Genomic DNA, 56,011 nt, shown 5'->3' on the forward strand with positions numbered 1-56,011 from the left:
GTCCGCGAGCACGTCACCGACCTCGAAGACCCGCCGTTCGACCCCGAGAACTTCGACGCGGGGTTCGTCTTTCCCGGACGACTGATGGAGGGCGGCGTCGTGGACGCATTCCTCGACGTGCCGTGGGTGAACGACCGCGCGGCCGTGCTGCGCTCCCGGAACAAGGCCGGCGCGCTCGCGACGCTCGCGGACGCGGGCGTGCCCGTGCCCGAGACGGTGTACGTCTCGAACCCCGCCGACGAGGACGACGTCCGGGCGGCCTTCGCGGCGTTCGACCCGCCCGTGGTGGTGAAGCCGAACTCGACGACGCGCGGCGTCGGCGTCACGAAAGTCCACGACGCCGACTCGCTGTCGGGCGTGACGGATTACCTCGAGCTGGTCCACGACTACCGCGCGACCGGCGACAAGTCCTACCTCGTGCAGGAGTTCCTGCCGGACGCTGCGGACTACCGCGTGATGGTCCTCGACGGCGAGGTCGTCGGCGCCGTCCAGCGCACGGCCCCGGACGGCTGGAAGCACAACGTCCACCGGGGCGCAGACGCGGCGGGCGTGGCGTTGCCCGAGGACCTCCGCGCGCTCGCGGTGGACGCCGCGGACGCGCTGGACGTGCCGTTCCTCGGTGTTGATTTGCTCGTGAGCGGCGACCGGGCGGTCGTCAGCGAGACGAACGCGCGGCCGACCATCGACAGCGAGGAGAAGTACGACGCGGGGTTCTACGACCGGCTCGCGGCGCTCGTGGAACGGACCGCAGACCGGTAGCTACTGGACGTCGATGTTCGTCGACTCGCCGGTGCGCTCGAACGTGACCTCGAGGATGCCGTTGTTGTAGCTCGCCGAGCCCGAGCGCGGGTCGACGGGGCCGGGGAGGCTGATGCGTTCGTCGTACTCGCGGAGGTCGCTGCTCGCGCTGACGGTGACGTGTTCGCCGTCGCACTGGACGGAGATGTCCTCCTTCTCGACGCCGGGGAGGTCGGCGATGACGCGGACCTCGTCGTCGGTCTCGTGGACGTCGACGTGGGTGTCCGTCGAGAAGCCGGACTGGTCGCCCTCGAACCCGTTCGTGCCGTCCATCATCTCGTCCATCATCCGCTCGATCTCGCGGAAGATGTCGTCGAATGGGTCGTCCCGGTCGTCGCGTCTCATACCCGAGCGTTAGGCGGCGCGCTGGAAAAGCGTTCGGACTGCCTCAGATGCCGAGGCTGTCGTTGGTCGTGGCGACCGACTCGGCGGCGTCGGCGCTGTCGGTGACCGCGCGGATTGCGTCGACGTTCTCGGGGACGACGTCGGACTCCTGGTGGATGGCCTGGAAGCAGTAGAAGTCGCTGCCCTCCGTGGTGACCGACTCCCCCCAGAGGCAGTTCTCCCAGAGGTCGCCGCGCGGGCGGCCGCGGTCGAGCGCCCACTCCTTGAGCTGGCCGGTGCCCTCGATGCCGAGGTGTTCGTCGACGACCGTGATGCGGGACTGCTCGCCGAGGAGCTCGCGGACTTCCGCGGCGTCGGGTTCGGCGGCGAGCGTGACGTTGATGGCGTGCATGTGCATCAGCGTCGTCGGCACCTTCAGCCCGAGCGTGTCGATGTCGAGGTCGGGGAAGATGGTGTTGACGTCGGGGCCGTGGTGGCTCGGAATCGAGATGGGGTCCGGGAGCGCGTCGTTGATGGGGCCGCGATTCGGCTGGCTGGGGTCGCCGCCGCGGCGCACGAGCGTCGCGCGCACCTTCTCGACGCCGTACGCCTCGCGGAGCGGCGCGACGAGCCGGGAGAGCCCCGTGGTGTTACAGGAGACGACGCGGACGTGGTCGGCGTCGACGGCCTCCTCGTAGTTCGAGCGCGCGTTGAACGAGACGTCCGCGACGTCGGCGTCCTCGCCGCCCTGGTAGATGGCGGGCGTGTCGTACTCCTCGTAGAGCGCGCGGTTCTGCGCGCCCACGCCCGAGGGCGTGGCGTCCACGACGACGTCGCTCTGCGCGACGAGGTCGTCGACCAGCCCCGCGGTCTCGATGCCGGCCTCCGCGAACTTGTGCGAGCGGTCCTCGATGGCGGCGTAGAGGTCGTAGCCGCGGGCGAGGGCCTGTTCGGCCTCGTAGTTCGGGCTGGTCTTGGCGACGCCGACGACGTCCATGTCCGGCTGGTCGCGGACCGCGTCCGCGACGCGCTTCCCGATGGTGCCGTAGCCGTTGATGCCGACGCGAATCATACCAGAGACTGCCACGTCCCGGTGGTTAACCGTTTCGCAGCACCGATTTACCACGGCGCGAGTGAATCCGCGCAGCGGCGAAGCAACAAGACCTAACGCGGGGCCGCGAGAACGACCCAGTATGACCGACCTGCGAGCGGCCGCCGAGACCGCGGTCGAACAGTGCCTCGGCCTCGAAGCCGGGGAGTCCTGCGTGATTGTGACCGACGACGAGCGCCTGCCAATCGGCGAGGCGCTCTACGAGGTGGCCTGCGAGAGGACGGACGCGACGCTGCTGCGATACCCGCCGGGCGACCAGCACGGCGAGGAGCCGCCGAGCCCCGTCGCCGCCGCGATGAAGGACGCGGACGTGTTCCTCGCGCCGACGACGAAGAGCCTGAGTCACACGCGCGCTCGCGGCGCCGCCAACGACGCCGGCGCCCGCGGCGCTACCCTCCCCGGCATCACCGAGGACGTGTTCACCACGGGGCTTGACGCCGACTACGAGACCATCGCCCAGCACTGCGAGGACGTGCTCGCGCAAGTGGAGGGCGCCGACGAACTCCGTGTCACGACGCCCGCGGGCACGGACATCACCTTCGAGCCCGGCGAGCGGGAGTGGCGCGACGACACCGGCATCGTCCACGAGCCCGGCGACTTCTCGAACCTCCCGGCGGGCGAGGTGTTCGTCTCCCCCGAGGACGCCAACGGGACGTACGTCGTCGACGGCACGATGATGCCCCACGGCCTCCTCGCCGAGGACGAACAGCTCCGCTTCGAAGTCGAGGACGGCTACGTCACCGACATCTCCGATTCGGGCGTCCGCGAGCAGGTCGAGGCCGCCAGCGACCAGGTCGGCCGGGACGCCTACAACCTCGCGGAACTCGGCATCGGCACGAACGTCGCCGTCACCGACCTCGTGGGGAGCGTCCTCCTCGACGAGAAAGCCGCCGGCACCGTCCACATCGCCATCGGCGACGACGCCGGCATCGGCGGCGACACCGACGCGCCGCTGCACCTCGACGGCATCGTCCGAGAGCCCACGGTCTACGCGGACGGTGAGGAAGTCGACCTGCCGCAAGCGTAGCGAGCGCGCGACCGTAGCCCGCCGGGGCTTTCGAGGAAACGTCGCCGAAGCCAGCGACGGAGGAAAATAACTCTCGCCTCGAAACCCCAACTCCGCGGTCTTTTACGTACGGGGGCGCTAATGAGCGCTATGAGCGAGAACGTCGGGGAGCACGTCCCCTTCGAGTGTCCGTCGTGTTCGCAGGACCTCGAAACCGTCCACGAGGTACTCACCACCGGGGGCGGGAACGCGACCGTGAAGTGTACCGACTGCGGCCACGTCCACAAGGAGCCCATCGAGGAGGAGACCACCGTCGACGTCGACGTCATCGTCTCACAGGACGACGAGTCGTTCACCGGGACCGTCGAGTTCGACCCGGAGGAGACCGTCTACGAGGGCGACGAGTTCGTCGTGGAGACCGAGGCGCTCATCGCGCAGGTGCGCGTGACGAGCATCGAAACCGGGCCCGAGGACCGCACGACGCGCGCCGCGGCCGCGGACATCGACACGGTGTGGACGCGCGAGGTCGGGAACGTCAGCGTCGACGTCACCATCAACCCGAAGGAGGACAGCGAGGAGGGGAGCCGGAGCATCGAAGTCCACGTCCCCGGCGACTACGAGTTCGCAGTCGGGGAGACCGAGGAGTTCGGCGACGAGGCGTTCACGATTACGGGCATCCACGTCCGCGAGAACGCGATTGACAGCTACAAGTTCCCGAAGCTCGGGGACGACGGCGACGTGGTGTTCGCGAAGGACGTCAAGCGCGTCTACGGCGACGACGAGACCAGCGGCGCGTGGTCCCCGTGGTAGCCTGACTCCGGACCGATGACCGACGACACCGACGACTTCGAGCGCGAGCGCGACGCCCTCGCTGACGGGCTCGCCGCCCGCCCGAACGTCAGCGAGCGCGTCGCGGACGCGATTCGCGACGTGCCGCGGCACTGCTTCGTCCCCGAGTCCCGCCGGCACGCCGCCTACGACGACCGGCCGCTCCCCATCGGGAACGACCAGACGGTGAGCGCGCCGCACATGGTCGCCATCATGGCCACCGAGCTCGACCTCCGGCCGGGCGACCGCGTGCTCGAAATCGGGACCGGCTGCGGCTACCACGCCGCGGTCACCGCCGAACTCGTCGGCAGCGAGGCCGTCTTCTCCGTCGAGTACGTCGAATCGCTGGCCGAAACAGCCCGGGAGAACCTCGATCGCGCGGGCTACGGTGACGTCTCCGTCCGGCAGGGCGACGGCCACGACGGCTGGCCCGAGCACGCGCCCTACGACGCCGCCTACCTGACGTGTGCCGCCCCCGAGTTCCCGGACGCGGTCGTCGAACAGGTGCGGGACGGCGGCCGGCTGGTCGCGCCCATCGGCGGCACCAGCCAGCGCCTCGTCTCCGCCGAGAAAGACGACGACGGTGGGTTGGTGGAGTCCGACGAGGGGGCGGTGCGGTTCGTGCGGATGCAGGGCGGCGATTCCTAATTCGGTGGCTAGACGACGGTAGTTTCTCCAGTTCCGGGCGCGGACTCAGGGTCCGAGAAACTCGTTCAGTGTCCGGAATTCGTCGGGCGAGAGAATGACCTCGGTGGCGAACGCGTCGAACCGTTCGAAGTCGTCGTCGATGGTCAGGACCGTGTTCACCCCTTCGTCGGTCGCTACCTGGGCGTAGTACCCGTCCCAGCCGTCGACGTTGGCGTCACCCGCCCGGGAGAAGCCATCCCGAACGACGGCTTCGTGCATCCCGTCGTACCAGTGAATTCGTTTCGCGTCCATGAAATTTCGAAGGAGTCGAGACGCGTTCGCGTTCGAATGTCCGTAGTACGTCGTGAGCACAGTGTGTGCGCCGACCACGGCCGGATACGGGACGACGGCGTCGATGTCGCCGGCGATGGCGTCCCGGACGTACGAGAGCGCAGCGTCCCGAACCGGCGTCTCCGTGTGTGCGAGGGCGATGACGCCGACGTCGAACAGGTACGGGCCACCAGCGTCACTCATCCTGGCGGTTCCGTGCGCCCTCGCGAACAGCGTCTCGGTGCGTTCGAGCGACCGGGTCCGCGCCTTCGGTGCGTGGCTCCGTCCCCGCTCGCTCCGACGCCGCTTCCGCGACGAGTCGTTCCATGCGGCTGATGACGTCCGACGGGTCGTCTTCGGGTTCGACGACCGCCTTCCCGTCCTCCTCGCGGACCTCGACCTCGGTCCCGGGAGCGATACCGAGTCGCTCCCGCAGCTCCTGCGGGAGGACGATTCGCCCTTTCGAATCCACCGTCGTCATGTTCCCACATAGAGTGGGAACAAAGATAGTCGTTTTGGTCAGCCCACTGCCGACACCCGTCAGCCCGAATCCGAACCGCGTCGCTACTGTTATGCGCGGGGCGGCAGACGCTGTCCGTATGGAGTACCGCGAGCTGTTGCTGTTGCGGGCGGCCCGGGAGACGGGCGTGCTGGACGCGCTCGTCTCGAACGCGTACACGGTCGACGACGTCGCCCGCGAGGCGGGCGTGACCGAGCGCGCGGCGCGCATCACCGTCGACGCGCTGCTGGACATGGGCCTCCTCGAAGAGGTCGAAGAGGGCGTGGAGCCGACGAACCGGATGCTGGGGTTCGTGACGAAGACCGACGTGCGCTCCATCGGGCGGCTGCCGCATGCCCTCGACACCGTGGAGGCGCTGGTCGACCTCCCGGAGACGATGGAATCCGGCGAGGTCCCCGAGCGCTCGAGCACCTGGACGCGGAACCGCCTCGGCGCGCGGGCCGCCGAGGACGACGCCAGCGTGCGCGCGGCCGTCACTGCGGCCGTCCGAGAGCACCCGGACGCGGAGGACGTGCTCGTGGTCGCGGGCGGGCCGGGCCGGCACGCCGTCGAGTTCGCGCGGCGCGGGTTCGACGTGACGCTGCTGGACGACCCCGACGTCGTCGACGCGGTCGAGCCGCTGCTGGAGCGAGAGCGCGTCGACCTCGTCGCCGGCGACCCCTTGGCGGGCGCGGACGGCGAGTTCGACGTCGTGTTCCACGCGGGCGTCGCCCGGGAGTACGGCCCGGACGACAACCGCCGCTGCTGGCTGCGGCCAGCGACGCCACCAGCGCGGACGGGCTCGCCATCCACGTCGACGCGTTCCGGGACGAGACGGTCGACGCTGGAGTGGCCGCGGAGCTGCTCGCGACGACCGAGCGCGGCGCCTGCTACGAGGAGGGCGCGGTCGGCGAGTGGTTCGCGGACGCCGGCTTCGCGGACGTCCGCGCGGGCGACGTCCCCGGGACCGAGTACCGGTTCGTCGCCGGCCGCAGGCGCGCCACTCAATAAGCTGGCCCGCGAATCCCGGGTATGGAGTTCGCGGCGTTCCGGGCGGACATGGTCGACAGCCTCCAGCACGACACGAAGGCCGCCGTCGACGCGGCGCGACCGCGCGAGCGATGCGGGAAGTGCCGCGCCACGAGTTCGTCGACGAGGACCGGCGGGCGTACACCGACCAGTCGCTGGAACACCGCGGCACGCGCGTGCTCGCTCCGTCGACCGTAGGCCGGCTGGTGGACGCGCTCGCGCCCGAGGACGGCGACGACGTGCTCGTCGTCGGCGCGGGCGTCGGCTACACGGCCGCCGTACTCGCGGAGATCGTCGGCCCGGAGCGCGTCCACGCCGTCGACATCGACCGCCAAGTGGTCTACGACGCGCGGGCGAACCTCGCGGACGCCGGCTACGGCGACGTGCTCGTTGACTGCCGGGACGGCGCGCGCGGCTTCCCGGAGTACGCGCCGTTCGACCGCGTGCTCGTCGAGGCTGCCGCGGTCGACCCGCCCGCCGCGCTGCTCGACCAGCTCGCCGACGGCGGGCGATTGGTGTATCCGGAGGGCGCGACCGACCAGCGTCTCGTCGCCATCGAAGACCGGGAGACCGCCTCCGTGCACGGGCCGGTGGCGTTCGCGCCGCTGCTCGTCGACGGCGAGCAGGCGAGCGCCGTCGAGCGCAACCGGACGGTCCGCGAGGACCGCGAGCGCGCCGCCCAGGAGGCCCAGTCCCGGACGGGCTGGGAGCAGGACTGGATCGACTGGGACTAGTCGCGGACGACCAGAATCTCGGTGTTCTCGCGGCGGTCGGCGTACTCCGACCCGGACGGCGGCTTCACGGAGATCTGGAGCGTCCCATCTGCTTGATTCGCGCCCAGCGTGGGCGTGATGTCCAGCGTCGCCGTGCCGTCGTCGCCCGTGGTCGCAGTGGCGACGCCGTCGAGGTCGGCGGTCCCCGGCTTGACGACGATTGTCGCGCCCGCGACCGGGTCGCCGTCCGCGTCGACGGCAGTCACGTCGACGGACTGGTCGCCGGGCGTGACGACGTCGGGGTCGGGGCTGGCGTCGAGCTCGCTCACGGCGAGCGTGTCGACGCCCGAGACCATGCTGAGCATCACGCTGAGGACGGCGACGCCGACGACGAACGCGACGACGAGCCGGACGGGCAGGCCCTCGATGGCGCGCTCGTCGCGCGCGAACTGGTCGAGCCGGAGCAAGTGAGAGTCGAACACGCCGCGGGTTGGTCCCGGCTCCGCATTTGAACCCTCGCACCGAGGTTCATCTGGGAAGCCGCGGACAACGCCGGTATGGACGTACTCGGGTGTGAGGGGGACGGCGACGGTGAGGGCGACGCGTTCGGGCGCTTCGGCCGGTACCTCGCGACGGACCGGAGTCTCGGCGCGCGCGTCGGCGTGGACTTCGCGGGACCGCACGCCGGCGTCGTCGTGGGGAAGCGCGGCAGCGGGAAGTCGTACACGCTCGGCGTGCTCGCGGAGGGGCTGGCGGCGACCGCTGGCGTCGCGCCCGTGGTCGTCGACCCGATGGGCGCGTTCGGTGGCCTCGAAGCGGCGGGCGTGCCAGTCCTCGAGCCGCGGGTGCGAGCGGCCGCGCTGCCGCCGCGGGCGTGGTGCGAGCTGCTCGACGTGGCGCCGACGAGCGCTGCAGGGACGCTCGTCTGGCGGGCGGCCGCGGAGACGGCGACGCTGGACGCGATGCGCGCGTGGGTCGCAGACGCCGACGCTGGGGCTGCGGCGCGGCGGGCGGCCGCGAACCACCTCGCCCTCGCGGACTCGTGGGGGTGTTTCGCGCCCGACGCGCCGACCGCGGAGGACCTACTCGCCGACGGCGCAGTCCTCGACGGCACGGGCTTGGAGACGCCGGCGTTGCAGGCGGTCGTCGCGGCCGTCGCGTCGGGGTTGTACCGCGCGGCGCTGGACGGCATGGGGAGTCTCCCGTGGCTCCTCGTGGACGAGGCGCACGCGTGCGCGAGCGGTGCGGCCGCCGCTGCTGTGGATACGTTGTACACGCGCGGTCGTGCGCCCGGAGCGAGCGTCGTGCTCGCGACCCAGCGGCCGAGCGCGCTCCCGGAGACCGCGATATCGCAGTCGGACCTGGTGGTCGCGCATCGGCTCACGTCGCAGCGGGACGTGGACGCGTTGGCGGCGACGCGGCCGACGTACCTCTCGGGGTCGGTGGCAGCGGCGTTGCCGGCGCGGACCGGGGACGCGCTGGTCGTCGACGACGCAACCGAGACGGTGTGTACGGTGCGCGTGCGGGAGCGGCGGACGGAGCATGAGGGTGGGGGCCGCGTGGCCGAGTGAAACGAGGCCACGGACTGAGCGAGCGCGGAGCGTAGCGATGCGCGAGCCGCGTCGTCGTCCGGAGGGAGACGACGGGCTGAGCGAGCGGCGAACGGAGTGAGCCGTGAGTCGCGTGGTCGACCGCAGGGAGAGCACGGTCCACGGGGCAGCGAGCGTCGTCTTCGAGGGTGAATCGAGTCGTGGAAACGTTTACCCAGTTACAGACGTAACTACATCGTATGTCGAAGGCAGTGAAGGTCGACGAGGACGCGAAATCCCGGCTCGAAGAGCTCCAGGCCGAGATTCGTCTCGAAACGGGGCAGTCAGTCACCCAGCAGGAGTTGTTGTCGCGGCTCATCGACGACGCCTACGAATCCCGGGAGGCGGTCGTCGACTCGTTCCGGGAGTCGACAGTGCCGCTCTCCGAGGCGGAGAAAGAAGCGATGAGTCGTGGCCGGTTCAGTTCGGGCGTGGAGACTGACGAGGAGGACATCGACGAGATTCTGTACGGATGACGGTGCTCGTCGACACCGGCGTCCTGTACGCGGACCACGACACGGACGCGGCGAGACACGACGCGGCGAGTGACGCGCTGGACGCAGTCTACGACGGCGACTTCGGCCAGCCGTACGTCAGCGACTACGTCTACGACGAGGCAGTGACGCTGACGCTCGCACGTAGCGGGTCGTTCGGACCGGCAAAACGCCTCGGGGAGCGACTGCGCGGCGTCGACCCGTATCCGGAAGCGTACGAGTTGCGTCGTGTATCGAGCGCGGTGTTCGACGACGCAGTCGAGGCGTTCGAGAGAGACGACGACCACGGTCTGAGTTTCACCGACGCGACGACCGTCGCGCTCTGCGAGCGCCACGATATCGACACCGTGCTGAGTTTCGACGACGATTTCGATGGAATTGTCGAGCGAGTGGCCCCGTCGAGTGTGGGCGAACGGAGCGAGCGCACGGACTAAGCGAGCGGTGAACGAACAGGGGGTCGTGGAAACGTTGACCCAGTCTTGGAGAGGACGGTAGCACATGTCAGAGGAGGTGAGGGTCGACGAGGACGCGAAGTTTCGTCTCGAAGAGCTACAGGCGAAGATTTGCAGGGAGACGGGCCGGGAAGTCAGCGAGCAGGAAGTACTGTCGCGGCTAGTTGACGACTCCTACGAGGAGAAAGACAGCGTCGTCCCATTCTTTGAGGCGACGTTCGACTCGGACGTCGAGACGGACGAAGGGGATATCGACGGGATTCTGTACGGGCAAGAAGCTGAGTCGAACCGCTGGAATTCGGTGCGGACAGACGCGACTACGAGGCAATTCGAAGCACACTCCACACCGTGAAATGGTGGAGTAGCGCCGTAGCGACGGATCAAGAACTGCCTCAGTCCTTAACCAACAGCATCCGGCAGTTCCTCCGTGGTGTTGGTTAAGCGTTGCATACGAGCAGCCATCAAAACGGCCACTCCCATCGGCTTCGACCAGTCACTCATCCACGTTGTCCTCCTGCCTCGTCGTACTGCGCTCGTCCCCCGAACCGGGCAACGACGACCGTTCCTGCTTGGTGGGATCGAAGTCAATCACTTCCTTCTCCTCGGGCATCGCTTCGACCGTGATGCCGCGCCACTCCCCATCAACCCCAACGAGCGCCTCCGCAAACCCCGCATCCTCATTTCCTGGAACGGCATCCTGGACGAATCGCATCTGCGCGTAGTTCAATCCGAACTCGTCGGCCCACGCCTCGTCCATCCCGTCGAGGCGGTGGAACTGCTTGACCGCACACTGGTCGAGGATGGCCTCGCTCTCGGCGTGCTCGAAGAACTCGTCGACGGTCTGCGTGACCAGCCGAATCGAGAGGTCGTGATGCCGGTGATGCCGGAACACCGTCTCCAAGAACGCCAGACTCGCGGCGTCCTGCATGAGATAGCGGGCTTCGTCGATGTAGAACACGACCTCCTTCGCCGAGACTTTCGCGCGCTCGTACACCAGCGAGATGAGCAACTGCATCGTCAGCGTCGTCGAACTGTCGACGCTCCCCTCCTGCTGGGCGAGGTCCAGATAAATCACGTTCTCGTCCCGAATGTCGAACTCGGAGGCCCGCCCGAGGTTCGCGTGCCGCCCGCCGTCTTCGAACGGACGGAGCTGGTCGAGCAGCCACGTCGCGTCCTCGCGGAGCTTCTCTGCCTCCGCGTCAGTCCGCACGACGAACTCCTCGGGGTCCTCGACCATCGCCTCGAGGACGTCCATCACGTCCCGAATCGTCGGACTGGGGTTGTCGTGCGTCGAGATGTCCTCCGTAATTCCCTGGGTGGCGTACGCTCGCGTGAGCGCGAGCTCCAGCGTGGTTCGCCGGTCGCCCAACGAAATTCCCCGCAGTGCGAAGAAGTTCGTGAGGAAGCTCATCGCGTCGTCGAGCTTCTCGTTGAACGGGCTCGCGTCCTCGCCCATCGCGCGCTGGACGCGCTCCGGTGTTTGCCGCAGCTCCAGGGGATTCAACCCGAGCGTTCCACCGACCGTGATGCGTTTCGCATCCAGCGCCTCGGCCACACCAGCCCAGTCGTTGAGCGGTTCGAGAATCACCCCAATCCGGTCCGTGTGCTGTTCGATGGAGCGGATGAAGTTCTGTTTCGCGCTGAAGGACTTCCCCGAGCCCGGATCCCCGATGGTGAACATCGCGTAGCCGTTCTCCCGGCTGAACGGGTCGATGACGACCGGGCTCCGCGTATCCTTGTGGATGCCGAACTCCACGCCACCCTCCTCGAGGATGGTCGCCTGCTGTGGGGACGCCAACAGCGCACCGACAGCGCCACCGAGCGCAATCGACTCGCGGCCGAACTCATTACTGCCGATGGGTGCCGCCGACTGTAGTGCGAGGTCCTGCCGGCAGATCGCTGTTTTCGGCGTGAGGTTCGCCGGGTCGTCGCGGAGCGTACTTTTCACCGTCTGGACGGCATCCCGCAGCTCGTCTTTCTCGTCGGCGCGCACTGTCACGAACAGACTCTGGTCGAACACTTGGGCGCCGTTCTCGACGGCCGTGTACGTCGCCGCCGCCTCGTTCGCGCGCTCCTGCAGGTACGCCCCGCGCACGCTCTCCTCGAGGTCCGCATCCACCTGCAGGTCGTCCGCGATGTCCTGCAACTCGTCCCGGGCGCGCTCCTGGTTGCGCGGCCTGACGTGCGCCGTCAGGTCGAACTGGATGTCCGTCAGCTCGAACAGCTCGCTGAGATACCCGTCGCTCGGATAATCCGGGTAGTCAGCGATGTACAAGGTGGAGGTCCACTGTTCGCCGACACGGGCTGCACGCGTCTCCCACTTGATAGCATCTGGCGCCGTCGCCGTCTGCTGCGATGCCGCGATGTCGTCGAGCAGCTGGCCCTCCACGCGGCCGTCCTCGAGCGTCTCCTCGTCGAGGACGTCAGCGAACGACACCTGTGGCTCGTTGTCGCCCCCATACCACCGCCAGAGGTGAGCGCCGACGAGGACGGCGCCGATTGCGAGGAGGCCGTACAGGACCGCGCCCGGTAGCGTGGTCGGTGCTGGCAGCCACTCCCCGAGCTGGCGACCGACCCCGCCAGCCTGCAGAATCGGATTATGTGTCATACTCGCCCTCCCGGCGCGAGCGGCCGATGATTGCGTGGTCGCGGACGGCGCGCTCGGGGTCGCCGTAGTCGTGTTCGCGGCCGTTCCAGAACGCCTGGTTCAACACGAACAGCTCGACCGTGCTGAGCCGGCGCGCCGACCACCCCGGCGCCTGTTGGATGAACTCCGCGCGAACGTCGTTGATTCGTTGGTCGAGTTTTTCGAACATCTTGGCGCGCCGCTCGACGTCAGTGAGGTCCTCGCGACGCGTCACGAACGGGCGGAATAGAACCCCGAGGACGGGGAACTGCGTCAGCTTCTCCGCGGGTGTCGCTTCGTCGCGGAACCGGTCGTAGACCTCGATCGGCGACACTTCGACGCCGATGAAGTACCGTACTTGCTGGCTGCCGCGCTCGCGCATCTCCTCCGGGCGCGTCTCCCGGTACTCCTCGAGGAGCTCGCGGAAGATCGGGTTCTGTTCGACATCCTCGTCGGTGAGGCGCTCCTCGATGTTCTCCGTGACCCGTTCCACCGGAAATGACTGGGTCGTCGCGTGGAACTTCAACGGCCAATCCAACTCCTTGTTGGCGAACGACGCCCCGGCTTCCTGCAGTTGCGCCCAGTCGTCGGCCATCGCGAAATCCATGTTCCCGGGCGTAACCTCGACGAACGCCTCCATCGCGCCATCCTGCCGCTGGATCGCGCCAGCGCCCGGCCACGCCCGCTCGACGTTCGTCAGGTCCTGGGTGCGCTCGTCCGGCTGGAACGGCGTGTAGTTCGCGAGCCCGCCCTCAGTACGTGTTGTTCCAGTAGGCCCATTCTCATCGTCCGGCGCGCTGAACGTCACGCGAGGGCGCTTCGCGTACCGGTAGATGTCTTTGGCCCACGTCCACGCGTTCAGATGGTCGGGAGAGACGTAGAGGACGGCAACCCCGAGGCCGAGGCCACCGGCGACGAGCGGGAGCGCCAGAGACTCGACACCAGTGAACCCCGCAAGCAGCAGGCCGACAATCGGGAACGCGATGAGTACACCGACATCCCCTTCGTCGATATTGATGACGGGGATGCGGCCGTTCTCGCCGAACTGGTCCATGATGCGCCGAGCGGCCGCGTCCTGGTCGACCATCGTTAGTGGATCCCCCGGTCGAACTCCATGCCGCGGCCGTCACTCGCCCCTGTCCGCTCGCCGGGTTCGTTTTCGGTTCGCCGATACGCCGGCGTCGCATCGTCGTTCTGGTCATCCGTGGCGGCTTTCTGGGCGACGGCGTGGCTGGCCGCGGCTTTCGGTCCCCAGCGCGCCGCTGTCGTCGCGACGCCAGCGCCAGCCACGGACGCGCCGGCCGCGACCCCGCCGATGAGGGCCGCCCCTCTCGTTGCCCCACCAACCACCTTCGCTGTCAGCGGCGTCGCGAACGTGAACGTCTTCCACGTGACGTAGAGCGCAATCAGTGGAAGAGACGCAGCGACGAGATACTTCAGAAACGCCGTTCCCGGGGTGAGGGACCCACTCCCGTAGAGGAGGTCGTACCCCTTGAACACGACCGCCGCTGGGAGTGGGAGAATCGCTAGCGGCACGAACCGTTTGGTGAACTCAGCCGCGATATTCGAGACCACCGGGACGTTTCCGTAAGCGAGAGCGAACCCAATCGGCATCCCGTACAGGTAGACGTAGAGCAGGACTTCCCGAATGTAGAACAGAGCTTCTAACGCCCACATGCCGAGACCACCTACCAAGGCAAATAGAAGAGACAGCCCAGGATTCATTAGGAAATCTTCTAAGTAACTGAGCATCACCTGGGTAATCGAGGAAAAAGACGGTATTAAGGCGAGAGTGAACCCATCAACGAGATAGAGCGCTAGAGTTCCTATCCAGTACCAAGTGAGGATTAGGAAGGCGCCGACCCAAGCTGTCTTTCTTGTTTTCCGTGCCTCGTACGTACTTCCGATATTGAAGATGCGAATGGCGTGTCGCCCTTGGACACTCATCACAAGAAGAAGGAGAGAGATCAGCATAATCTCGCCACCAAGGAGCGCTTCTTGGAGAGTGCTCCAAGGCTCATTAGTTGCCTTTCCAAAGACGAGTGCCGCGTTTGTCTCCGGTGTGGGTGTACCAAACGTCGCCTCAGATAGATCTTCGTAGCCTGACCGAAGACCCTGCATGAAGAGGTTGATGAGCCAACTAACAATCTCCTTGAACCCTTCAAGGACGATATCAATTAGGTCAACCATCGTTATGCCTCCCGAATTGTAACTTCACAGTCAGTCATATCAGTAGAGCCAGAGTACTCCGCGTCATACTGGGTCGAGACTTCATCACTTCCAATCCGGGTCTCGACAGCAACAGTAAACTGCCCACGATTACCTTCTGGTGAGCATCCCACCCCCGATTCAGTTTCTGCGCCAAACGGGTATGAACTACTGAAAAGATCGATTTTCTTTCCGGAGGGAATGATTATTTGCTCCGCCCCGTGAATCCCATTCCCTCTAGGGTTTTCAAGCGGATTCGGAACATCCCCAGTAAACTGTAAGCCGATAACAGCACCAGGGCCAGTTCCGGTATTTTCGATTGTAACGAATGCTTCGCCGTTCTTGAGGCGATTTGTTTCGGATTCGCCGTACACCTCGTCCCACGGTTTCTCTGGATGGTTCCGGAACAGCCCGACCTCGCGAATATGAATTTCGGGCTGAATCTCAATCGACTGCTCGGCAACCGTCTCCTCGCCCTGGCGGGCGATGACGTCGTACTCGCCGGGCGGATACGTCGTCCCGATGTCGAACGAGAGCTGCTGGACGCCAGCGGCGACCGAGCGTTGTGCGAACAGTTCGCCGTTCGGCTGAATGAGATTGACCCGGTCGACGTCAGCATCAGCACCGAGGTCGACGACAACTGCGGTGCGTCGACGGCAACCTGTTCGAGTGGGCCACCATCCGCATCCGACCCCTGGCTTGGGGACGAATCTTGGGAGAGGCAGCCGGTGAGACTCGCGAGGGCGGCGCCGGCAACTGTCTGGAGGGCGGTGCGCCGGTCGAACGCGGGATTGCTGTTGGACATGGGTTACTGGAAGCGAGTGTCGACGCCGAGCAGTCGAAGCAGGCGGGTGCCGGCGTAGTAGACGACGGCGAACGGGAGGAGCCGCCACCCGAGGTCGACGAGCAGCGCGACCCAGCCGTCGAGAGTGCCGAGTGGATGCCACCGCACGGTCGCCGTCGACGACACGTACGCGGGCTCGTGACTCAGCCACGAGCCGGGCTGGTAGCGCGCCGTGTAGATTCCCGGGTCGTCGACAGTCACGATGGCCACCCCGGACGCGTTCGTCGCCACCTGCTGGTCGCCGATGGCGATGACGCCGTCTCGACTGGCGTCGTGAATCGAATGCCGGCGAGCTGGGTCGTCGAGTTCGATGGGGGCGCCGCTCCGCGCGTCACGGAGTTCGAGGCGAAGCGTCGCGTGTGTGGGCGTCCGGTCCCGAACACGCACGGAGAGCGTGCTCGACCGGAGTTCGCGGGCCGCCCCATCGGCGGGCTCGGTGACCGTGGCGTTGACGCCGCGAACCACGCCGCGAACCTGGAGCGCATCGTGGTCGACATCGTCGGCGCGGACCGCCAACCCGTAGGTCGTCGTGTACGACTGATTAACGACGTCGACAGTCACGTTGTCGCCGAGCGTGCCCGCTGGCGACGCCCGGGTGACGCCCCACGCGTCGATGAGATTCGGGCCACGACGTACCGGCTCAGTACGCGGGCCGATACGGGATGGATACGCGTGCACGAACACGGGCAACGCGTCCGATTCGACCGCGGTCGTTCCATCTTGCGTCGCCCGCACGAGGGTATCCCAGTTCGTGTTGCGCGCCGTGTAGAACCGCCACACGCCACGAACACGAGCATCCCCGCTGGAAGTGAGCGTGAACCCTTGCCACGGCCGCGCCTGGAACACGGTCACACCGACGTCACCGTTGGGGTACGTGGCGTAGTGGGTCGTCACCGATGGGTCGTACACTTCGACGGCGCGCGAATCGTGGACAGTCACGGACTCCGTCTCGACGGTCGTCTCAACGGGCTCACCGTCGCGGCGTGTGGTGTGCTGGAGGCGGACCTCGATGTCTGCTTCGAGGGTGAGCGTCGTCGCCCACTCTGCTGGAAGGCGATACGCGAGCGTCGGCGTCTGTGAGCCGGTCGTGTTCGCGACTGGCTCGCCGCCCTCGAGGAGCCGGACGGCCGTGATGTTGTGGCTGAGCAGCGACCAGTCGCTGGTCGTGTTCCCGGTCGCACCACCTGGGACCTGCACGCGGTAATCCACGAGGCCTCGGAGGGTGCCGTTGGGAGCGACGTACAGCGGCGTCTCGCCAGCGTCGAGGTGGGCGCGCGTCGACGGCTGCACCGCGAACATCGTCGCGTGGGCGTCCCTGATGAACACGCCATCCGCGAGGTCCGCATGTGGCGGGTGGAGGGACGTATTCGCGCCGCCCGGGTCGAGGTCGCGGAAGTCATGCTGGGTCCACGTGGCCGCTGTTGCGGGCGGCTGTGTGAACGTGACGTCGGTCCCGTTCGCGACCTGCTGGACGGGCGAGCGGGTCTCGCCGTACCGCTCGCGGTATTCGGCTTGGGAGATGTAGTCGTCGGTATCCCGGGACCACAGGGTCGCGGATTCGTTCTCCGTCAGGCCGTTGTCCTCCGTTCCGGGACGTGGTGGGTCGGCGGCCGCGACGCTCGTGATGCCACCAGCGACGACCAGAACAGCCACGAGGGCATGCGCTCGAACGAGCTGGGCGGACATCCTACCAGGGGACGAGGTCGACGCACGTCGCCAGCGGGAGGTGCATCATCGAGCCGGCGACGGTGTACAGCGGGCCGAGCACGACGAGGACGACCGCGGACTTCATCGCCGAGCGCTTGTGGCGCTTCAGTCCCTTCTTGCGCTCGGGGTTGAGCGTGAACATCTCGATGAGGGAGTCGGCCTGCCAGACGACGGCGAGGCCGACGATGCCCAGCGCGGTGGTCAGCTGGAAGAACCCCTCGATCATGCGGGGCAGGTTGTCCGCGCCGCAGACGGCGCTACTCTGGGCGGCCGCCGGCTGGACCAGAACGACGCTGGCCACGAGGATGGTGACAGCGGTCGAGCGCGACAACGAGTTGGATGGCGGTGCGTCGGCGTCGCTCGCGGTGGACTCGGAGGGCGTGTAGCGATCCATGGTGCTGTGTCGACGGGCTACTGGGAGACTGCGACCAGGACGTCGATGCCGTGAGACGCGGTAACGGAGTGTTCGAAAAGTGAATGGCGTCGAATGGATATATTTTCCCCTAGTATTCGGAAAATAACCTAGAATCGACTGGCTAGTATCTAAGGCGCTCGTCGAGTGGTACTCGGTTCACGATCGACGACGTGCAGGTGCAAGAACGCTCCTCAAGTACGCGAGGGTTCGATAGCATCGCCGAAGTATTCTCTCACTGATTGGTTCGGTAAAGAGTAGTAATAAGAATTATACAAGCTGGTAGGGTCAGCCGAACTATGCACGATCTCACGGGCTTCCAGCGAGACTTGCTCGCTGTTATAGCTGGCTTAGATGATCCGCACGGTCTCGCCGTCAAAGCCGAACTCGAGGAATACTACGAGTCGGAGATCCATCACGGCCGCCTCTATCCCAATCTGGACACCCTCGTCGACAAGGGTCTGGTCGATAAGGGCGAGCTCGACCAGCGCACCAACTACTACACCCTCACCCGCCGCGGCCGCCGCGAACTCACGGCACGCCGCGAGTGGGAACAGCAGTACGTCGATCTGAGCGAGTGAGGAGCAAGGTTGTGGCTGCGCGCGCAGCGACCACCGGGAGCGAGCACGGAGCGGTGGGCGGGGCGGTGGGGCGTCCACGGGCGGCGGGCACCAAAATCGAGAGAGGCACGGCTACGGGCACCTTCGACTTGTCGCCCGCAACCGCCCGACGACCACGAGCTATTCGTCCGGGTTGACGGGGCCTTTGTACGCAGAACGAATGTGGTCGCCGTCCCGCCACTGCCAGTAGTAGTAGCGGTTGTCGTTGATCTCCTTGACCGTGATCGATGCCTTCGCAGGCACATTCTCGGGCCGATCATCAGTGTCGGCGTCCTCGGCTACCTCCACGGCCTCCTCGGCTCGATACGCGGCGAGCTCGTCGGCGTACGTCGCGACCGCTCGGAGCTGTTCGGCCGAACACGCGTCGAGTGCATCGACGAGCTCGCCGGGCAGTACGTTCGGTGGGGTTGGTGGCTCTGTCATAGTGAGTTCGGGTTAACCAACAGACGCTCGCTTACGGGGCGTTCTGTTGGTTAACGCTCGTGCGCGCCTGTTCCGGCAGTCGACCATCCGGCCGCGGCACACGACCGAGCTTGAGTTCGACGTCCACCCGACGCAGATGCTTGCAGCCGCCCTCCGGCGTGCGATACTCCCAATCCGGGCACGTGCACGTCTCGTCGACGACGTCGACTTCGTACCAGTTCCCGGACGCCGTCCGCACCTCGTACCGGCCGCCCTTTTCGAGCAGGGAGACGGCCATCCCCTCCTCGAGCGCTCGCTTCGTCCGTGGGTCGAGGTCAGTTCGAGCGATACCCTGTGGAACTGTGTCAGGAACCGCGCTGAGTTGCTGGGAAGACATGGTTCAGTGGAGACGAGCGTGCGCCTCCACCGCTCCGCGGGCGCAGACAAACACGACCGCAACCGAGCGCCTCTGATTCGAGCGGTTGAACGGTCAGCGATTACCACCTGCTTCCCACTCCGGACGCGGTGTCGGGGACGGGAGTTCGGCAACGAGCGTTCGAAGTTCGTCCGCTGTCGTCCACGGGAAGCACCGTTCGTGGAGTTCGAACTTGCGGAGCTTGTTGCGATGGACCCAACTGTACGTTGCCGGCTCGTCGCCCTCGTTTGCCCGGTCGTCGATCACATCCCACACCGCCTGTTCGTCGATGTTGAGCCCGCTCTCTTGGGCGCGATTAACGAGTGACTCGACCTTCGATTGGACGTCAGCCGCCGACAACTCGTCCGCAAACGCGATCTCGAGAGCGGCCTGGATGAGCTTAATTGTTATAGCGCCCGACCTCATACCAGCACGTATGAGCGAGACCGGCACTGGCGCGGCCGATGCAGGGCCGTTCGCGGAACAGCAGCGGCTGTTCAAGCTGCTGTCCCAGGATACGCGCCATCTCATCATTCAGGAGCTGCTGGGCCACCCCGCTCATCTGATATCCCTCGCCGAACTCGAGTATATGACCGGGAAGAGCCAAGCGGCCATCAAAGACCAGCTGGAGACGCTGATCGACGCCGGGCTCCTCGCACGCTACACGTACGAACCGAGTAAGGGAAAACGCGACCTTCCCGCTCAGTTCTACGGATTCACGGAGCGAGGCGTCGAGGTCCTCCACGACTACAAGTATCTCCGTGGCCTCCCGGTCGCACGCGCCTTCTACGAGAACACGCGGACGACCGAGAAAATCGAGCGCCACGAATCGGCGCCACGGCCGGAGCTTCCGGGCCCTGTCGCGGACGCACTCGACTTTGACGAGCCCGAGCTCGACGCCGTCGCTAGTGACACATAGCGAGCGAGAAATCACCCCGTAGGGGTGGGCTTCCCCGCTGGTACCGCTGTGCGTTCGGGTTAACCAACAGACGCTCGTTCACGGGGCGGACTGTTGGTTAAGTTCGTGGCGCGCCTGCTCCGGGAGTCGGCCATCGAGTCGGGGCACCCGGCCGAGCGTGAGATCCTCGAACTGCGTGGCCGCACGAGGCGCGAACAGCCACGCCCACTCGCCGCCATTACATCTTTGCCAGAGAACGGGCCGGTAGACATGCAGACGCTGCAATCAGTCGAAGAGTGGAGACTCGTCGAGAGAACCAGATTGGTTGTTTTCAGGGTCGATCCCCATCTCCCGGAGTTCCTCGTCAGTGGGCTCGTCGCCGTCTCCGTGGTACCCATCGAGAGCCTCGTCAAGATTGTCGAGTGCTTGCGCTCGGGTGCGGCCCTGGCTAGAAACACCCGTTTCGGTATCTTTGGCGATCCACCAGCCGTCGTCTTTCGTGAGTGTAATCGCCGGATCGACACCTGTCGACATACAACAACGTTCGAAGGACCACTGTAAAAACCTTGTTACAACTATTCTCCCCGACTTCAGAGGGTTTGTATCTTTCTCGCTAGCCCACGGCGACAGCCGTGGGAGGAAGCCGACCACGGGGAGTCAAACCACTATAGTGAACTACCCCACCCTACTCAATCGCTGATTGCTGCTGTGCATCCGGATTCGGCGGCCGACGACTTATCGGGGACGAGGGTTCCCTCGTCGACCCGACCGTCGACGCACTCACTCCAATTACCAATCAATACCTCTAGAAAACCAGCGTTCCGGAGATTAGTCTGTCAAAACCATAGGTGGGCCACTGGAATTCTTCAGGTTGGATTTGTGTTGGCAGAGTGGTGGAACACGTCGCCGGTTTCGGTGTCAAAGAGGTGGATTCGATCCGGGTCACAGACGAGTGAGAGGGTATTGCCGACTGATACGGAGGCGTGTGCGTCCACTTTGACTTTCACTTCTTGGTCGGCGATAGTACCGTACACGACCATTGAGTTTCCGAGTGGTTCTGTTGTTTCAACTGTTAGAAAGAGGGGAGTGGGGTGGTTGTACGTTGTGTTGTGTTCGAGAGAGAGGTCTTCAGGTCGAATGCCGAGGATCGCCTCCGATCGATCAGTACTGGGGAAGTCCTCTGATTGACCAAGGTCGATTCGGAAATCGTCTTCGGTGCCGTGGCGTTCTGCGTATACATGCCCGTCCGCATGGGTGAGAGAGATTGGAAGCAGATTGATTGTTGGTGAGCCGATAAATTCTGCGACAAATCGGTTCTTAGGGAAGTCGTAGAGTGTCTGGGGTGAATCAACTTGCTGGATCTCGCCGTTATTCAGTACAACCACTCGGTCGCCAAGTGTCATCGCCTCAGTTTGATTGTGCGTGACGTAGATTGTGGTTGCGCCGAACTGTTGGTGGATTCTGTCGAGTTCGGTCCGCATTTCGGTTCGGAGTTTCGCGTCGAGGTTCGCTAGTGGTTCGTCCAACAGAAGGACGTCGGGATCACGGATGAGTGCCCGGCCAAGCGCGACTCGTTGTCGTTCCCCACCTGAGAGTTGGTTTGGCATTCGATCGAGTAAATCGGTGATGCCGAGGGTTTCGGCAGCGTCTTGGACTGCATTATCGATTTCTTCGTCGGAGTAGGAGTCGGTGCCGGCATTAATTCCGAATATCATATTCCGGCGGGCGCTCATATGCGGGTAGAGTGCGTAGTTCTGGAATACCATCGCGACATTCCGGTCTTTTGGTGCTACGTCGTTCACTCGTTCGTCGCCGAAGTACAGGTCGCCGTCAGTGATGTCTTCGAGCCCTGCAATCATCCGCAGGGTTGTGCTTTTGCCGCAGCCACTCGGGCCAACGATAACGACGAACTCACCGGCTTCGACTTCAAGATCAATCGAGTTCACTGCAGTGAGCGATTCGTACTGTTTGGTAATACCTTGTAGAGAAAGTGGCGTGTCCGACTCTACATCCATACTCCGTTCGTCTTGGTAAAGATGCATTAACGTTTGGAGGCAGAGCTACGTGGCAACAACGAGATCGGGGTCTACAACTTCAGCCATAGAGTGACTCCAACACTCCTGTCACAATCTATCCTCACTCACTTACTCGCGTCCAGGAACGACAAGATGCCGTACGCGAAGGTTGTGGACATTCTGCCGTACAACTCTCACCTCGACGGGGAGCGTTCATCCCGATGGCGGAGTACGACACGTCAATAGCATGCTGGCGATGTGGGCGTTAACATACGAGCCAAGAGAGAGCGGTTCGGATGTGTATCACGACCGTGTGCTACTGTGGACACAAATAGTGCATCGAACATTAGTCAGCGAGCCGTTGGTAAGGATCGGAGTCCATATTCCTCGAGAGGCTGTTGTGGCTCAGCCCGACGTCTAGGCCGTACTCTTCGGGAGCTGTGGACCTACCCCTTAGTGAGAGCCGCCCACGACGTTAGCTGGGGGGACATCACTTTTGTTGCATGCTGATTGTTTTCAGCATTGGGTTGCGGAGGATGATCATCAAGGCGAGGGGGACGATGAGTGTCATTACGGCGCCAGCATAATTATACCCCAGAGTGGTTTGCCAGCCTGGGGCGAGAGTTGTGCAAGGCCGGTTTGGATAACGCCCTTGGTCTGCTGATCGTTGATGATGAGAAGTGGCCAGAGGTATTGGTTCCAGCCCCAGATGAAGGCGATGGCGAACAGGCCGGCAATCATGCTTTTCGACATCGGAATCAGGACGAATACTAAAAAGCGGAGTGGGCCGACGCCATCGAGCTTGGCTTGTTCAACGAGTGAGTCAGAAATGGATTTGAAGTGTTGTCTGAGTAGTAGAATTGATGTTGCGCTCGCCAGATAGGGGAGGATTAGTCCAGCATATGTGTTGACGAACTTTGGATCGAACGCGAGGCGGTAGAAGGACGTGTCGATGATGAGCTGCCAGCGGTTGCCTGCGAGCATTAGCTCGTACATGGGGACGATTCGGACTGGAACGGGGAGTGCAAGTGTGAAGAGGATGAGAAGCAGGATAAGTCGCTTGAATGGCAGTTTGTAGTAGACGAGCGCCATTGAGGCGAGCAGCGCAAGGACGACTTTGCCGATGCCGATTGCGATTGCCATCACGAATGAATTGATGAGATATGTATCGAAGTTGTGGACAGTAAGCGCCTTAATGTAGTTACTGATGCCGTCAGCGCCGACACCGACGAGGGTCGTTTGGACGATTCGGTATGCTGGCTGAGTGCTCATGAGTACCGCGAAGAGAACTGGGAGGCTGAGCACGAAGAGTGCGATGACGAGCGTGAGGTGGAGGCGGAGTTGACTCGTGAAGCGTTGTTCGAATTGTGTGAGCTTTGGAAGCACTGACTCTGACTCGCCCCCGGATTGTTGGCTGCGTGTCATCTTAGGCACCTCCGTAGTGAGCGAATTTGTCCGAAATCCACAGCTGGATTGCGGTTAGTCCCCCGACGATAACGAACAATACGATGGATTTTGCCGAGGCGCGGCCGGTTAGACCGTCCGAAAATGTGGTGTAGATATCGTAAATAAGGATGTTAAGGGTGTTACTGGGGCCGCCCTGCAGGACTTCGATAATCGGGTACGTCAGGAAAAAGGAGTTTGCCGTGTTGATAATAGCGAGGAACGCAAGTGTCGGCGAAATCATCGGTACATAGACGAAAACGAGTTTCCGGAGTATTCCGACGCCGTCCAACTGCATCGTCTCGTTGATTGTTTCCGGGATATTGCCGAGCGCTGCTACCATGAAGATGACGTTGTAGCCGATAAGCTTCCAGACGCCGGCGGAGACTGCAAATATCCAGGCCCACGACGCATTCGTGGTATAATCGAGATTGAGATGTATGCCGATGATGCTGAGGGCGTTCCGGAGCGCTTCGGTGAAGATGCCGACGGAGGGATTAAAGAGTGTCTTCCAGAGTGTCGCTGTCACGGCAAACGAGAGTGCGTACGTGAAGATAGCGGCAACGAGGTAGGCTGACTGATACGTCTTAATGCGGTAGATGAGGAAGCTTACGAGCAGGCCGAGTACCATTGAGATCACCACGACACTGATGGCGTAGGCGAAGCTCGCTCCAACCGCGTATTGGAAATCGGGACTGGTCGCGAGCATGGTGAAGTGTTGCCATCCGTATTCAATTGTTCGGGCGCCAAACCCGATCGTTTTCTGTCGGCTTAACTGAACCGCCCGTACAAGCGGCCAATAGAAGAATGCGCCGACGGCGATGACTGTTGGGAGAAGCAGCGCAACTGCCTGCCAGCGATTCTGATAGGCCTCCATCTGGCGGCTACCTCACACTAGAACTGTTAATGTGGCCGAAATGCCGATACAGCTGCGTTCGATAAGATCGTCTCAATACGGGCACCATCAGAGGTCTCGTCGTTCGTAGAACTCTAACTGGTCTTCAGTTTCCGCATCAAGGCTAGTGAGAGCGTTATCAACGCTAGTACCCTGCCACATTCGATCGGTCGCGTTGACAACAGCGGTGGCAGTCCGAGGGAGCGCCCCTGAGAACACACCACCCGTAGCCGGACCCGGAGACCAAGACTGAAGCTGGTCGAAGGCGGTCCGGTAGAGGGGGTTTTTCTCGAAGAATCCTTGTTGCTCAAGGAGGTCAACGGATTCTTTATGCGCGGGGAAGTAGCCGGTTGCCTTCGAGTACAGCGCCTGCTGTTTCGCGCCGGTCATGTTCTGGAGGAATTTCTGAATCGCATCACGCTCGGCATCCGTACGACTCTCCTTATTCGTTACCCAGACTTGTGCACCGCCCGCCGCGTGACCATTATGATCCTGATTCGGGGTTGGGAGGCGACCTACACCGATGTCAATACCTTGTTTTCGGAAGCCACTGAGAAGGTAGGCCAGACCGCCCGAGGAGTTCATATGCATCGCCGCTTTCCCCTGACTGAACGCTTTTTCAGAGGCCCCCCAATTGCTCTTTCCGGGATAGTGATACAGATCCCCAAGATCGTTCATCCACCAGTCATAGAGGGTTTGAGCCGCATCGCTCTCAAAGAAGGCTTTTGTCGGCTCACCTTCCATCCCGTTTTTCTCATTATAGTATACCTGTCCTTGCTCAGCCATCCAACTCATCGGCCACCAATTCACGTTAGGCCACGTAATCCCGTTGTCGGCGACGCCTTGCTCAACAATTTGCTGTGAATACTGCCGTACTTCTTCGAACGTGGTCGGCGGTTTTTCGGGATCAAGACCCGCTTCTCTAAAGTGGTTCTTGTTATAGTACAGCAGGATCTGAGAGTTATTGAACGGAAGTGACCACGTAGTCCCCTCAACTGTCGACCAGACGCGTCCTGCACCGAGATACTGTGTCAGGTCAAGGTCTGGTAGTATCTCACTGATCGGCGTGAAGAAACCGGTGTCGCGGGCGAGAATCGTCGCGTTCTTCCCAAGATGAGCGATATCAGGAGCATTTCCAGCTTTAGCTGCCGTGAACACAGCACTCCGGGATTCTGCATATGACCCCTGTGCAGACCAGTCGACGGTAATGTCGGGATACTTCTCCTCGAAGTTAGCAATCATCTTCGAGAACGTATCTTCGTAGTATCCACCCCACGCAGGCCAGAACGTGATCGTCGTCCCGTCACTGGTGGTGTCCCCCATCGTGGTACCTGATGTGTCCCCACTACCTGATGTGTCTCCACTACCTGATGTGTCCCCACTACTGCAGCCGGCAAGCGCGGTTGCCACGGTGAGCCCCCCTGCCCGAATGAAGTTACGACGTGACGCGTGACGTGTCAGCGATCGGTCGTCCGGCATAACCCGAGAGTCTAATGCTTCGACAATAAATATGGCGGTGAGAAGAACCACCACTGTGGTTCCAACAGCGAACGCGTCAATCTGGTGCCATCCAAACATGAAATCGAATCACGAACATCGTCAGAACCTGGAGGAAGCATCAAAGCGAAAGAACGGTTAGGGACGCCTCTGGATAGTCACGCCACACCCGGAACCAGCGACGATCTCGATTGACATCTTCCTCAGGCTGCAGGCGGAAGAATCCTCGTGCTTTAGCGCGGGGAGAGTGTCAATAGCCGTTGAGGGACTCACCAGAGCCACACATCTCTACTCGCTGTATTTTAAGTGAATTGTCCGATGAATACTCGTATGAGCACTCTGGTGGACACAATCCAAACCGAGAACGTCGTTGCATCGAGTGATATCGGCCAAGAACTCTCGCTTAAGCAACTCGCGACGGATCTCCCTGGTGCCGAGTACAACCCAGAAGATTTCCCTGGGATCGTCTACCGCCTCCAGACGCCGAAGTCAGCCATGCTTATCTTCCAGTCAGGGAAAGTCGTCTGTACCGGCGCCCAGAGCGTCGATGACGTGCACGAAGCCCTCGAAATCGTGTTTGAGGACCTCCGCGAGTTAGGCATCGACGTCGACAGTAATCCGCCAATTATGGTACAGAATATCGTCTCCAGTGCCAACCTCGAACAATCGCTGAACTTGAACGCAATTGCGATCGGCCTGGGGTTAGAGCAAATCGAATACGAGCCCGAACAGTTCCCCGGCCTCGTCTACCGACTCGATGACCCCGACGTCGTCGCCCTCCTGTTCGGCAGTGGGAAGCTCGTCATTACTAGTGGGACAGAAACGGACGAAGCCGAGCAAGCACTCAGCCACGTGCAGGACAGGCTCTCCGAACTCGGACTGTTTGATTGACATCCCCCCGCCCTGAAGGGCGGGGCTTTCTCCTTGACTTTCCGTAAACCAGCCACGTAGAGAAGGAGAGCAGCTTCTTAGAGTCGCCCAACCTCATCCCGCTCGCTTGTCGATCAGGGAGTGCTAGCGCACCGCTGGGGGAACCAACAAAAGCCTCGGGTCACTCGCCATCCGTACCGTCGTCCATCATCGCCAGAACGTCCTCACGGGAGACGAGTTCGGCCTCGCCGGTCCGGAGGTCGTGTTCACCTAATTTGAGGCGGAGGCCCCACCCTCAAGGAGCGCCGGGCTTCTGGCTCCGACGGAAGCACAAGCGAGTAGGGTGGGGAGGAAGCCGACCCGGTCCCGACCAGCCGCCAGACTGCTGCCTGCTAACCTCTAACCTTTAAGTAACTATGCGTCTTTATGTGAGGCTATCGTGGAGTACCGTCGAACCGCCGTCATCAAGCTCGACACGCCCGAAGGCGCGGATATACACCTTCGAGAGACTGTCGAGCAATTCAAATACTGCGCTAACACCGCGAGCAAGTGGTGCTGGCACGGCGACGATGGCTACCACGTTACCTCGAAAGCCAAGGCCGAGGGTGTATTGTACGACCAGCTACGTGAGGACACGGAGTTAACCGCGAATCTCGTCCAGAAAGGGATTCGCCAAGCCGTCGAAGCCGTCAAAAGCGGCGTCGAACGCCTCAAGAACGACCAAGATACGTCTCGTCCGACCTTCACGGCTGATACCGCCGTCTACGACAAGCGAAGTGCCACCTTCCACCGCGACCACGTTTCACTGTCAACACCGGACGGACGAATCGAGTGCGACTACATTCTTCCCGACGACACCGAGACACCGCCAACAAAGTACGTCGCCAACGAGGACTACGAGTTTCGGCGGGCCACACTCCATCGACGCGACGGCGACTGGTATCTCCATGCGTCGATGCTCAAAGAGGACGACGACACCGACTCCACTACCGAGCACAGAACAGTCCTCGGTGTGGACCTCGGTGTGAATCAACTCGCGGTCGCTTCGACCGGACGGTTCTGGTCACCAGACGAGTTTAACCACTGGAAACGAGAGTACGAGAAACGGCGTGGCGACCTCCAACAGTGTGGGACACGAGCCGCCCACGACGCGATAGCAGGTGTCGAGCGCAAAGAGGACGGACGCTTCGAGATGTTCCTGCATCGTGTCGCCAACGAAATCGTCGCTGAAGCCCGCTCTCACGACTGTTCGCACATCGTGTTCGAGGATTTGACCGACATTCGTGAGAGCGTCCCACAAGCGTCGTGGCACCATCTGTGGGCGTTCCGCCGTCTCTACGAGTGCGTCGCTTACAAAGCCAAAGAGCAGGGCGTCAAAGCCGTGCAAGTAGACCCACGCAATACGTCGAAACGGTGTTCGACCTGTGGGTTTACCCACGACAACAACCGCGACGGCGAGGACTTCCAGTGTCAGAATTGCGGCTACCAGAACCACGCCGACTACAACGCCAGTAAGAATATCGGTTTGCAGTATCTCCGGCGTCGGCAAAACGCCGACGACGGAGGCGCACCCGTAGACGTGCGCTTGAATCGCGGGACGCTGAACGTGAGTGGAGAGTACAACCTTCCCGCCTCATCCGAGGCGTAGAACGGGAGTCCACGCGAAAGCCCTCCCCTCAACGAGCGAGCGGGGCTATTGCCCCCGAGCGAAGTAGGGGAGGGTAGTTTACTGGCGGCAATCTGCTTCCAGCCCTCGCGTGAGAATTCGGGGTGCTTGACAGCGTCTCGTGCCGCGTACCGGAGGAACTCACTGCGCGAATTGAACCCCTGTTCCTCCCAGGTCGTGTCGATGTCGTCCAGGAATGCCTGTGTGAGTCGAAGGTTGATCTGGACGGTCTCCGGGCCGTCGTCACCCGTCGAGGTCTCAGCATCGGACATGATATGTTAGTGCTTTACGCTTGCATAGCAAATAACCGTTCGCCGCGGAAGCGTGCCTGATGTCCACGTTGTGGGTTTTCGATGGCACGCCGCGTGTGTTTCTACGTGACATCCTCCGCGCCGTGAACGGCGCGGCTTCCCACGCATGGGGAATACCAGCTACGTGCGGCTATCGCTGGTAGAGGGTTCCGACCCGTGGAACGCCGAGAGAGTCATTTGCGAGTGTTTCTCGCTCGTCTCACGGTGGGTCGTGGTGTTGTCACAGGCACTCCCATCCCGAGGCGAGTCATCGCGTGGCGGTTTCAGCGGCACGCTCTCTCCCCACGGGTCAGCCCGTTCTGCAACGTTGATTGCGCCGTTTATATCGCCCTGAAACGCCGTGATGTGGCACTCGTCGTTCGTACACCGGAACGTGGCTTGAGCGGCCCTGTTCCCGATGTGACCGCAGGCGTGGCACGTCTGGCTGGTGTACTCCGGTCGGACGTACGTGACCGGGATACCGGCCTCTCGTGCTTTGTCCTCGACGCGGTTCTGTAACCGAGCGAACGCCCACGCATGGAGTCGCCGGTTCATGTACGCGCCGTAGTCCAATTCTTCGCGGATGTACGTCAGATTCTCCATTACCAGCACCGGCTTCTCGAATTGTCGGGCGTACTCGACAGCCTGCCGAGACGCCTTCTCGACAATATCGGTGAGCGCGTTCTGGTAGTGGTCGAATCGCTCGTCCATCCGCCACTTGGCGGCGTCACGCTCTTGGAGTCGTTTCAGGGTGGTGTGCATCTCCTTGCGGAGATGCTTCGCACGCGAACCGTCACACACGAACGGGCCAGTTGGTGAACCGTCCTTGAGGGCACAGCCCGTTATCAGGGCGGTTTCACCAATATCTAGACCGATGTGCGTCACGTCGTCGCCGTCTGTCGCGTAGTCGGCTTCTTCGACCGGAAACTCCACAGTGACGTGGAGCGTCCACGATGTACGATTCCGTTGCAGGCGGAGTTGGCCCGCCGAAGCGTCCCCGTCCACAAGGGCGTGCCACAGACCCTCTTGTTCAGGGTTGATGCGAAGCGGGATCCAGAAATTCGTTCCGCGACCGGGTTGGGGTGCCCACCACGTGAACTCGTAGTCCCGTTCCGATGAGTGGTCGAACTCGGCGGCTTGGTTGGTGAGCCGAACCGGGTGGTCGTCGTCTAATTCTTGTGCGTTGTAGGTGTCGTGCAGTTGTGGGACGTAGTTGCAGAGAGCCGCTTTCGCCTGATACGGTAGGTCGTAGGGCGTCACCACGTCGCTGGTTGCGCTCATCGTGTCACACCCGGCGTCGAACGCCTCGTGTAGTCCCTCACGGTAGGTGTCGAGTAGGTCACATAGTTTCCGCTCCTTGTGCGCTGTCGGGGGCGCGAGTGTGGCTTCGAGCGTCTTAGTCGCTGTTTTCATCCGTCTCTAACCCTTGTTCAATTAGCTCGCGGTAGGCACGCGGATGGCGAATGCCATTCTCACGAGCATACTCTTTGACCCGCTCGTGAAGCTCGCCACCACGCTCTATATCTATCTCCGTTCGCACAAGAATTTGTACGTTTCTACCATACTAAATACGTACGTTAGGTATTCAGTCAGACAACAGTGACGGAGATTGTGGCACGGAGCTTACGCGATTCACTCCCGCCCTGCTCAGTCCTCGGTTCCGACAGAGCGTCGGAACACTCGTCCTTCGCGGGAAGGGCGGGATTCTCTCGCTGTCTCAAGATAGAACCTACCCTCTGCTGGCTTCGGCTGTGGCTTGCTCGGTACGGGGCTGGACAATCTTAACCAACAAAGGCACGGGGCGGACGCAGATGTTGGTTAATAGTTCAGGTGTCGTCTTCCAGCGTCTCGATGAGCTGCTCGGCCGTCCGACTGATCCGATCGAGCCGGTCACGAACGACCGCAGAATCGTCGCCCGCCCACGCGGCGAGGTAGAACGCCGACCGGCTCGTATCCAGCCCGCAGTATCGGCCGACGATGTACGCGACTGCCTCCGCCTCGACCTCTCGCTTCGACCGCTCGACGCGCTCGGTCACCCCATCGTGCAGCAGGGCGTGCGCGTACTCGTGGATGAGCGTTCGGGCGAGGTCCGCGTCGTTCTCCCGGGCACGGACTGCAACGACCGGCTCGGCGTCCACGCTGACGCGCTCACAGACGCCGTTCGCCGCACCGTGCGTCCATGCATCGTCCGGGATGATGCTCGCCGTGACGTCGAGGTCCCCAGCAACGTCGAGCAGCCGGCCGACGAGCTCGCCAGCGTCCCCCGTTGCTGCCGTGTCCAGCTCCGGAAGCGGCTCGCCCTCCGTCTGAGAGACGTCGAACACGGGTGCGGGGTTGAACCCCACGAGCCCCTCGTCCCAGTCCTCGGGCGGCGTCTCGTCGTACGTACAGTCACTGTCATCGTGGTAGCTCGGCGAGTGCTCGCACTCCGGGCACTGCGTGGCGATGATCGGCGCCCAGATCCAAATTGCTTGCTCGCCTTCCTTCACGTGGCGGTCGAACTCTTCCTGCCACGTCCGGTAGCCCGCCACGCGGCTCGCCGCCGGGCACTGCCGCTTGATGAGCAGCGTGTTCCGATACGAGTAGTCGTGGAACCGACGCTGGACGTCAAGCCACTCCTGGAACTCCGCGCTGGCCTGCGCGTCGTCGATATTCGCGACGAGGTCGTCGATCCACTGTTCGATCGTACTGTGCATCTCGTCGGGTCGCGTGTCGGTCTCGTCGAAGGAGACCGACGAGGAACTGGCCGTCATCACGGTCACCACGACGCGGCCCACGCGGGCGCGCCGCACCCCTCGCGGCGCACGACAAACAGACTGTGCGATCAGCGGAGTTCGTGGCGGTCGTCGGCGAACCCGACGCTGACGAGGTACGCGAGGAACGCGTCGAAGCGCTCGCTATCGCTGGGCGTCCCCGTCGCGAGGTGCCGCGTCCACTCGATAGCCCACTGGAAGGCAGGGTCCGTGCCGCCCTCCCCATGGAGATACCACCAGCGCGCCGCTTGCAACACCACGATGGGGTTCGTCGGCGGCTGCTCGCCGGCGAGCCCACGCGTGATCGATTCGATGTCGTCGGGCACGTCGCTCAGGTCGACGTCGCCCGTCTGTGTGGCTTCGAGGTCAATCGGAATCGCGTCGATTGCGATGTCGTTCGGCTGTTGGTCGTGACTCACAGAGATTCACCTCAGTGAGGGCCCTCGAAGGCGCCCTCGCCCCCTTTCCGGGGATCGAAAACCACCACCGTACCCAACACGCACTTAGCGATAGGGGCTACCGTACCACCAGCACACAACTGCTGTTTCGTCAGGAAGCTCGGGGGTGCTCGTATCACGGCCGCGTGGAGCGCGAGGGCGACCATAGTCGGCCGACGACGCTACCGGCGCATGCAGCCGCCAGCCACGCAATCTTCGGCTCGGTGCCGAGGCGCGCTGACAATCCCGACACCACTTGCCGGCGAGCCACCGCAAAATCATCCATCCGTTGGAATCGTGCTGGATAATGATGTAGTATCTGGACAATCGTCGATATTAAGAGCGTTCGCGCGAGTACGGCGAGTATGAGTGCCACACACATGGACGAGGCGACAGCGGCGGCGATTCGGGAGCTGCCGCCGAGCGCGAAGCTCGTCGCGAAAGTCCTCGAACACAACGACGCCCTCACGCAGCGCGAGCTCGCCGAGCGGACGCTCCTCCCCGACCGCACCGTCCGGTACGCGCTCAGCCGCCTCGAAGAAGCAGACGCCGTCACCGCCCGCTTCTCCGTCACCGACGCCCGGAAACAGGTCTACTCCCTCAACTGAACGACACTAGGGTTTCGCGGCAGGTGAACAGACAACAGCCCATTCGCCGCACACCGATACGCGGCCCGGCTGTCTCCGGCCCGGGCGCTACGTTGAGTCGTCCTGCTCGGCGAGGATAGCCGCGGCGACGTCCTCGACGTGTTGTTGGTGAGCTGCCGAGACGCCGGCCTCCTGCGCAGCCTCGAGTTGGCCATTTACAACCGCGTTCTGTTGTGGTCCCCACACGTCGACGGGCTCCGACTGGATGTATTCGACCCAGCGTTTGACCGCCTCGATGCGCCGCTCGCGGACGCGCTCGCGGTTCTCGTCGAGGTGCTTACGCTCGTCTGTGTCGGTCATTTGGCTTCGGCGTCGAGTTAGGCATCCGGTTTGCGAGAAAGACGACCATCAGGCGAATGTCGAGGTCTTACTTACCTCCCATTCTCGGATGGATAGCTGATGGCCTGACTACTCGCTGCCAACGTTGTTGAGCGCGCTGTTCAGCTCGAAGAGTTCGCGAACAACGTCACTGTCTGCAACGCGGTACCGGCGTGGGGACGTGTGCGGAACTTCCTCGATGAGTTCGACCTCGAGTAGCAGGTTCGTGTAGTTGCCGACCGTCTGACGCGTGACACCAGCGTGCTCTGCGAGTTCGGTTTTATTGAACTCGCGGGTGGGCGGGAGGTCAAGCAGGGCGTCTACAAGGATGGGAATTGCGTCGTGCTGCGTGAGGTAGAGCCATCCGCTCGGATGTTCCTTGCGGAGCTCCTTCTTCTGGCCACGGTCGGCCGCGTCCTCCATGCTGCTCATACTGCGAAACAACACCCTCGCGTGTATAAGCGTTTCCACCTATGTTAACGGCCATTAACAGTATTTATCCGTGTATAATCCATCTATCCGAGCATGGAGAAGCCGTTGGTAAAATGCGCGCTTCTGGCGACGATGATCGCGAAACACAAATGGGGGACGCCGATTCCAGAAGATACGCTCCTAAACCTCTCAGCAATCGATGGAGACTATCCGACCGCTCGGGAGGTCTACACCGAGCTTCGAAGCGAACCGTACATCAGCTACCGTGGGAACCGCGGTATTGAGCTCGACAAAAGCAACTTCGCCCAACTCGCCGATATTCTCTACCACGAGTGCGGCTGGGAGGCCTGGGAGATCGACAGCCGTCTGAAGCATTACGAGGGCATCGACGATCACAACTGGGCGTGAACTGCCTCGGGGTCAAGCCCCGAGGCACTCGCCCTGCTCAGCCTGTAGACCCACTCAGAACGATCGTCGAGGACTACTCTGTGGTGAGGCTGGTGATTGTCTGTTGATGGGTTCGTACCGTCTGCACGCTGACGTCCGCCGCCTCCGCGACCCGCGTTTTCAACGGGTGGCGACCACACGCACACAACGCCGCGTAGAGACACGCCGCGGCGAAGCCGGCTGGATGCACACCGTCAGTCACGCCAGCGTCCTCGGCGCGTTCCGCGAGCGTCCGCGCCCGTCGGCGGGCCTCGTCCGGACACGCGAGTTCGTCGGCAAGCCGCGGGACGAACGCGCTCGGCTGCACTGGCTTCGCCGGGAGGCCGAGCTCCGCGTTCAGCGTCTGGTACGCGTTCTTTACGCGGGACTGTTCGACCCGTGCGGGGACCGCGACGTCGTCCAGCGTCTGCGACCGGCCAGAACAGCGACAGGCGCCGTAGACGCTCGCCGCGGCGACCGCCTCGATCGACCGCCCGTGGAGGAGGTCCTCGCTTTGGGCGCTCCGGAACAGCTGGCACGCCTGGTCACGCAGCGACTCCGACAGGCCGAGTGCGCTACTGATGCGGCGCACTTCGCCGAGGCCGTGTGCGAGGTTGCGCTCGGCTTTCGACTGGAACCGCCCCCGGGACTGCTCGCGGCGCAGCCGCGCGAGCTGCCGGCGCTTCCGTCCGGACAGCGTGTTCCCCGCAGCGTCAGTGTGTTTCCCGATTTCCGTCGAGAGCCCGCGGTCGTGGCGCGCCACCGTCACCGGCCCGCCCGTGCGTTCCTTCTCCTCGCTGTTGCACGACCGCCACTCCGGCCCATGGTCGATGCGCTGCTCGTCGATGACCAGCCCACAGTCCTCACAGACCGTCTCCTGGACGTTCGTGGTGACGCGGCCACCGCACTCCGGGCACTGGTTCCCATCAGTCTGGACGTCTTCGTCGAAGCCACGCGCGTAGATGTCACTCGTTGGCATCGGTAGATCACCGAATTCGAGGCATCCGCCACCGCGACGAACCCCTCACCCATCCCCGGGGTCGACAAACACGGGCCGCGGTGCGGACGCCTCAGGCGGAGGAAGTCAGGAACACAGCAAGCCAGCTAGTGCAAGAGTCCTGGCGCTGTGCCGCAAGATGAAACGGGGAAAGTGCGACACGCCAGCACGCACCCGTTCACGCGTGCAACGACGCGTCGAGATAGTCGATGATATGCTGGGTAGCGGCATCCGTGACCGCTGCGTCGAGTTGGCCCTGATACCCTGTCTCCGGGAGGTCGTCGTCAGGCACCGAATCGAGCCGCGCAACGAGCTCGCCGGTCGTATCGAGAAACGTGTGCTTGATCGCGGACAGCGACCACGGAAGAATCGACGACTCTGCGGGTGCGCCACCAACCACCCAGTCGTCTGCTGCGAGCGGAATTGCGTCCTCGTGCCACGTCCGCGTCGTCAACGTCAGACAGAGATACTGCTCCGGGTGGAACGGTACCGCCTCGGTGCTGATGACGAGCCACGGCCGGGGTGCGACACCGCCGTCGGGAGACTCAGTCGTCCCGTGCGAGTCCTGCTTAAACGGGTCGACGCCCCAAACGACGTCGCCGCGCTCGAAGGCAACGATCTCGCCGTCGGCATCACGTTTCATTCGTCATCGGGTTCAGCGGCCGCATCATCAGTCGGCATATGGTCGACCCATTCGCTCGGCGTTTCATCGCCGTAGAGGTCGTTCATACTCTTCGTCACAAGTTCGTACTGCGTCAGCGACCGAAGTCGATCAGTGTCGTCGGTGATCGCCCAGTAGGCGCCCTTATGCCGCACTAACCCCTGTTCTTCGAGCCGCTGGAGGACTGGGTTAATCGAGTTCTTCGGGATGTCGGTTTCCGCGGCGATCTCGGTCGGTCGGAACGCCTGGTCGGCGTTCGCTGCGAGGAACGACAAGACACGCTCGGGCTGTGTCGTGCCACCACCAAGCGTGTCCGCAGAACTGTCCTCGAACGTCTCGATATCGATTGGCATTACGTGTAAGTATGTATCCATATACGATAAATCTTTGTACGTCTGTTACTCCGTTAGTCAGTGGAGTGTATGCGGTTATTGAATCACACCAGCATGGTCTAGAAGATGTCTACGCCAGATGCGACACCTCTGCTGGTTCCTCGACGTCGTCGAACTCACCGCGCTCGACAGGTTCCCAGTCCTCACCCGGCTCTGGACTCCACCAGTCGACCTTGTAGGCGCCCGGTGCGCCGAGAACCTTCACGCGCGCCGACCCAGCAGGCAGGTCGCGACGTAGCTTCTCGTCGACGTGAAGGTTCCAGGCCGTGGTTGAATCGAAGCAGGCGAGCACGGCCTCCTCATAGCCGCGCGTCTCTTGTGATTCCCGGAGTTCGACCTGAGTATTACAATTCTTGCAGAACACCCCCTCGAAGGGGATGTGCGTGAAGACCGCCTGCCCGCAGACGGGGCACCAGAGGAACTCGAACAGTGCCTCACTGTGTCGGTCAAGTAGTTCGAGGGGCATGAGTAGTGCAGCCCGGCTGTCTCCGGGCCACCACTCGTGTCCGGAGAAAAACCCACCAGCCCGGTCGTGGCTGCGCGCGCAGCGACCGCCTCGTGAGCATCGCGAACGAGGGCGGAGCGAGCACGGAGCGGTGGGCGGGGCGGTGGGGTCAGGGCCGGTCTCGGCACACGGCAAAAAAGAAGGCGACGTCAGCTGGCTATTCGTCCCACCACCGACCGCGCTCCGGGAAGTGGATATCGGACCACCCGGTCAACGCGATCGAGCACCGGCCTTCGTACCAGTTCTTGGCTGCTGCCCGGAACCTGACCGTCTGGCCTTCATGCACCACGGGTTGCTTCGAGCGCGTCCAGATGGTGAACTTGATTTTCCCGCTGTCATCCGCTATCAGCCCGACTTGCTGAATCGCGCTACTGCTGGGCCCCCAGAGGGCCTGCACAGTTCCTTGAACTGTCACCTCCCCAACCGGGACCTCGGGCACCTTCGCGATGGGTACGACCGCGCCCGGCACCGCCTGCAGCTCCCCGACCAGCTCCAACACCGCCGACGTCACGTCCTGGCCATCACGAACCTTCTCGGCTAACCGCCGTGCGATGGCCGCACTCGTCCACCCACAATCCACCTCATCTTGAATCCGCATCGCCTCCCGATTCACATCTGCAAGTTCCTCCTGAGACAACTGTTCGCGCGGGTCCGGCGTCGGCTCGACACGCCCACACTGCTCGGTGATCACCTCACGCGTGCGCTCCTCCCGGCCGTCCTGCCGGCCCAAGTCAGCGCGAGCACTGATGTGTTCGAGTTCGGCTTCCCGCCCCAGGATGCGTTCCTCCTGTTCGAGCGTGACGCCGTGAATCCGCTCGGCGCTCGTCTCCGCGATGCCATCCGGGTGGTTCGCATCCACCTTCGCCTGCGTCTCCTGCTCGACCGCCGCCTCGAAGGTCGGCGTCTCGTCGACGACCTCAACGCCGTCGTCAGCCTCCGTCTGCGCCTCGGGCTGCTCGAATGCCTGTGCATCGACCGAAACTACATTACTGGAAGCGTTGTTACTAGACATCGGAATCACACTAGATTCCGAAGGCGCTCACGCGCCGACACCGCGACTCCACTCGCGGTTTTCCGTCACGACGACCGATAGACTCGTCTGCGCGCTCTCGCTCGCGCCTTCGCGAGCGCCCCCATGGGGCGCGAGCGAGAGCGCGCCTGCATGCGGTGACCCCAACCAGCCGCGCTCGCCGTCCTGCCGAGCGATGCGTGGCCGACCACGGGGAGGCCACCAGCGAGGCAGGGCTTGTCGCACGAACGCAGTGAGTGCGACAGTGAGCCTCCCGGAGCGAGCGGTCAGCGCATTCCCCGTTCGCCGCGACGCAACCACGTCCGTCGCGGGCGCTTCGCCGAGGTCCGGAGGACCCGAACGGGTGAAGCGCTGGCGTCGAGGGCACATCCATTTTAGCCCGGCAGGACCCGCACCTACTGGAGCGGAAGCCCGCCCGGAATGGTCGGTCGCGAGCGACGCGGAGGGCGGCAGCGGCGAGCGGGGCGGGCCGTCCGCACTCCATGTAGCCACTAGAGTGCCGCACGCCCGAATCGGGAATACAACCCGGTCGGTCGCTGAACACTGCTAGGGGAAACTCGAAATAGATTATTTTGCCTGTAGAAAATATTATGTTCGTTCGTGGCGTGGTGTCAGGTATGACCGGCTCACGTGAGGACGATGAATCGGCGTACGTCGCGCGGTGGAAGGACGCAACGACAGGATTCGACCGAGTCCGGTCGGTTGCGTCGTCGCTCGAGGAGCCGCGGACAGCGGGCTGGATCGCCGATGAAGCACACGTCTCCGAGCCGACGACGCGGAATCATCTCGAGCGGCTCGTCGACCTCGGTGTGCTCGTCACCGACGAGTCAGCGCAAGGCAAGACGTACTATCCGGACCCCGTCTACACGCGCCTGACTGCGATCCAGGAGCTCGTCGCCGAGAACTCCGAAACCGACCTCACCCAGCAGGCAACAGCCATCCAAGCGGATATCGAGACCTGGAAAGCGGAGTACGACGTCGAGTCACCGCGCTCGCTTCGTGCCTCCGTTACGGACGACGTCTCGGTCGAGGATGCCCAACAGCGGCTGCGTGTCGCGGCAGATTGGGAGTCCGCACAGTACCAACTCTCGCTGCTTCGGGACGCCATCGACCACTACGAGACGTACACCGCCCGGCCGCCCGCCTCCGCATGACCGATGCGGACGGCCCTGATGATGGCAGTGAGCAAGCCACCGTCGATACTGGGCTTGGCCGCCAGCCACAGCGACCGGATGGTGGTCGGGAGCCAACACGGGAGGCTGTCGAGAAACGACACCGGATTCTGCGGTCGCTGCGCGAGGAGCTCGAACGCCATCCAGCCATCAGCGCCGCGTGGGGAAGCCCGGACGGGCAGTATGCTGCACTAGCGGCAGACGTCGACCCGGCACAGTTCGGACGCGATAGTGACTCGGCGTCGCTACGGGTGACGTGGCAGCCCAATCCGCAGCTGCCGCCAGGGACGAGCCTCGACGACCGTCGTCGGACAGCACTCACGTCGAACTTCAAGATCCACTATAGCGAGTCGTCGGGGTTCGACTGCGGCGTCCATCTCGAACCGAACCCACACGTCGACGGCCACCTCCACTATCAGGAACGGGCCGCGCCGAGCGACGAGTACGACTACGACGACGTCTCGCTGGCGGCGACAGCGCCAGTCGGTGTGCTCTGGGAAGCCCTCGAACGCATCGCCGATCGGCTGTAGCAGGCGTCAGGCACCCACCCCTAACGGGAGTGGTTCGCTTCCCAGCAGCACCGCCGAGACTCACGCAATCGGCGGCGGCTACACCGACAAGCCGGGCCATCTATCCGTCGGCGATCTCGTCGATAACGTCTTCGTCCAGTTGTCTCAACACGCGTCGGTTCGCTCTTCCGCGGCGTCATCGAGCGCGTTGAGTTGCTCGAGGGAACACGCGTCGTGGGCGATCGCAGGACAGCAAGCGGCCGACGACTTCCGGCAGTCGTCGGCGCTGGGTGTTCGGCCTCGCTACGCGAAGGCGGGTCACTCCGCGAGGCGCTGGAGTAGTTGCGTGACGTACGGGCTGTCCTCCCAGCTCCGGTGCGGGCTGATCGTCGTGACCAGCCTTCGAGCCGCCTCGGCCGTCAGATGGCCGTTGCGGGCGTAATCCACGAGAAGCCGCGGTGTCGGGACGATTCGCGGACCCTGCAGCACAGCGTGAATCAGCGGGAAGTTCGTCCCGCCGAACTCGTCGGTCAGGAAGCCGTCGACGTCGCGCGCGTTCGCGAGGACGATGCCGTCGGTTTCGCCGTCGTCGAGCCCGAACGTCGGCCGTACGTCCGGCGTGTCGGCACGCTCGTAGGGGTCCTCGACAGTGTAGTAGTCGCGAGCCGCGAGGACGTTCGTCGCTGCGGCGCCGTGGATATCCTGATACTGCGTGAGCGCTTGGAGCTCTGTGACGACTTCCGGCGGCACGAAGACGTCACACGACGTGAGTAGGTACTGCAGCGGGTCCGGAGCGGCGGCAGTGTCGTCCGCGCGATCAGCACGCGGGACGGCCAGACTGACGAGTGCGCTCGTGTCAGCGACGACCGTTCGCAGTCGCCGGCCGCTCATCGCTCGTCGTCGCCGGTGTCGACCGTTGTCGCATTATCGTCGTAGATGTCGACGTCCTCGGGAGCCCCGAGTTCGAGTGGCTCGTCGTCGAGATCCGCTTTGAGGATGCGGAGCCGCTGGGCGGTTTCAGTGCCGACCAGCTGTTTGACCGTCTCGAACTCGAGCTGGTCGTCGTAGTACTTCGTCGCGACCAGCTCCTGGAACGGCTCGCTGTCGGCGGTCTCTTCGAGGTAGTCGCGGATCGCTTCGACGAGCAGGTCCGTCCGGTCGGTGTCGAAGAGCTCGGCGACCGCGTCGAGCCGTTCGACGAGGTACTCCGGGGATTGGAAGTGGACGCGTCGCGGCTCGTCGCCCGCGCTCATACTATGTGCATCTTCTGCACATAGATTGATAATCGTTTCGGCGCATACACACGACTTGCACATTAATGCGCGGACCGAGGCCATAGTCGCGTTCGGGTGTATCGGGGTCCTGCGACACCAGACGCCGTTATTGACGACGAGGCTGCGTCGGAATGCGTGCACGCCTGCGCTTAACCAACAAACGACGATGCGGCCCCGTTCTGTTGGTTAAGACGCCAGCAGCCAAAATTCCACCAACCACCAACTTACAACTAGTCGCATGCTACACGACCACATACCTCGACAGCCCGCACACCAGTCCCCTGCTCACTACGCATGCCCCCCGAGGAGTTCACGACCGACCGCCAGTACCTCCACGTCCAGCCGAGCACCGACCCGCTCCAACCAACCGACGTCGCCCGCTCGATCACGCGCCTCCACCGCACCACGAACGAGACGCCGACGTACGAGTGGCTGTTCGTCGCAACCGGCGACACTGGTCCCACGGGTGACCGTCACATCGACTGGTACGTCGGCAGCCAGAATCTCCAGCCAGTCAAACGCACCCTCCGCCAGTCCCTGCCAGCAGCCGTCGACCTCGTCGAAACCACCACCTCCTACCACAACGCCCTCAACCTCGACGCCGCTCCAATCGAACCCGACGACGACGATGCAGCCGACCCCACAGTCGCGGGCGCGAGTGGGAGGCGTCGGCGACCGGCCCGACGACTGGCAGACGCCACTCCCCGCGCTCGCATCGTTCGCCGGCGAGCACGAGGGTGATTGGCCGCTCGCCGCCCTCCTCGACGCGCTCGCGACGACCGACGCGCCCGCACTCGTGCAAATCCTCCTGACGCCGAAACCCGACTGGACACCGAGGAAGGAAGACCGCATCATCGACCTCGAGCTGAACGGTGACCTGCGTCGCCACGAGCTCGGGCAAGCCATCTTCGGCTCCATCGGCGACGCGATGACCGACGGCTACGAAACCCAGCAGACGACCGGCTACCGCCGAGAGGAGACCGACCGACAGACGAGCCAGGGCACGCCGGCCGGCCGGAGCGCACGTCGACGCGTCGACGACGCGACCGTCCATCCGTCGAACGCGCGCCGCATCGAGGCGCTCACGACGGTCGACGCCCGCCAGTCGTTCGTCGTGAACGCCCGCGCCGTCACCATCGCCGGCGACGAATCGCGGGCCGACGCAACCAGTGCGGCAATCGCGGCCGGCTTCCAGTCCCTGCGCGGCGACCACTACCGCGTGCGGGCGACCGAGTACACGGCCGGCAGCGACGACGCCCGCGCCCTCCTCGACGACATCTGCACGCGCACCACGAAGACGAGCCCAAGCCGCCGCAACCACGTCCTCCCGTGGGTCGAGAACGCCAGCCCGGCGATTGTCGCCGACCCCGCCGCCGTGGGCGCGTTCTGCGTCGTCGACGGCCCCGCACTCAGCCCGCCAGCGAGTCGCGCGCTCGAACCCACGCCCGAAGACCGCACCGGCATCGAACTCCCGCCGCGGTCGATTCTCGACCGGTATCTCGACCAGCCCGGGATGACCGTCGGCCACCCCAAAACAGGCGACCGCGCGACGCTAGATGCGACGCTGTCGCTGCCGCCGGCGATTCAACGCCTCCACACCGCACTCTACGGGGCGACCGGCGCGGGGAAAACCGCGCTTGGCCAGCGCATGCAGCTTGCCAACCACGCCGCCACCGACGGCGCGACCATCTACATCGACGCGAAGGGCGACGCCGCCCCACAAGAGTACGCGAAAACCCACTACGCGCGCTACGACACGTTGGAGGACGTCTACTACTTCGACTGTACCGAGTATCTTCCTGCCCTTCCGTTCTTGACGATCGAGCCGCTCCTCGACGCGGGCTTAGACCGCGAGTGGGCCGTCAACGAAGTCACCGAACACTACGTCGACCTGCTCGCCGCCGCCATGGGCCCCGAGCAGTTCCACGACGCGGAAGCCGCCGTCGAAGTCATCGAACAGCTCGTACGTGCGCTGTTCGACCCCGTCCACGGCGCGGACACCATCAGCCACCAGGAGCTAGTGGCGGCCGCCCGCGACTTCCAGGAGACGGCGACACCCCCACCCGTCGCGGATGCAACACTGAAGCACAAGCTCGCGAGCGTCGCCGATCACGACCCCAGCGTCTTCGACAGCATCATGAGCGCCGCCATCCGCCGCCTCGGCGCCGTCACCACCGACGCCCGCCTCGCCCCGCTCTTTGAGGGCGACCACGACACCCAGTTCGACCTCCGGCGTGCGCTCGACGAGGACTGTGTCATCGTCTTCGACCTCCAGGGGTACGGCGAGCGCTCGCGAACCCTCCTCGCGATCGCCGTCCTCTCCCAGCTCTGGCGCGCGCTCACCCGCCGGCAAGCCACCGCCGACCGCGAGTCGCCGCTCGTGAACTGTTACATCGAAGAAGCCGCCGACCTCGCGACGACGGGCGTGCTGGACACGCTCCTCGCCCAGGGCCGCGGGTTCGACCTCGGCGTGACGCTCGCGATGCAGTTCCCCGAACAGCTCCGCGGCAGCCACCAGACCGTGTACACCGAGCTGTTGAACGACGTGGGGACGATCATCACCGGCCGCATCGGCGACGACTACCGCCTCACCGACCGCCTCGCGACCAGCGACCAGGCTGCCGCCCAGCTCGCCACCCGCCTCGGCGACCTCCAGCGCGGCGACTGGCTCGTCCACCCCGCCGCCCCGTTCGCCGACCAGCAACCCCAGCCCTTCCTCGTCGAATCACCCGCCCTGCCCGCGGGGCACCCCGAGAGCGACCAGCCGCTCACTGGCGCCGCCGAAGCCGACTTCGAGCAGGCGTTCCAGGCCGCGCAAACCCGCACCCACGACCACCACGGCGTGGCCGTCGGGCGCGCCGCCAGCGACACCGACCCGGCGACCGTCGACGCCGCCGCAACCAACACGACGGAACCGGTCGCGACCATCCCCCACACCCAGCGGTTCCCCGACTGTCTCACGTACATCGACGAGGCGCCGTACCCGCTCGTCTGCGAGACCTGCGACACGCGGTACGCCTCGACGCCCGAAGGCATGCGCCGCGCGATCGAATGCCATCACTCCCTCGAGAATGTGGACCGCGCGAACGTCCCGATCTGCTCGCTCGACCTCCCGCTGACGAGCGGGGAGCGCGCCGCCAGCGAGTACAGCGACCCGCAGCTCCGGCTCCTGGCGGCCGTCTACATGGCCCACCAGCAGCGCTTCGACCCCGCCCTCGAGTACGACATCGTCTGGGATTCGATGACGCGCCTCGAAGCCTACGTCGGCATCGACGCGGACGCCGTCCGCGACCTCGTCGACGACGGACTCCTGCGTGTCGACTGCCGCCGTCCTCACAAACTCTACACGGTCACGCCCGCGGGCCGGGACGAAATCGACGTCGGCCACCGCGAAGGCATCGCCCACGGCGATGGCACGGGCGACCTCTCCGAATCCAGTCTCCACGTCGCCATGGTCGAGGTCGGCGCCCGCCTCCTCGCCCAGGAACTGGTCGGCCCGGACAAACCCGGCGAGCGCGTCGCCCGCTACTACGGCCTGGAGGACGGCCGCCTGGATGCGGCCGTCTTCGACGACGCGGAGACTGTCGTAGGAACGCTGGAGGCCGAACGCATCAATAATGATCGTGGGGAAGCGATTCCCCGCGACTTCGACCAGATGGCCGCCTGCGACCCACAGCAAGCGCTGTGGCTCGTCAAAACCCGGAGCGACGCCGCCACCCTCCTCCGCGCGCTCCACGACCCGCCAGAGGGCGACCCCCGCGTCCCCAAAACGTACAGCGAGAACATGGCCCCGCGCAAATACCGGCTGGACACACCCGGATTGACTGACGTCTACACCTTCGAATACGCGCGGGACACGCTCCTCGACGACCCCAGTCCCGAATAGCCATCGTTCGGGCGCCCCAACAACGACGGAGACGCACTCCACGGTGGCTGCTACAGAGTCGCGACAGTCCGCAATAACACCCTACGTGGGCGTGTGCACTGACCAGCGAATACCGCGTGGAGTGTCTCGAGACGGACCAGCCAGGGCGAACACGGGAACGGCCGGTTCAGGGCTAGAGACCACGGAGCCACGACGGCCAGGACAGCCGGTTCAGAGTTCAAAGGCTTGCTGGCGAACTCAGCTAATCACCAGCAAGCGTGACTCTGTACGCGGCGCATCGCGACGCCAGCTACGGCGACATATCCATGCGGTACAATATCGATGCACGCAGGGCGCATGTGGTGTCGGCTACTGAATCGGAGACGGCGCCATGATAGACTCGACGTGTGTGGGTTGAAGGCACGTAACTGTCTCCCGGTGGCGAGCAACAAAACCCCCTGACGGCGTAAGTCTGTACAACGATGCCGGACGATTGAAGCGAGAATCCCAGCCGACACCGACGTCAGAGCCCCCTCCCAGCCAAGCGGAGTGCCATCGCTAGTGGCCGCAGCCCGGACAAACGCGACCACACGCAGTCCTAGCTATCGTTCCAGCCGCTACTACCGCCAACCCCTGCCACGTACGGCCGCTTCCAGCGCGGTTGCGAGTGTACAACGTCCCAACGCACTGCCCAGCACCAACCAAGTACGCCCATCGAGACAACCCTGTAGCCACTAGTACTTGCTCCCGTTTCCCGGCATCATGGTACCGTCCCCTACCGTTCTACAAACGAAGTTGAGTATGGTTTTTTGCGGAGCCGGAGCTCTCTGTAGTCGCCCTCTATCTGTCTACCCGTGGATACTCCACAAAACGGGCGACGAATCAGCGTGGATAGTCGCTGCAGTGAGTTAGGCACGAATTACTGCAACAGCGTCGACACCTACGTTCCACACTTGACGGATGACGAGTTTCACGTCGAACCAGAACGACTGTTGTTTGACGTACTGGAGGTCGTAGCGGAGTTTCTTCTCTGGGTCGGCACCGGTGACATCGTTCACCTGGGCCAGTCCAGTCAGTCCAGGCTTCACGAACCACCGTTTCTGCCAGTCCACGACCCCAGTCTCGATATTGGAGTCCAGTTCGGGGCGCTCTGGCCGAGGGCCGACGACACTCATATCGCCTTTGAGGACAGCCCACAACTGCGGAATCTCGTCGAGATGCGTCTGGCGGAGGACGCGCCCAACCGGAGTGACGCGGGGATCAATACCGCCCGCGTCCTCGTCGCTGATTTTCGCTCCTGTCTCGTCTTCGGCGTTTTCGATCATCGACCGGAACTTGTAGACGTCGAACGTCTCGCCGAACACTGCCGTGCGCTCCTGTTTGTACAGTATCGACCCACCGTCGTCGAGTTTGATTGCGACGGCAATCGCGAGAATCACCGGACTCAACGTGAGCAGGCCGCCAGCGGCGAAGACAAAGTCGAACCCGCGTTTGAGCACGTAGTCCTGGACGTCCCACGGTTCGATGTCGACGTCGACGAGCGTGCCGACGTCGCTCTCTGAGGTGAGGACTTGGTCGGCGTGGTCGCGGTGGACTTTGGCGTCGACGCCATGTTCGTAGCAGGCGTCGAGAGCGCCGAAGAACTCCGCGCGGTCGGTGTGTTCGAACGCGAGCACGACCGTATCAATCTCGTACTCGACGAGGACGTCCTCGATACGCGAGAGGCCGCCGAGGCGGTCCAGGCCGCGAATCGCCCCGCCGTCGGCGACCGCGGCATTCGGGGGTGATGCATTTGGAACGCGGTCGAAGGCGCTCGTCGGGCAGAGGTAGCCGAGCAGGGGAACGGAGACGTCGGCGGCGAGCCGTTCGATCTCGTCGGGGTCGTCGCCGACGATGATGGCGCGTTCTGGTTCCGTGGTCGGCCGGCGGCGAATCCACACGAACCACGCCGGTAAGGCGACGAGCAGTGCGGGAGTAACCACGAGGAGTGTGGTGCGGGGGAGCCGATAGGAGTAGTCGAAGTAGCCGATTGCGGCGAGGGCGAGCATCGCGACGAGGACGCGTTTCTGGGCGAACACGACGACGTCGAGAATCCGGCGTGGCCGCGGTTTGTACAACGGAACGAACGCGGCGGTCACGACGAGAAGCGTCGTCATCGTCTCGAGGATTCCCTCGGCACCGCCGGGTGGGTCGGGAGAGAGGTTTCCGACGACCGGGAGTGCGCCGATAACGGCCTGAACGGCAGCGGTGTTGGCGAAGGTGACCGCGAGCGCGGTCAGTGCTGCGACGCCGAGCGCGCTGCCGACGCGATACCGCCATCCCCCATTCATCGTCTCACGTTTGCGTGGCCAGTAAGGTTAAATACTCCGACTCTGACAGGCTTGCGGCTGTACGGTCCAGTGTGCGACACGAATTCTTCGACTCAATCGAGGTATGAAGGCTGCACCACCGAGTTCGCCAGTATGAGTCGAAGTTCGTGATTCCACACTCAGAATAGGGATGGCGCTCGGGAGCGCGCGTGGCAACTGATAAGAACCGGGGCGGAGTGTGTTCGAGTAATGCAGGCTGTCGTGCTCGCGGCGGGGAAAGGCGAGCGGCTCTGGCCGCTCACCGAGAATCGCCCGAAGCCGATGATTCCCGTTGCGAACCGCCCGCTCCTCGAGCATATCGTGGACGCGCTCGTCGACGCGGGTGTCGACGAGATAATTTTGGTCGTGGGGTCGAACCGTGAACGCGTCCAGCGACACTTCGAGAACGGGGACGCATGGAACGTCGACATCGACTACGTCGTCCAGGACCCACAGCTCGGTACTGGCCACGCCCTCCTACAAGCCGAACGGCAGGTTGGCGAGTCGTTCGTCGCGCTGAACGGTGACCGCATCATCGACGCATCCCTCGTCGAGGACGTGTGGGCGCGCCACGAAGAGACGGGCGATCCGGCGATGGGCGTCACGCAAGTCGAGCAGCCGAGCCAGTACGGCGTCGTCGAACTGGACGGGGAGACAGTAATCGACATCGAGGAACAACCTATCCCGGAGCTCGCGGCGTCGAAGTTCATCAACGCGGGCGTGTACGCGTTCGACCCCAGCATCTTCGCGGCGATTCGCCGGACGGAGAGCTACGGGGAGCAGGCGCTGACGGACACGCTCTCCGAGGAACTCGACGACCAGCAGATTCGCGCGGTGAGGTACCGCGGCCGCTGGCTCGATGTCTCCGAGCCGTGGGACCTTCTCGCCGTGAACAGCGCGCTCATCGACGGCCGTTCGCCCCAGCACCGGGAGAGCGCGACCATCGCTGACTCGGCGGTTGTCACCGACAACACCGTAATTGGCGACGGCGTCGTCGTCCATCCGAACGCGACGATTCTCGGGGGCGTCACACTCGGCGACAACGTGAGCGTCGGTGCCGGCGCAGTAGTCAAAAACGCGATACTCTTATCCGATTGTACGATAGAGTCTGGGGCGATAATGACCGACTGTATCGTCGGGGCGAACGCGTCACTCGGCCCCAACACGACCGTCGAGGGCGGGACTGCTGACGTGGTGCTCGACGATACGGTCTATCGAGACGTGCGCTTCGGCGGGTTGACCGGGGACAACGTCGACGTCGGCGCGAACGTCACCGTCGCCCCGGGCGCCATCGTCGGCAACGATGCGACGGTCGACAGCGGGACGCTGGTCGCCGGCCGCATCGACGACGGCAGTCATGTCACGCGAGGCTAACCATGTGTGGAATCACGGGCTACATCGGCACCGACGAGACGGGGAAAATCGTCCATCAGGGACTACAGAACCTCGAATACCGCGGGTACGACTCTGCGGGCATCGCGCTCAACGGCACGAACCTCACGGTCCACAAGACCGAGGGCGAAGTCGGCGACCTTCCCGTTCCCGCCGGCGACGACGTCGTCTGCGGCATCGGCCACACGCGTTGGAGTACGCACGGCGAGCCCACGGAGGAAAACGCCCATCCACATACCGACTGTACGGGCGAGGTTGCAGTCGTCCACAACGGCATCGTGGAGAACTACGACGACCTGAAGGCGGAACTCCACGGCGACCACGTCTTCCGTAGCGACACGGACACGGAAGTCATCCCCCACCTCGTCGAGGACCACCTCGCAGAGGATGTCTCACTGCTTACTGCCGTCCAGCGGGCGACGAGTCGGCTCGAAGGAAGTTTCGCAGTCGCGGTGACGGCGGCCGGCCACGACGGCATCATCGTCGCCCGACAGGACAGCCCCCTACTCCTCGGCCACGGCGACGGGGAGACGTTCATCGGCAGCGACGCGACCGCGTTCATCGAGCACACGGACCGCGTCACGTACCTCGAGAACGGCGACATCGCACACGTCACCAAACAAGGCGTGGACATCTTCAACGACGGCGAGCGCGTCGAGCGGACGACCGAAACGCTGGACTGGGACGCCGACGCGGCGGGCAAGAGTGGCTACGACCACTACATGCTCAAGGAGATTCACGAGCAGCCGCGCGCGCTCCGGCAGGCCATCTCCGGGCGCATCGACGACCTCGCGACGAACGTCGACCTCACCCTGGATCTCCCCGACGAGTACCTCCAGTCAGTCGAGGAAGTCCAGATCGTCGCCTGCGGCACCTCCTACCACGCAGGGTTGTTCGCGAAAGAACTCCTCGAAGCGAAAGCGGACGTCCGCGTCACCGTCCACGTCGCCAGCGAATACGACTTCCGCGGCGGCCGCGACCCGTGGCGCACACTCGTCGTCGCCATCACCCAGAGCGGCGAGACCGCGGACACGTTGTCCGCGCTCCGCGAGGCGTCACAGGCCGGTACGCGGACGCTCGCGCTCACGAACACGCTCGGGAGTACGGTCACGCGGGAGGCCGACGACACGGTCTTCATCCGCGCGGGGCCGGAGATCGGTGTTGCGGCGACGAAGACGTTCGTCTCGCAAGTCGCCACGGCAGCTCTCTTCTCGGTGTATCTCGGCCGAGTTCGCAACGAGATGACGACCGAGACCGCCACAGACCTCCTCGAGAGTCTCCGTGACCTCCCCGGCGCTGTGCAGCAAGTCCTCGACCGGGAGGCCAAGATACGCGAGACCGCCCGCGAGTACGCCGACAGCGACGCGTTCTTCTACGTCGGTCGGCGCGCCGGCTACCCCGTCGCCCTCGAGAGTGCGCTCAAACTCAAGGAGATCTCCTACGACCACGCGGAGGGATTCGCCGCGGGCGAACTCAAACACGGCCCGCTCGCACTCGTCACCGACGACACGCCCGTCATCGCGTTGCTCACGAGCGAGACTGCACGCAAGAAGACGCTCAACAACGTCAAGGAAGTGAAATCCCGCGGGGCGCCGGTCATCGGCGTTGCGAGCGACCCGGACGCAACCACGCACGTCGACGCGACGTTCGACGTCCCAGATTGTGGGGCGATGGAGCCGGTCGTCGCCAACGTCGCCCTCCAGCTGTTCGCCTACCACGTCGCCGACGAGAAGGGACGCCCCATCGACAAGCCGCGGAATCTCGCGAAGAGCGTCACCGTCGAGTAATTACGCCGCAGTCACGCGCGTTCCGTTCGCCACCGCACGCTCGGATACGGCAATCTCCTCGCCAGCCACGTCGTACGTCCCCGCGTAGGGGACGCGGACCGCGTAGGTTCCGTTCGCCGACGCTGTCGTCGAATGCTCGTAGGTGAACGACTCGCCCGAGACCGTCCCGTCGTAAGTGACAGTGACGGTCGCGTTCGCGTCAGCAGTCCCCTCAATCGTTGCCCCGGGGACGAGTGTGTAGACAGTCTTCGTGTTCCCACGCCAGACCGCCCGGTAGTGGCCAGTTCCGCTCCCCCAGTCCGCGAGCCGTGCGGCCATCGTCTCGGTTTCGTTCTCGCTCGCGAATTCGTCGTCGGCCACGACGAAGGCGGCACGGCCGTTCAGTCGGTCGTACCACGTCGACGCGTTCGGCGATCTGAGGAAGGGCTCGTAGTTCGAGCGCGCGTAGCCGTAGCTCCGCGAATCACCGGAGACGAACGCGTTGTAGAGGCGGTTCTGGCTCCACTGACTGAACACGTACGCCTGGTCGCGCGTCCAGTCGGGCGATTCGACTCGATCCTCCATCCACGCGGCCGCCTCGTACGTGTCGTCGCTCGGGACGATCGTGTTCGTACGGATGGGCGTCATCATCGTCCCGAGACCGCCGACCAGCAGGAACGCCAATCCAAGTGAGAGCAGCGTCCGTCGCTCGGGCAGTGAGAACGACCGAATGTCAACACCGGTTTCGCGTGGGTCACGGTCGGCAAACACCTGCGGCGGGTCTGTAATGTCGACGACGTTGAGGAAGTAGACGAACGCGAAGCCGGCGAAGACAGCGACAAAGAGGGAGAGTTCACCGGTGAACCGGACTTGTGTGACTGCGAGCACGAACAACACCAGCCCGTACGAGCCCGCGAGGAGCCACCGCGGCCGGTGAAATCCGTAGTAGAACGCCCACGCGCCCGCGGGCAGGGCGAACAGCAGGGCAGTCCCGTAGAAGAAAATCGGGCCGACGAACAGCCCGTAATCGGTGCTGAACAGCGACTTCGTCTCGACGATGTTGCTGCCGGACATCCCGACGAGCCGGGAGAGTTCCTGACTGAGCTCGGCGCCGAACGTCGGCTCGATTGTGACGACCACTGCGAGCGTGAGCAGGCCGCTCCCCGTCGCCAGAACTGACGCGACCCACGCCGGCCAGTCGAGCCGCCGCGTGAGTGCTGCCGTCCCGACCGCGAACCCCATCGCGACGGCGGCGAGCAGTGGCGCCGTCACGATAATCGGCGACTGCCACCCGAGCACGACATAGCCCGCGACGGCGAGCAGTCCACCGGCAGTCACACCCGCGATGAGCAAGCCGTCGTCCCAGAGCGGGTCGCCCGAGCGGACGATGGCGGCGCTGCGAACGACAGCGTAGGCGACGAACGGCACGAACAGGAGCGGCGCGGCGTTCCACGAGTGGGCTTGGGCGGCCACGCCGACTGCGAGCACGCCCACCCCGGGAAGTCTGGTACGCCAATCGCGAGTCGCGGGGTAGTCGCGGCCGGTCGGGAGTGTCCGAACCGCGGCAAACGCGACGACCGCGAGCCACAGGAAGTCGAGGGCGTGGTGGTCGGCGAAACCCAAGGCCGTGCGGTAGCCGTGAACTGGGAGGACAGCGAGAATCAGCAGCGACGCAAGGCCAACGCGACGGTCTCGGGAGAGCGTGACGGCGAGCACGTAACAGAGAATGGCGCTCCCGAGGGCGGCGACGGCGGGATACCACGCGAGCACGATCTCGGCCGTACCCGTACTACCGCCGAATAGTCGCGTCGTCGCAACGAGTAACGCGACGAGCAGCGGTTCGCCGCGTTCGATGCTCGCAGGAACATCGAGGATGCCCGCACCGGCGTCGAGCATCGAGAAGACGAGATAGCGGTAGTAGTAGGGGTCGTTGCCGAGCAGGACGACGTGCTCGCCGCGGAACACGCGCGGATAGACGAACGCGCGGAACGCGACCACGACGAGCAAACAGCCCAGAATCGCTGCGAGCACGCGTCGAGGAATATCGGGGAGACCGAGACGGTCGACGATGCCCAGGCCGGTACTGTCGGCTGCGGTCTCGGGGTCGGCATCGCCGAGCGCGACACGGACGGCGTGGCGGTCCGCGAGCCGGTAGCCGTCGTCGGTCTCGGTAGCGATGCCCTGGGAGACGAGTTCGCCAAACGTTCCCGAGTCGAGTGGCGTGTCGTCGAACGCCCACGCGTCGTGCTCGCGGTCGACGTCGACGACAGCCCGGAGGTCGTCGGCGAGTCCGGGCTGGTCGTCGAGGAGCGCGGCGGTCTCCTCGCGCACGTCAGTCATTATATGGGACACACTAGCGAGCCGGCTAAGGTGTTTCGACTACGCTCTGGATGGGGTATGAATGGTACTTCTTGCGTCCCGAGTCTGCTGTATTCAGGTAGCAAATCCGCACTACACTCTGATCGATATTGTCGGCCACAAGCCTTTACAATCCTGTTTTCGGCGATAACTCCTTTCCGTCGTGCCGGCGACTCCTTCGAGTATGCAAGTAGGCGGGTGTCAACGAAAATCAGCAGTTACCCTGGGGGTGCTTGTTCTCCTCTCCGGTGTGGTCGCCGGGGCGGGCGTGCCACTGTCACCAGTGGCGGGAGCGTCCACACAGACAGCAGAGTCGGACTCGACGGTCGGATTTGCGTACGTTGATAACGGTGAGTTGACGATGGTCACCAGGGATGGACGCAAGATCGATCTCAGTGTCAGTGCGAACGTGATTGGTGCTGGAAAGGATGCTGATGATGATGGCTACGTCGAGATTCCACACGTGACGAGTGATGGAACCTTGCGAATCATCGATAAAACGGGAGAGGCGATGACGTTGGCGACCGACGCTGATGCAGCGAAAACGAAGGTTGCAATCGGGGACCACGATGAAGACGGCGACGACAGTGTGTACTACACCACCGATGGTGTGTTGCAGATCACGAGCATCGCGGAGAATACAACCGAAACTCCATCCGGGACCGATACCTCGATAACAGCTGTCGCCGGTGTCGGAGATATCACTGGCGATGGGACGCCCGAAGTCGTCTACACGGATGGTTCGAACATCGGTTATTATAACGAATCAGGTAGCGAGAATAGCTTCTATACGAATAGCGTTGGGTCCGATAACGGCGTAGGCATCGGTACGCCGCGAGATTTTGACGGTGATGGAACCGCTCGAATTCCAATCGTGACGGGCAGTGGCAACGTGGCACTCGTGAATGGGAGTGGGAGTCCGGAGACACTCATGCAGAGTGGAAATGCAGCGAAATCTCCGGTCACGGCAGTCAATTGGACGAACGGCCCCGACCTCGAAGTCATCTTCCTGAACTCGAATCAGAGCAACGCGCCCTACTACGTCACGCTAGACGGAACGAGCAATCCCATCGATCCGGTTACCAGAACCGCAGACGCTGAGGCCGGCGTAGCATGGGTTCCGGATGCCCCACTAGTGCTGTCGAACTTCACACTCGCGAACGAATCGGGCACGATACAAGCATCGTTTAACTCGAGCAGCGACCTCAACGCCCTCGAGGTCACAATTGACGGCCCGGATAGCGAATCGCTCACACTCGATGCGTTCAACGAAACCACCACGAACGGCCGCTACACGTATACGGGCAACTACACACCAACGACGGACGGCACCTACAAAGTAACTCTCGACGAGGCAACTGCCGTCGATGGTGACACAGCCAGCCCCGACACGACAGACAGCACAGCAGTCGAAACAGAGCTTAATGTTTCCGGTTTAAACGCCACCGCCAACGAATTCGACCTGAATCTCTCGTTTAACGCCACGGACCAACTCTCCGATGTGGCCGTCGAGATTGGCGGCGCAGAACAGGCCTCACTCACCCTCGACGAGTTCTCAACCGCCAGCTCAAGCCCGCCCTACGAGTACACGGGCACGTACAACGCGAGCACCACCGGTGAGTACAACGTCACGCTCACGCAGGCAACAGCCGACGACCAAGTCCACGACGAGAACCGTACTGATACGGCGACTGTCGAGGCACAACTCGACGTGTGGAATTTCACGCTCGCGAACGAGACGGACGGCGTCCGCGTGTCGTTCAACGCTAGCGAGCAACTGCGTGAGACCACCGTCGAAATTGACGGGCCAACAAACACGACACTCGACTACGGCGACTTCGCGGAAACCGACACTGGTGATGGTTACGTCTATACGACGACGTATGATACAACGACTGCTGGGACGTACAACGGCACCCTCGAACGGGCGGTCGCCACGGACGACGACGTTGTCACCCCAAACCGCACCGCGAACACGACGATTGGAGAGCCGTTCGAGGTCACGAACCTCACAGCCATCACACGGCACGGCGACCTCGACCTTTCGTTCGAGGCAACACAATCGCTAATCGGAGTGACAGTCAAGATTGGCGGGACCGAAACTGGCAGCGTCCCTCTCGATGCATTCACGACGAACGACTCCAGCCCGACATACACGTATACGGGCACCTACGAGGTGAACACGACCGGAGAGTACGACGTGACGCTCACTGACGCGACCGCAACCGACGGCCGAACTCACGACGACACCCTCACGACGACTGCGACCCTTGAGCCACTGCTCGTAAATGCAACCCTCACTGATGCAACCGACCAGAACGCCGCCGTCAACGAATCCGATCGCGTCACCGTCACGGCAACCGTCTCGACGGCTGCCGACAGCGTGACTGCCGACGCCGCCGCGTTCGGCGCCAGTTCGATTACACTGACAGCCATCGGCGACACGACGTACCGGGAGACAATCGACGTCGCGGTCCGGAACGCGACCGAGCCACGAGCCATCCCCGTTACAGTAACCAGTGTCTCTGATCGGGAGAGTGGCGAGACGACGAACACGGTGCTGGTCGATACGGAACCACCAACCGTTGATGCCGGCGCCAATCGAACCGTCGACAACGGGACCCAAGTCACGTTCAGCCCTACACGCGTCGTTGAGCCAACAACCCGAACTGTCGAACACACGTGGACGGTCGCCGGCGAGGTTCTGCGCGGCGAAAACGTGACGACGACAATCAATAAGCCGGGCACCTATACGGCACGCCTCGCGGTCATGGACGCTGCCGGAAATATCGGCCGCGACAGCGTGACGGTTACCGTCGAGGCGTCCGAGACGACGCAGGCACCGAGTAGCGGTTCAGGTGGCGGCGGTCCGTCTGGCGGCGGCGGGGGCTTTGTAAGCCCAGCAACAACCGACACGCCAACCGAGACGACAGCCCCGCCTCAGACAACGACCCACCCACCAGCAACAACGACAGCGAGTGAGGGCAATAGTGTGGAGACGTCGACACGCACAACACCGGAGCCATCCACCACATCACCCACACTGACAACCGCCGCACGTTCCGAACCTCCCTCCCACAACGTCGAGATGCCGTTCGGTGATATCTTCGGAGTTCCCCGTAGTGCAACAATCGTCGGCATTACCGTTGCGATACTCATCGTGCTTCGGCGTTCAAACAGCCGATAGGTTGTCCCAGTGTCGATATCACAACTTCAGTGGCGCTGTCTAGTTGAGTTAGTTTGAGAAGCGAGCAGGTCGTTGAGTTTCTTGTCCAAAGATGCTCGCAGACCTGCTCACGAGAGCTATGAACCGGATTTAGAAGAAGCTTGGGAGAATGAGCGGACGGCGACGTCCGTCAGGGCGTTCGCCGTCCGCCTCCATCAGACCAGTTTTTCACTCAGAGAAACAACAACGATCTTAGCGGAATTAGGCGTACAACACTCGCATGGAGCGTTTTGGAACTGGGTGCATCGGCTGGCTGATAGTATGTGCGACCCGCCTGAGGCGCAGCCCACGCGGGTCGCTGTTGACGAGACCGCTGTCAAGATTGACGGTGAGTGGTCTCGGCTATATGCTGCAATAGACATCGAGACAAAGTTAATTCTCGATGTCGCGTTGTTTGGGCGGCATGGCACCGATCCAGCAGCTGCGTTTCTGCAGAAACTTCAAGAGAACCATGATCTCTCGGAGGCTGAGTTTCTCGTCGAACAATTCGGCTATCAAACTTCCCTTGCTCGATTAGGGTTGAGCGGTCGGGTCAACTATACCGACCGAAACCTGATTGAAACGTGGTTTCACACGCTCAAAGTACCGGTCGACCGCTTCCATAATTTGTGGGTGGGCAGTCGGTCGAGCGTCCGTGAGTGGCTTGAATGGTTTATGAATTACTACAACCGCCACAGACCGCACCAAGCTCTCGATGGAAAGACACCAATCGAGGAGGTCCAGAACTAGACAGTGCCAGAATACAGAAAGCATTTACCAACGGATACGCTTAGATTCGGGTACCCCTACCCGAAATGGCGGCTGTGAAAACCCCTGATTCACCGTTTCGGCGGAATCAGGTTGGAGCAGGCGTCTGGGCTGACTGACCTGACTCAGTCACCGATGACAATTCAAA

The 56,011-nt window shown here is 63.4% G+C and carries 55 protein-coding genes and 4 pseudogenes; 25 read left to right on the top strand and 34 right to left on the bottom strand.

The annotated features are described in order from the left end of the window. The coding region (locus GJ634_RS00935; protein WP_157499991.1) for a RimK family alpha-L-glutamate ligase at positions 1–759 on the top strand (759 nt) is incomplete at its 5' end. Here GJ634_RS00935 and GJ634_RS00940 read toward each other — a convergent pair. Both GJ634_RS00940 and GJ634_RS00945 read right to left on the bottom strand, forming a co-directional pair. After that, complete coding sequence (locus GJ634_RS00940) at positions 760–1,143, bottom strand: Hsp20/alpha crystallin family protein (protein WP_157499993.1); 384 nt, start codon at positions 1,141–1,143, stop codon at positions 760–762. 43 nt (positions 1,144–1,186) lie between these two features. Continuing rightward, on the bottom strand, positions 1,187–2,194 hold the full coding sequence (locus tag GJ634_RS00945) for a type II glyceraldehyde-3-phosphate dehydrogenase (RefSeq protein ID WP_157499995.1): 1,008 nt from the start codon (positions 2,192–2,194) through the stop codon (positions 1,187–1,189). A 121-nt stretch (positions 2,195–2,315) separates the two neighbouring features. On the opposite strand from GJ634_RS00945, the gene GJ634_RS00950 reads away from it, so the two are divergent. From GJ634_RS00950 to GJ634_RS00960, 3 genes are all read left to right on the top strand, one after another. Next, complete coding sequence (locus tag GJ634_RS00950; protein WP_157499997.1) at positions 2,316–3,260, top strand: aminopeptidase; 945 nt, start codon at positions 2,316–2,318, stop codon at positions 3,258–3,260. 129 nt (positions 3,261–3,389) lie between these two features. Further along, positions 3,390–4,049, top strand: a complete 660-nt coding sequence (locus GJ634_RS00955) for an HVO_0476 family zinc finger protein (RefSeq protein WP_157499999.1) — start codon at positions 3,390–3,392, stop codon at positions 4,047–4,049. A gap of 15 nt (positions 4,050–4,064) precedes the next feature. Then, entirely contained in the window at positions 4,065–4,715 is a 651-nt protein-coding gene (locus GJ634_RS00960) for a protein-L-isoaspartate(D-aspartate) O-methyltransferase (RefSeq protein WP_157500001.1), read from the top strand. 45 nt (positions 4,716–4,760) lie between these two features. On the opposite strand, the gene GJ634_RS00965 is transcribed toward GJ634_RS00960, so the two are convergent. Next, positions 4,761–5,228 carry a hypothetical protein gene (locus tag GJ634_RS00965; RefSeq protein WP_157500003.1) on the bottom strand — a complete coding sequence of 156 codons (468 nt, stop codon included), beginning with the start codon at positions 5,226–5,228 and terminating at the stop codon, positions 4,761–4,763. Next, positions 5,221–6,336 (bottom strand): AbrB/MazE/SpoVT family DNA-binding domain-containing protein, encoded by a 1,116-nt coding sequence (locus tag GJ634_RS16540; protein WP_331713931.1) that lies wholly within the window; start codon positions 6,334–6,336, stop codon positions 5,221–5,223. Before GJ634_RS16540 ends, GJ634_RS00965 begins: the two co-directional genes overlap by 8 nt. A 36-nt stretch (positions 6,337–6,372) precedes the next feature. On the opposite strand from GJ634_RS16540, the gene GJ634_RS15780 reads away from it, so the two are divergent. Further along, a complete protein-coding gene (locus tag GJ634_RS15780) occupies positions 6,373–6,534 on the top strand; it encodes a hypothetical protein (protein WP_231736895.1) in 162 nt (53 codons plus the stop codon). A 21-nt stretch (positions 6,535–6,555) separates the two neighbouring features. Next, a pseudogene (locus GJ634_RS00980) lies at positions 6,556–7,286 on the top strand (protein-L-isoaspartate O-methyltransferase). Here the strand turns inward: GJ634_RS00980 and GJ634_RS00985 are convergent. Continuing rightward, positions 7,283–7,747 carry a carboxypeptidase regulatory-like domain-containing protein gene (locus GJ634_RS00985; protein ID WP_331713932.1) on the bottom strand — a complete coding sequence of 155 codons (465 nt, stop codon included), beginning with the start codon at positions 7,745–7,747 and terminating at the stop codon, positions 7,283–7,285. The pseudogene GJ634_RS00980 and the gene GJ634_RS00985 overlap by 4 nt on opposite strands. A 75-nt stretch (positions 7,748–7,822) precedes the next feature. Here GJ634_RS00985 and GJ634_RS00990 point away from each other — a divergent pair, with 75 nt between their 5' ends. From GJ634_RS00990 to GJ634_RS01005, 4 genes are all read left to right on the top strand, one after another. Next, the gene (locus GJ634_RS00990; RefSeq protein WP_157500008.1) at positions 7,823–8,836 is read left to right on the top strand and encodes an ATP-binding protein; all 1,014 of its coding nucleotides are present in this window, start codon (positions 7,823–7,825) and stop codon (positions 8,834–8,836) included. Positions 8,837–9,054: 218 nt separating this feature from the next. Further along, on the top strand, positions 9,055–9,330 hold the full coding sequence (locus tag GJ634_RS00995) for a hypothetical protein (protein ID WP_157500010.1): 276 nt from the start codon (positions 9,055–9,057) through the stop codon (positions 9,328–9,330). Further along, the gene (locus tag GJ634_RS01000) at positions 9,327–9,782 is read left to right on the top strand and encodes a type II toxin-antitoxin system VapC family toxin (protein ID WP_157500012.1); all 456 of its coding nucleotides are present in this window, start codon (positions 9,327–9,329) and stop codon (positions 9,780–9,782) included. Before GJ634_RS00995 ends, GJ634_RS01000 begins: the two co-directional genes overlap by 4 nt. 64 nt (positions 9,783–9,846) lie before the next feature. Continuing rightward, a complete protein-coding gene (locus GJ634_RS01005) occupies positions 9,847–10,152 on the top strand; it encodes a hypothetical protein (protein WP_197425347.1) in 306 nt (101 codons plus the stop codon). Between the two features lie 141 nt (positions 10,153–10,293). Here GJ634_RS01005 and GJ634_RS01010 read toward each other — a convergent pair whose 3' ends face one another. Genes GJ634_RS01010 through GJ634_RS15785 form a run of 4 tightly spaced genes read right to left on the bottom strand, consistent with a single transcriptional unit; the run spans position 10,294 to position 15,008 of the window. Then, positions 10,294–12,408, bottom strand: coding sequence for a VirB4 family type IV secretion system protein (locus tag GJ634_RS01010; RefSeq protein WP_157500014.1), 2,115 nt, complete (start codon positions 12,406–12,408; stop codon positions 10,294–10,296). Beyond that, entirely contained in the window at positions 12,398–13,513 is a 1,116-nt protein-coding gene (locus GJ634_RS01015; RefSeq protein WP_157500016.1) for a hypothetical protein, read from the bottom strand. Before GJ634_RS01015 ends, GJ634_RS01010 begins: the two co-directional genes overlap by 11 nt. Positions 13,514–13,515: 2 nt before the next feature. Then, positions 13,516–14,616: a hypothetical protein gene (locus GJ634_RS01020; protein WP_157500018.1), complete on the bottom strand. Its 1,101-nt coding sequence runs from the start codon at positions 14,614–14,616 to the stop codon at positions 13,516–13,518. A 2-nt stretch (positions 14,617–14,618) separates the two neighbouring features. Then, positions 14,619–15,008 (bottom strand): hypothetical protein, encoded by a 390-nt coding sequence (locus GJ634_RS15785; RefSeq protein WP_231736893.1) that lies wholly within the window; start codon positions 15,006–15,008, stop codon positions 14,619–14,621. Positions 15,009–15,029: 21 nt separating this feature from the next. On the opposite strand from GJ634_RS15785, the gene GJ634_RS15790 reads away from it, so the two are divergent. After that, positions 15,030–15,497, top strand: coding sequence for a hypothetical protein (locus GJ634_RS15790; protein WP_231736894.1), 468 nt, complete (start codon positions 15,030–15,032; stop codon positions 15,495–15,497). Here GJ634_RS15790 and GJ634_RS01030 read toward each other — a convergent pair. Beyond that, positions 15,443–17,164 carry a hypothetical protein gene (locus tag GJ634_RS01030; protein ID WP_157500020.1) on the bottom strand — a complete coding sequence of 574 codons (1,722 nt, stop codon included), beginning with the start codon at positions 17,162–17,164 and terminating at the stop codon, positions 15,443–15,445. The genes GJ634_RS15790 and GJ634_RS01030 overlap by 55 nt on opposite strands. A 1-nt stretch (position 17,165) precedes the next feature. Continuing rightward, complete coding sequence (locus GJ634_RS01035) at positions 17,166–17,579, bottom strand: hypothetical protein (protein WP_157500022.1); 414 nt, start codon at positions 17,577–17,579, stop codon at positions 17,166–17,168. A gap of 317 nt (positions 17,580–17,896) precedes the next feature. On the opposite strand from GJ634_RS01035, the gene GJ634_RS01040 reads away from it, so the two are divergent. After that, entirely contained in the window at positions 17,897–18,178 is a 282-nt protein-coding gene (locus tag GJ634_RS01040) for a PadR family transcriptional regulator (RefSeq protein WP_157500024.1), read from the top strand. A 159-nt stretch (positions 18,179–18,337) separates the two neighbouring features. Here the strand turns inward: GJ634_RS01040 and GJ634_RS01045 are convergent, their stop codons facing one another. The 3 genes and pseudogenes from GJ634_RS01045 to GJ634_RS01055 all read right to left on the bottom strand — a co-directional run bounded on the left by GJ634_RS01045 (position 18,338) and on the right by GJ634_RS01055 (position 19,460). Then, positions 18,338–18,640, bottom strand: a complete 303-nt coding sequence (locus tag GJ634_RS01045) for a hypothetical protein (RefSeq protein ID WP_157500026.1) — start codon at positions 18,638–18,640, stop codon at positions 18,338–18,340. Positions 18,641–18,671: 31 nt separating this feature from the next. Beyond that, positions 18,672–18,965: pseudogene (locus GJ634_RS01050) on the bottom strand (hypothetical protein); the annotation flags it as partial. 144 nt (positions 18,966–19,109) lie between these two features. Continuing rightward, entirely contained in the window at positions 19,110–19,460 is a 351-nt protein-coding gene (locus tag GJ634_RS01055; RefSeq protein ID WP_197425348.1) for a hypothetical protein, read from the bottom strand. Between the two features lie 10 nt (positions 19,461–19,470). On the opposite strand from GJ634_RS01055, the gene GJ634_RS01060 reads away from it, so the two are divergent. Next, a complete protein-coding gene (locus GJ634_RS01060; RefSeq protein WP_157500028.1) occupies positions 19,471–19,953 on the top strand; it encodes an ArsR family transcriptional regulator in 483 nt (160 codons plus the stop codon). 264 nt (positions 19,954–20,217) lie between these two features. Here GJ634_RS01060 and GJ634_RS01065 read toward each other — a convergent pair whose 3' ends face one another. From GJ634_RS01065 to GJ634_RS01085, 5 genes are all read right to left on the bottom strand, one after another. Further along, positions 20,218–20,466 (bottom strand): type II toxin-antitoxin system HicB family antitoxin, encoded by a 249-nt coding sequence (locus tag GJ634_RS01065; RefSeq protein WP_157500030.1) that lies wholly within the window; start codon positions 20,464–20,466, stop codon positions 20,218–20,220. Positions 20,467–20,798: 332 nt separating this feature from the next. Continuing rightward, positions 20,799–21,947 carry an ABC transporter ATP-binding protein gene (locus tag GJ634_RS01070; RefSeq protein ID WP_157500032.1) on the bottom strand — a complete coding sequence of 383 codons (1,149 nt, stop codon included), beginning with the start codon at positions 21,945–21,947 and terminating at the stop codon, positions 20,799–20,801. Between the two features lie 570 nt (positions 21,948–22,517). Continuing rightward, a complete protein-coding gene (locus GJ634_RS01075) occupies positions 22,518–23,372 on the bottom strand; it encodes a carbohydrate ABC transporter permease (RefSeq protein ID WP_197425349.1) in 855 nt (284 codons plus the stop codon). 1 nt (position 23,373) lies between these two features. Then, positions 23,374–24,267: a carbohydrate ABC transporter permease gene (locus GJ634_RS01080; RefSeq protein ID WP_157500034.1), complete on the bottom strand. Its 894-nt coding sequence runs from the start codon at positions 24,265–24,267 to the stop codon at positions 23,374–23,376. Positions 24,268–24,354: 87 nt separating this feature from the next. Then, positions 24,355–25,608, bottom strand: coding sequence for an ABC transporter substrate-binding protein (locus GJ634_RS01085; protein WP_197425350.1), 1,254 nt, complete (start codon positions 25,606–25,608; stop codon positions 24,355–24,357). A gap of 504 nt (positions 25,609–26,112) precedes the next feature. On the opposite strand from GJ634_RS01085, the gene GJ634_RS01090 reads away from it, so the two are divergent. Both GJ634_RS01090 and GJ634_RS01100 read left to right on the top strand, forming a co-directional pair. Beyond that, positions 26,113–26,673 carry a TATA-box-binding protein gene (locus GJ634_RS01090; protein ID WP_157500038.1) on the top strand — a complete coding sequence of 187 codons (561 nt, stop codon included), beginning with the start codon at positions 26,113–26,115 and terminating at the stop codon, positions 26,671–26,673. 418 nt (positions 26,674–27,091) lie between these two features. Next, positions 27,092–28,300, top strand: a complete 1,209-nt coding sequence (locus GJ634_RS01100; RefSeq protein WP_331713934.1) for a transposase — start codon at positions 27,092–27,094, stop codon at positions 28,298–28,300. Positions 28,301–28,377: 77 nt separating this feature from the next. Here the strand turns inward: GJ634_RS01100 and GJ634_RS15795 are convergent. From GJ634_RS15795 to GJ634_RS01120, 4 genes and pseudogenes are all read right to left on the bottom strand, one after another. Beyond that, positions 28,378–28,590: pseudogene (locus GJ634_RS15795) on the bottom strand (ribbon-helix-helix domain-containing protein); the annotation flags it as partial. Between the two features lie 159 nt (positions 28,591–28,749). Then, the gene (locus tag GJ634_RS01110) at positions 28,750–30,021 is read right to left on the bottom strand and encodes an RNA-guided endonuclease TnpB family protein (protein WP_157500040.1); all 1,272 of its coding nucleotides are present in this window, start codon (positions 30,019–30,021) and stop codon (positions 28,750–28,752) included. Between the two features lie 413 nt (positions 30,022–30,434). Further along, on the bottom strand, positions 30,435–31,364 hold the full coding sequence (locus GJ634_RS01115; RefSeq protein ID WP_331713936.1) for a DUF955 domain-containing protein: 930 nt from the start codon (positions 31,362–31,364) through the stop codon (positions 30,435–30,437). Positions 31,365–31,432: 68 nt separating this feature from the next. After that, a complete protein-coding gene (locus tag GJ634_RS01120) occupies positions 31,433–31,780 on the bottom strand; it encodes a hypothetical protein (protein WP_331713935.1) in 348 nt (115 codons plus the stop codon). 383 nt (positions 31,781–32,163) lie between these two features. Between GJ634_RS01120 and GJ634_RS01125 the strand changes: the two genes are divergently transcribed. Then, a complete protein-coding gene (locus tag GJ634_RS01125) occupies positions 32,164–32,406 on the top strand; it encodes a helix-turn-helix domain-containing protein (protein ID WP_157500044.1) in 243 nt (80 codons plus the stop codon). 87 nt (positions 32,407–32,493) lie between these two features. Here the strand turns inward: GJ634_RS01125 and GJ634_RS01130 are convergent, their stop codons facing one another. Together GJ634_RS01130 and GJ634_RS01135 are read right to left on the bottom strand one after the other, a co-directional pair. Next, the gene (locus GJ634_RS01130) at positions 32,494–32,745 is read right to left on the bottom strand and encodes a hypothetical protein (protein WP_157500046.1); all 252 of its coding nucleotides are present in this window, start codon (positions 32,743–32,745) and stop codon (positions 32,494–32,496) included. A gap of 108 nt (positions 32,746–32,853) precedes the next feature. Beyond that, positions 32,854–33,195 carry a hypothetical protein gene (locus GJ634_RS01135; RefSeq protein ID WP_197425351.1) on the bottom strand — a complete coding sequence of 114 codons (342 nt, stop codon included), beginning with the start codon at positions 33,193–33,195 and terminating at the stop codon, positions 32,854–32,856. A 93-nt stretch (positions 33,196–33,288) separates the two neighbouring features. Here GJ634_RS01135 and GJ634_RS01140 point away from each other — a divergent pair, with 93 nt between their 5' ends. Continuing rightward, a complete protein-coding gene (locus tag GJ634_RS01140) occupies positions 33,289–33,603 on the top strand; it encodes a hypothetical protein (protein ID WP_157500048.1) in 315 nt (104 codons plus the stop codon). A 73-nt stretch (positions 33,604–33,676) separates the two neighbouring features. On the opposite strand, the gene GJ634_RS01145 is transcribed toward GJ634_RS01140, so the two are convergent. The 5 genes from GJ634_RS01145 to GJ634_RS01165 all read right to left on the bottom strand — a co-directional run bounded on the left by GJ634_RS01145 (position 33,677) and on the right by GJ634_RS01165 (position 37,188). After that, positions 33,677–34,600, bottom strand: a complete 924-nt coding sequence (locus GJ634_RS01145) for a transcription initiation factor IIB family protein (RefSeq protein WP_157500050.1) — start codon at positions 34,598–34,600, stop codon at positions 33,677–33,679. Positions 34,601–34,796: 196 nt separating this feature from the next. Next, positions 34,797–35,261, bottom strand: a complete 465-nt coding sequence (locus GJ634_RS01150; protein WP_157500052.1) for a hypothetical protein — start codon at positions 35,259–35,261, stop codon at positions 34,797–34,799. Further along, entirely contained in the window at positions 35,258–35,632 is a 375-nt protein-coding gene (locus GJ634_RS01155; protein ID WP_157500054.1) for a helix-turn-helix domain-containing protein, read from the bottom strand. Before GJ634_RS01155 ends, GJ634_RS01150 begins: the two co-directional genes overlap by 4 nt. Positions 35,633–35,741: 109 nt before the next feature. Next, positions 35,742–36,137, bottom strand: coding sequence for a hypothetical protein (locus tag GJ634_RS01160; protein WP_157500056.1), 396 nt, complete (start codon positions 36,135–36,137; stop codon positions 35,742–35,744). 196 nt (positions 36,138–36,333) lie between these two features. Next, positions 36,334–37,188: a DNA-binding protein gene (locus tag GJ634_RS01165; RefSeq protein ID WP_157500058.1), complete on the bottom strand. Its 855-nt coding sequence runs from the start codon at positions 37,186–37,188 to the stop codon at positions 36,334–36,336. Between the two features lie 635 nt (positions 37,189–37,823). Here GJ634_RS01165 and GJ634_RS01175 point away from each other — a divergent pair. Continuing rightward, a complete protein-coding gene (locus tag GJ634_RS01175) occupies positions 37,824–38,360 on the top strand; it encodes a winged helix-turn-helix domain-containing protein (protein WP_157500060.1) in 537 nt (178 codons plus the stop codon). Then, positions 38,357–38,908, top strand: a complete 552-nt coding sequence (locus GJ634_RS01180) for a hypothetical protein (RefSeq protein ID WP_157500062.1) — start codon at positions 38,357–38,359, stop codon at positions 38,906–38,908. Before GJ634_RS01175 ends, GJ634_RS01180 begins: the two co-directional genes overlap by 4 nt. Positions 38,909–39,205: 297 nt before the next feature. On the opposite strand, the gene GJ634_RS01185 is transcribed toward GJ634_RS01180, so the two are convergent. Further along, positions 39,206–39,778, bottom strand: a complete 573-nt coding sequence (locus GJ634_RS01185; RefSeq protein ID WP_157500064.1) for a hypothetical protein — start codon at positions 39,776–39,778, stop codon at positions 39,206–39,208. Continuing rightward, entirely contained in the window at positions 39,775–40,140 is a 366-nt protein-coding gene (locus GJ634_RS01190) for a hypothetical protein (protein WP_157500066.1), read from the bottom strand. Before GJ634_RS01190 ends, GJ634_RS01185 begins: the two co-directional genes overlap by 4 nt. A 315-nt stretch (positions 40,141–40,455) precedes the next feature. On the opposite strand from GJ634_RS01190, the gene GJ634_RS01195 reads away from it, so the two are divergent. Both GJ634_RS01195 and GJ634_RS01200 read left to right on the top strand, forming a co-directional pair. Next, on the top strand, positions 40,456–40,902 hold the full coding sequence (locus GJ634_RS01195) for a hypothetical protein (RefSeq protein WP_157500067.1): 447 nt from the start codon (positions 40,456–40,458) through the stop codon (positions 40,900–40,902). Continuing rightward, the gene (locus GJ634_RS01200; protein ID WP_157500068.1) at positions 40,820–44,047 is read left to right on the top strand and encodes a type IV secretory system conjugative DNA transfer family protein; all 3,228 of its coding nucleotides are present in this window, start codon (positions 40,820–40,822) and stop codon (positions 44,045–44,047) included. Before GJ634_RS01195 ends, GJ634_RS01200 begins: the two co-directional genes overlap by 83 nt. Positions 44,048–44,934: 887 nt before the next feature. Here GJ634_RS01200 and GJ634_RS01205 read toward each other — a convergent pair. Continuing rightward, entirely contained in the window at positions 44,935–46,356 is a 1,422-nt protein-coding gene (locus tag GJ634_RS01205) for a sugar transferase (protein ID WP_157500069.1), read from the bottom strand. A gap of 228 nt (positions 46,357–46,584) precedes the next feature. Here GJ634_RS01205 and GJ634_RS01210 point away from each other — a divergent pair, with 228 nt between their 5' ends. Continuing rightward, positions 46,585–47,748: a sugar phosphate nucleotidyltransferase gene (locus GJ634_RS01210; RefSeq protein ID WP_157500070.1), complete on the top strand. Its 1,164-nt coding sequence runs from the start codon at positions 46,585–46,587 to the stop codon at positions 47,746–47,748. Positions 47,749–47,750: 2 nt separating this feature from the next. Next, a complete protein-coding gene (gene glmS / locus GJ634_RS01215; RefSeq protein ID WP_157500071.1) occupies positions 47,751–49,553 on the top strand; it encodes a glutamine--fructose-6-phosphate transaminase (isomerizing) in 1,803 nt (600 codons plus the stop codon). Here the strand turns inward: glmS and GJ634_RS01220 are convergent, their stop codons facing one another. Beyond that, on the bottom strand, positions 49,554–51,872 hold the full coding sequence (locus GJ634_RS01220; RefSeq protein WP_157500072.1) for a hypothetical protein: 2,319 nt from the start codon (positions 51,870–51,872) through the stop codon (positions 49,554–49,556). Between the two features lie 202 nt (positions 51,873–52,074). Here GJ634_RS01220 and GJ634_RS01225 point away from each other — a divergent pair, with 202 nt between their 5' ends. Continuing rightward, entirely contained in the window at positions 52,075–55,077 is a 3,003-nt protein-coding gene (locus GJ634_RS01225) for a PKD domain-containing protein (RefSeq protein ID WP_157500073.1), read from the top strand. Between the two features lie 91 nt (positions 55,078–55,168). Beyond that, positions 55,169–55,845: pseudogene (locus tag GJ634_RS01230) on the top strand (IS6 family transposase). Positions 55,846–56,011: the final 166 nt, after the last annotated feature.

The organism is Halobacterium sp. CBA1126 (assembly GCF_009741975.1).
Taxonomy (GTDB): Archaea; Halobacteriota; Halobacteria; order Halobacteriales; family Halobacteriaceae; genus Halobacterium.

What these genes read in the sequence shown, in the direction of transcription:
- GJ634_RS00940 (WP_157499993.1), bottom strand. Translation starts at nt 1,143, where the DNA reads ATGAGACGCGACGACCGGGACGACCCATTCGACGACATCTTCCGCGAG.
- GJ634_RS00945 (WP_157499995.1), bottom strand. Translation starts at nt 2,194, where the DNA reads ATGATTCGCGTCGGCATCAACGGCTACGGCACCATCGGGAAGCGCGTC.
- GJ634_RS00950 (WP_157499997.1), top strand. Translation starts at nt 2,316, where the DNA reads ATGACCGACCTGCGAGCGGCCGCCGAGACCGCGGTCGAACAGTGCCTC.
- GJ634_RS00955 (WP_157499999.1), top strand. Translation starts at nt 3,390, where the DNA reads ATGAGCGAGAACGTCGGGGAGCACGTCCCCTTCGAGTGTCCGTCGTGT.
- GJ634_RS00960 (WP_157500001.1), top strand. Translation starts at nt 4,065, where the DNA reads ATGACCGACGACACCGACGACTTCGAGCGCGAGCGCGACGCCCTCGCT.
- GJ634_RS00965 (WP_157500003.1), bottom strand. Translation starts at nt 5,228, where the DNA reads ATGAGTGACGCTGGTGGCCCGTACCTGTTCGACGTCGGCGTCATCGCC.
- GJ634_RS00990 (WP_157500008.1), top strand. Translation starts at nt 7,823, where the DNA reads ATGGACGTACTCGGGTGTGAGGGGGACGGCGACGGTGAGGGCGACGCG.
- GJ634_RS00995 (WP_157500010.1), top strand. Translation starts at nt 9,055, where the DNA reads ATGTCGAAGGCAGTGAAGGTCGACGAGGACGCGAAATCCCGGCTCGAA.
- GJ634_RS01000 (WP_157500012.1), top strand. Translation starts at nt 9,327, where the DNA reads ATGACGGTGCTCGTCGACACCGGCGTCCTGTACGCGGACCACGACACG.
- GJ634_RS01005 (WP_197425347.1), top strand. Translation starts at nt 9,847, where the DNA reads ATGTCAGAGGAGGTGAGGGTCGACGAGGACGCGAAGTTTCGTCTCGAA.
- GJ634_RS01010 (WP_157500014.1), bottom strand. Translation starts at nt 12,408, where the DNA reads ATGACACATAATCCGATTCTGCAGGCTGGCGGGGTCGGTCGCCAGCTC.
- GJ634_RS01015 (WP_157500016.1), bottom strand. Translation starts at nt 13,513, where the DNA reads ATGGTCGACCAGGACGCGGCCGCTCGGCGCATCATGGACCAGTTCGGC.
- GJ634_RS01020 (WP_157500018.1), bottom strand. Translation starts at nt 14,616, where the DNA reads ATGGTTGACCTAATTGATATCGTCCTTGAAGGGTTCAAGGAGATTGTT.
- GJ634_RS15790 (WP_231736894.1), top strand. Translation starts at nt 15,030, where the DNA reads ATGGTTCCGGAACAGCCCGACCTCGCGAATATGAATTTCGGGCTGAAT.
- GJ634_RS01030 (WP_157500020.1), bottom strand. Translation starts at nt 17,164, where the DNA reads ATGTCCGCCCAGCTCGTTCGAGCGCATGCCCTCGTGGCTGTTCTGGTC.
- GJ634_RS01035 (WP_157500022.1), bottom strand. Translation starts at nt 17,579, where the DNA reads ATGGATCGCTACACGCCCTCCGAGTCCACCGCGAGCGACGCCGACGCA.
- GJ634_RS01040 (WP_157500024.1), top strand. Translation starts at nt 17,897, where the DNA reads ATGCACGATCTCACGGGCTTCCAGCGAGACTTGCTCGCTGTTATAGCT.
- GJ634_RS01045 (WP_157500026.1), bottom strand. Translation starts at nt 18,640, where the DNA reads ATGACAGAGCCACCAACCCCACCGAACGTACTGCCCGGCGAGCTCGTC.
- GJ634_RS01055 (WP_197425348.1), bottom strand. Translation starts at nt 19,460, where the DNA reads ATGAGGTCGGGCGCTATAACAATTAAGCTCATCCAGGCCGCTCTCGAG.
- GJ634_RS01060 (WP_157500028.1), top strand. Translation starts at nt 19,471, where the DNA reads ATGAGCGAGACCGGCACTGGCGCGGCCGATGCAGGGCCGTTCGCGGAA.
- GJ634_RS01065 (WP_157500030.1), bottom strand. Translation starts at nt 20,466, where the DNA reads ATGTCGACAGGTGTCGATCCGGCGATTACACTCACGAAAGACGACGGC.
- GJ634_RS01070 (WP_157500032.1), bottom strand. Translation starts at nt 21,947, where the DNA reads ATGGATGTAGAGTCGGACACGCCACTTTCTCTACAAGGTATTACCAAA.
- GJ634_RS01075 (WP_197425349.1), bottom strand. Translation starts at nt 23,372, where the DNA reads ATGACACGCAGCCAACAATCCGGGGGCGAGTCAGAGTCAGTGCTTCCA.
- GJ634_RS01080 (WP_157500034.1), bottom strand. Translation starts at nt 24,267, where the DNA reads ATGGAGGCCTATCAGAATCGCTGGCAGGCAGTTGCGCTGCTTCTCCCA.
- GJ634_RS01085 (WP_197425350.1), bottom strand. Translation starts at nt 25,608, where the DNA reads ATGGGGGACACCACCAGTGACGGGACGACGATCACGTTCTGGCCTGCG.
- GJ634_RS01090 (WP_157500038.1), top strand. Translation starts at nt 26,113, where the DNA reads ATGAGCACTCTGGTGGACACAATCCAAACCGAGAACGTCGTTGCATCG.
- GJ634_RS01110 (WP_157500040.1), bottom strand. Translation starts at nt 30,021, where the DNA reads ATGAAAACAGCGACTAAGACGCTCGAAGCCACACTCGCGCCCCCGACA.
- GJ634_RS01125 (WP_157500044.1), top strand. Translation starts at nt 32,164, where the DNA reads ATGAGTGCCACACACATGGACGAGGCGACAGCGGCGGCGATTCGGGAG.
- GJ634_RS01130 (WP_157500046.1), bottom strand. Translation starts at nt 32,745, where the DNA reads ATGACCGACACAGACGAGCGTAAGCACCTCGACGAGAACCGCGAGCGC.
- GJ634_RS01135 (WP_197425351.1), bottom strand. Translation starts at nt 33,195, where the DNA reads ATGAGCAGCATGGAGGACGCGGCCGACCGTGGCCAGAAGAAGGAGCTC.
- GJ634_RS01140 (WP_157500048.1), top strand. Translation starts at nt 33,289, where the DNA reads ATGGAGAAGCCGTTGGTAAAATGCGCGCTTCTGGCGACGATGATCGCG.
- GJ634_RS01145 (WP_157500050.1), bottom strand. Translation starts at nt 34,600, where the DNA reads ATGCCAACGAGTGACATCTACGCGCGTGGCTTCGACGAAGACGTCCAG.
- GJ634_RS01150 (WP_157500052.1), bottom strand. Translation starts at nt 35,261, where the DNA reads ATGAAACGTGATGCCGACGGCGAGATCGTTGCCTTCGAGCGCGGCGAC.
- GJ634_RS01155 (WP_157500054.1), bottom strand. Translation starts at nt 35,632, where the DNA reads ATGCCAATCGATATCGAGACGTTCGAGGACAGTTCTGCGGACACGCTT.
- GJ634_RS01160 (WP_157500056.1), bottom strand. Translation starts at nt 36,137, where the DNA reads ATGCCCCTCGAACTACTTGACCGACACAGTGAGGCACTGTTCGAGTTC.
- GJ634_RS01165 (WP_157500058.1), bottom strand. Translation starts at nt 37,188, where the DNA reads ATGTCTAGTAACAACGCTTCCAGTAATGTAGTTTCGGTCGATGCACAG.
- GJ634_RS01175 (WP_157500060.1), top strand. Translation starts at nt 37,824, where the DNA reads ATGACCGGCTCACGTGAGGACGATGAATCGGCGTACGTCGCGCGGTGG.
- GJ634_RS01180 (WP_157500062.1), top strand. Translation starts at nt 38,357, where the DNA reads ATGACCGATGCGGACGGCCCTGATGATGGCAGTGAGCAAGCCACCGTC.
- GJ634_RS01185 (WP_157500064.1), bottom strand. Translation starts at nt 39,778, where the DNA reads ATGAGCGGCCGGCGACTGCGAACGGTCGTCGCTGACACGAGCGCACTC.
- GJ634_RS01190 (WP_157500066.1), bottom strand. Translation starts at nt 40,140, where the DNA reads ATGAGCGCGGGCGACGAGCCGCGACGCGTCCACTTCCAATCCCCGGAG.
- GJ634_RS01195 (WP_157500067.1), top strand. Translation starts at nt 40,456, where the DNA reads ATGCCCCCCGAGGAGTTCACGACCGACCGCCAGTACCTCCACGTCCAG.
- GJ634_RS01205 (WP_157500069.1), bottom strand. Translation starts at nt 46,356, where the DNA reads ATGAATGGGGGATGGCGGTATCGCGTCGGCAGCGCGCTCGGCGTCGCA.
- GJ634_RS01210 (WP_157500070.1), top strand. Translation starts at nt 46,585, where the DNA reads ATGCAGGCTGTCGTGCTCGCGGCGGGGAAAGGCGAGCGGCTCTGGCCG.
- glmS (WP_157500071.1), top strand. Translation starts at nt 47,751, where the DNA reads ATGTGTGGAATCACGGGCTACATCGGCACCGACGAGACGGGGAAAATC.
- GJ634_RS01220 (WP_157500072.1), bottom strand. Translation starts at nt 51,872, where the DNA reads ATGACTGACGTGCGCGAGGAGACCGCCGCGCTCCTCGACGACCAGCCC.
- GJ634_RS01225 (WP_157500073.1), top strand. Translation starts at nt 52,075, where the DNA reads ATGCAAGTAGGCGGGTGTCAACGAAAATCAGCAGTTACCCTGGGGGTG.